Source organism: Mycobacterium scrofulaceum, assembly GCF_001667885.1.
Lineage (GTDB): Bacteria > Actinomycetota > Actinomycetes > Mycobacteriales > Mycobacteriaceae > Mycobacterium > Mycobacterium scrofulaceum_C.
Genome location: NZ_LZJW01000057.1, coordinates 1 through 55,504, shown reverse-complemented (window position 1 = coordinate 55,504; position 55,504 = coordinate 1). Strand labels below are relative to the sequence as shown.

The 55,504-nt window shown below is 67.5% G+C and carries 62 protein-coding genes and 1 other RNA gene (1 of these 63 cut by a window edge); 30 read left to right on the top strand and 33 right to left on the bottom strand.

Translation table 11 applies throughout. The annotated features are described in order from the left end of the window. The 14 genes from A5681_RS07305 to A5681_RS07240 form a co-directional block, all read right to left on the bottom strand. A protein-coding gene (locus A5681_RS07305) for an NADH-quinone oxidoreductase subunit A (protein WP_067271405.1) crosses the window boundary here: on the bottom strand, positions 1-215 show its 5' portion. The gene continues 163 nt to the left of window position 1, outside the view; only the first 215 of its 378 coding nucleotides appear in the window; the start codon lies at positions 213-215; the stop codon falls past the left edge of the window. A gap of 261 nt (positions 216-476) precedes the next feature. Next, on the bottom strand, positions 477-890 hold the full coding sequence (locus tag A5681_RS07300) for a response regulator transcription factor (RefSeq protein ID WP_067271403.1): 414 nt from the start codon (positions 888-890) through the stop codon (positions 477-479). Between the two features lie 30 nt (positions 891-920). Next, positions 921-1,457, bottom strand: coding sequence for a YceI family protein (locus A5681_RS07295; protein ID WP_067271636.1), 537 nt, complete (start codon positions 1,455-1,457; stop codon positions 921-923). A gap of 32 nt (positions 1,458-1,489) precedes the next feature. Continuing rightward, positions 1,490-1,879, bottom strand: coding sequence for a nuclear transport factor 2 family protein (locus A5681_RS07290; RefSeq protein ID WP_067271395.1), 390 nt, complete (start codon positions 1,877-1,879; stop codon positions 1,490-1,492). A 40-nt stretch (positions 1,880-1,919) separates the two neighbouring features. Further along, positions 1,920-2,258: a DUF6285 domain-containing protein gene (locus tag A5681_RS07285; protein WP_067271392.1), complete on the bottom strand. Its 339-nt coding sequence runs from the start codon at positions 2,256-2,258 to the stop codon at positions 1,920-1,922. Then, a complete protein-coding gene (locus tag A5681_RS07280) occupies positions 2,258-3,244 on the bottom strand; it encodes a phosphotransferase family protein (RefSeq protein WP_067271389.1) in 987 nt (328 codons plus the stop codon). The genes A5681_RS07285 and A5681_RS07280 overlap by 1 nt, the downstream gene beginning before the upstream one ends. Continuing rightward, positions 3,241-4,476 (bottom strand): acyl-CoA dehydrogenase family protein, encoded by a 1,236-nt coding sequence (locus A5681_RS07275; protein ID WP_067271386.1) that lies wholly within the window; start codon positions 4,474-4,476, stop codon positions 3,241-3,243. The genes A5681_RS07280 and A5681_RS07275 overlap by 4 nt, the downstream gene beginning before the upstream one ends. A 10-nt stretch (positions 4,477-4,486) precedes the next feature. Next, positions 4,487-5,101: a TetR/AcrR family transcriptional regulator gene (locus A5681_RS07270; protein ID WP_197498528.1), complete on the bottom strand. Its 615-nt coding sequence runs from the start codon at positions 5,099-5,101 to the stop codon at positions 4,487-4,489. After that, positions 5,101-5,985: a hydroxymethylglutaryl-CoA lyase gene (locus A5681_RS07265; protein WP_197498536.1), complete on the bottom strand. Its 885-nt coding sequence runs from the start codon at positions 5,983-5,985 to the stop codon at positions 5,101-5,103. Before A5681_RS07265 ends, A5681_RS07270 begins: the two co-directional genes overlap by 1 nt. Before the next feature lie 83 nt (positions 5,986-6,068). Further along, positions 6,069-7,280 carry a CaiB/BaiF CoA transferase family protein gene (locus A5681_RS07260; protein WP_067271379.1) on the bottom strand — a complete coding sequence of 404 codons (1,212 nt, stop codon included), beginning with the start codon at positions 7,278-7,280 and terminating at the stop codon, positions 6,069-6,071. Then, positions 7,277-8,458 (bottom strand): alpha/beta hydrolase family protein, encoded by a 1,182-nt coding sequence (locus A5681_RS07255; protein WP_067271377.1) that lies wholly within the window; start codon positions 8,456-8,458, stop codon positions 7,277-7,279. Before A5681_RS07255 ends, A5681_RS07260 begins: the two co-directional genes overlap by 4 nt. A 3-nt stretch (positions 8,459-8,461) precedes the next feature. Beyond that, positions 8,462-9,553 carry a homogentisate 1,2-dioxygenase gene (locus A5681_RS07250; protein WP_067271374.1) on the bottom strand — a complete coding sequence of 364 codons (1,092 nt, stop codon included), beginning with the start codon at positions 9,551-9,553 and terminating at the stop codon, positions 8,462-8,464. Between the two features lie 252 nt (positions 9,554-9,805). Beyond that, positions 9,806-10,777 carry an NADPH:quinone oxidoreductase family protein gene (locus tag A5681_RS07245; RefSeq protein ID WP_067271371.1) on the bottom strand — a complete coding sequence of 324 codons (972 nt, stop codon included), beginning with the start codon at positions 10,775-10,777 and terminating at the stop codon, positions 9,806-9,808. Positions 10,778-10,799: 22 nt separating this feature from the next. Further along, positions 10,800-11,798: an acryloyl-CoA reductase gene (locus A5681_RS07240; protein ID WP_067271369.1), complete on the bottom strand. Its 999-nt coding sequence runs from the start codon at positions 11,796-11,798 to the stop codon at positions 10,800-10,802. Positions 11,799-11,820: 22 nt separating this feature from the next. On the opposite strand from A5681_RS07240, the gene A5681_RS07235 reads away from it, so the two are divergent. Beyond that, positions 11,821-12,678 (top strand): oxidoreductase, encoded by an 858-nt coding sequence (locus A5681_RS07235; protein ID WP_067271366.1) that lies wholly within the window; start codon positions 11,821-11,823, stop codon positions 12,676-12,678. 76 nt (positions 12,679-12,754) lie between these two features. On the opposite strand, the gene A5681_RS07230 is transcribed toward A5681_RS07235, so the two are convergent. The 3 genes from A5681_RS07230 to hisN all read right to left on the bottom strand — a co-directional run bounded on the left by A5681_RS07230 (position 12,755) and on the right by hisN (position 16,276). Next, positions 12,755-13,960 carry an acyl-CoA dehydrogenase family protein gene (locus tag A5681_RS07230; protein WP_067271363.1) on the bottom strand — a complete coding sequence of 402 codons (1,206 nt, stop codon included), beginning with the start codon at positions 13,958-13,960 and terminating at the stop codon, positions 12,755-12,757. Positions 13,961-13,992: 32 nt separating this feature from the next. Then, a complete protein-coding gene (locus A5681_RS07225) occupies positions 13,993-15,402 on the bottom strand; it encodes an acyl-CoA dehydrogenase family protein (RefSeq protein ID WP_067271360.1) in 1,410 nt (469 codons plus the stop codon). A gap of 85 nt (positions 15,403-15,487) precedes the next feature. Beyond that, positions 15,488-16,276, bottom strand: coding sequence for a histidinol-phosphatase (gene hisN, locus A5681_RS07220; RefSeq protein WP_067271358.1), 789 nt, complete (start codon positions 16,274-16,276; stop codon positions 15,488-15,490). A 33-nt stretch (positions 16,277-16,309) separates the two neighbouring features. Between hisN and A5681_RS07215 the strand changes: the two genes are divergently transcribed. Next, positions 16,310-16,639 carry a hypothetical protein gene (locus A5681_RS07215; protein WP_067271354.1) on the top strand — a complete coding sequence of 110 codons (330 nt, stop codon included), beginning with the start codon at positions 16,310-16,312 and terminating at the stop codon, positions 16,637-16,639. Between the two features lie 151 nt (positions 16,640-16,790). Here A5681_RS07215 and A5681_RS07210 read toward each other — a convergent pair whose 3' ends face one another. Beyond that, positions 16,791-18,158 carry an FAD-dependent oxidoreductase gene (locus A5681_RS07210; protein WP_067271350.1) on the bottom strand — a complete coding sequence of 456 codons (1,368 nt, stop codon included), beginning with the start codon at positions 18,156-18,158 and terminating at the stop codon, positions 16,791-16,793. Positions 18,159-18,320: 162 nt separating this feature from the next. On the opposite strand from A5681_RS07210, the gene prfB reads away from it, so the two are divergent. From prfB to A5681_RS26370, 12 genes are all read left to right on the top strand, one after another. Continuing rightward, positions 18,321-19,427 carry a peptide chain release factor 2 gene (gene prfB / locus A5681_RS07205; RefSeq protein ID WP_067271347.1) on the top strand — a complete coding sequence of 369 codons (1,107 nt, stop codon included), beginning with the start codon at positions 18,321-18,323 and terminating at the stop codon, positions 19,425-19,427. Then, positions 19,417-20,412 carry a mechanosensitive ion channel family protein gene (locus tag A5681_RS07200; protein WP_067271344.1) on the top strand — a complete coding sequence of 332 codons (996 nt, stop codon included), beginning with the start codon at positions 19,417-19,419 and terminating at the stop codon, positions 20,410-20,412. The genes prfB and A5681_RS07200 overlap by 11 nt, the downstream gene beginning before the upstream one ends. Beyond that, a complete protein-coding gene (locus tag A5681_RS07195; protein ID WP_067271340.1) occupies positions 20,409-20,894 on the top strand; it encodes a hypothetical protein in 486 nt (161 codons plus the stop codon). Before A5681_RS07200 ends, A5681_RS07195 begins: the two co-directional genes overlap by 4 nt. 43 nt (positions 20,895-20,937) lie before the next feature. Then, the gene (gene ftsE / locus A5681_RS07190) at positions 20,938-21,627 is read left to right on the top strand and encodes a cell division ATP-binding protein FtsE (protein ID WP_067271337.1); all 690 of its coding nucleotides are present in this window, start codon (positions 20,938-20,940) and stop codon (positions 21,625-21,627) included. Continuing rightward, complete coding sequence (gene ftsX / locus A5681_RS07185) at positions 21,628-22,521, top strand: permease-like cell division protein FtsX (RefSeq protein ID WP_067271333.1); 894 nt, start codon at positions 21,628-21,630, stop codon at positions 22,519-22,521. 2 nt (positions 22,522-22,523) lie between these two features. After that, a complete protein-coding gene (gene smpB, locus A5681_RS07180) occupies positions 22,524-23,033 on the top strand; it encodes an SsrA-binding protein SmpB (RefSeq protein ID WP_067271331.1) in 510 nt (169 codons plus the stop codon). After that, on the top strand, positions 23,030-23,875 hold the full coding sequence (locus A5681_RS07175; protein WP_331710635.1) for an EamA family transporter: 846 nt from the start codon (positions 23,030-23,032) through the stop codon (positions 23,873-23,875). The genes smpB and A5681_RS07175 overlap by 4 nt, the downstream gene beginning before the upstream one ends. A 54-nt stretch (positions 23,876-23,929) precedes the next feature. Further along, positions 23,930-25,177, top strand: a complete 1,248-nt coding sequence (locus A5681_RS07170) for an ATP-binding protein (protein ID WP_067271324.1) — start codon at positions 23,930-23,932, stop codon at positions 25,175-25,177. A 6-nt stretch (positions 25,178-25,183) separates the two neighbouring features. Beyond that, positions 25,184-26,221, top strand: coding sequence for a tetratricopeptide repeat protein (locus tag A5681_RS07165; protein ID WP_067271321.1), 1,038 nt, complete (start codon positions 25,184-25,186; stop codon positions 26,219-26,221). Between the two features lie 18 nt (positions 26,222-26,239). Further along, entirely contained in the window at positions 26,240-27,085 is an 846-nt protein-coding gene (locus A5681_RS07160; RefSeq protein ID WP_067271318.1) for a maleylpyruvate isomerase family mycothiol-dependent enzyme, read from the top strand. 90 nt (positions 27,086-27,175) lie between these two features. Continuing rightward, positions 27,176-27,543, top strand: a transfer-messenger RNA (tmRNA) gene (gene ssrA / locus A5681_RS07155). 324 nt (positions 27,544-27,867) lie between these two features. Beyond that, complete coding sequence (locus tag A5681_RS26370) at positions 27,868-28,512, top strand: cutinase family protein (RefSeq protein ID WP_419866297.1); 645 nt, start codon at positions 27,868-27,870, stop codon at positions 28,510-28,512. A 171-nt stretch (positions 28,513-28,683) separates the two neighbouring features. On the opposite strand, the gene A5681_RS07150 is transcribed toward A5681_RS26370, so the two are convergent. Both A5681_RS07150 and A5681_RS07145 read right to left on the bottom strand, forming a co-directional pair. Next, positions 28,684-28,887 carry a hypothetical protein gene (locus A5681_RS07150; protein ID WP_067271314.1) on the bottom strand — a complete coding sequence of 68 codons (204 nt, stop codon included), beginning with the start codon at positions 28,885-28,887 and terminating at the stop codon, positions 28,684-28,686. 132 nt (positions 28,888-29,019) lie between these two features. After that, complete coding sequence (locus tag A5681_RS07145; protein ID WP_067271310.1) at positions 29,020-29,487, bottom strand: glucose-6-phosphate dehydrogenase; 468 nt, start codon at positions 29,485-29,487, stop codon at positions 29,020-29,022. 729 nt (positions 29,488-30,216) lie between these two features. On the opposite strand from A5681_RS07145, the gene A5681_RS27055 reads away from it, so the two are divergent. After that, positions 30,217-30,441 (top strand): hypothetical protein, encoded by a 225-nt coding sequence (locus A5681_RS27055; protein WP_067271307.1) that lies wholly within the window; start codon positions 30,217-30,219, stop codon positions 30,439-30,441. Here the strand turns inward: A5681_RS27055 and A5681_RS07135 are convergent. Continuing rightward, complete coding sequence (locus A5681_RS07135) at positions 30,438-31,007, bottom strand: C39 family peptidase (protein ID WP_231996234.1); 570 nt, start codon at positions 31,005-31,007, stop codon at positions 30,438-30,440. The genes A5681_RS27055 and A5681_RS07135 overlap by 4 nt on opposite strands. Positions 31,008-31,337: 330 nt before the next feature. Further along, positions 31,338-32,081 (bottom strand): N-acetylmuramoyl-L-alanine amidase, encoded by a 744-nt coding sequence (locus tag A5681_RS07130; RefSeq protein WP_231996233.1) that lies wholly within the window; start codon positions 32,079-32,081, stop codon positions 31,338-31,340. A 121-nt stretch (positions 32,082-32,202) separates the two neighbouring features. Here A5681_RS07130 and A5681_RS07125 point away from each other — a divergent pair, with 121 nt between their 5' ends. Further along, positions 32,203-32,673, top strand: coding sequence for a CAP domain-containing protein (locus tag A5681_RS07125; protein ID WP_197498527.1), 471 nt, complete (start codon positions 32,203-32,205; stop codon positions 32,671-32,673). Between the two features lie 154 nt (positions 32,674-32,827). Continuing rightward, positions 32,828-34,387 carry a serine hydrolase domain-containing protein gene (locus A5681_RS07120; RefSeq protein ID WP_067271300.1) on the top strand — a complete coding sequence of 520 codons (1,560 nt, stop codon included), beginning with the start codon at positions 32,828-32,830 and terminating at the stop codon, positions 34,385-34,387. Here A5681_RS07120 and A5681_RS07115 read toward each other — a convergent pair. Next, positions 34,384-35,070 carry a M15 family metallopeptidase gene (locus tag A5681_RS07115; RefSeq protein ID WP_067271297.1) on the bottom strand — a complete coding sequence of 229 codons (687 nt, stop codon included), beginning with the start codon at positions 35,068-35,070 and terminating at the stop codon, positions 34,384-34,386. The genes A5681_RS07120 and A5681_RS07115 overlap by 4 nt on opposite strands. 167 nt (positions 35,071-35,237) lie before the next feature. Between A5681_RS07115 and A5681_RS07110 the strand changes: the two genes are divergently transcribed. Then, the gene (locus A5681_RS07110) at positions 35,238-35,558 is read left to right on the top strand and encodes a hypothetical protein (protein WP_067271294.1); all 321 of its coding nucleotides are present in this window, start codon (positions 35,238-35,240) and stop codon (positions 35,556-35,558) included. A 6-nt stretch (positions 35,559-35,564) separates the two neighbouring features. Here A5681_RS07110 and A5681_RS07105 read toward each other — a convergent pair whose 3' ends face one another. Continuing rightward, positions 35,565-36,446, bottom strand: coding sequence for a universal stress protein (locus A5681_RS07105; protein WP_067271291.1), 882 nt, complete (start codon positions 36,444-36,446; stop codon positions 35,565-35,567). 225 nt (positions 36,447-36,671) lie between these two features. On the opposite strand from A5681_RS07105, the gene A5681_RS07100 reads away from it, so the two are divergent. Next, the gene (locus tag A5681_RS07100) at positions 36,672-37,403 is read left to right on the top strand and encodes a class I SAM-dependent methyltransferase (protein ID WP_067271287.1); all 732 of its coding nucleotides are present in this window, start codon (positions 36,672-36,674) and stop codon (positions 37,401-37,403) included. Between the two features lie 11 nt (positions 37,404-37,414). Here A5681_RS07100 and A5681_RS07095 read toward each other — a convergent pair whose 3' ends face one another. Then, positions 37,415-38,614: a glycosyltransferase gene (locus A5681_RS07095; RefSeq protein ID WP_067271284.1), complete on the bottom strand. Its 1,200-nt coding sequence runs from the start codon at positions 38,612-38,614 to the stop codon at positions 37,415-37,417. Positions 38,615-38,875: 261 nt separating this feature from the next. On the opposite strand from A5681_RS07095, the gene A5681_RS07090 reads away from it, so the two are divergent. Then, positions 38,876-39,211 (top strand): hypothetical protein, encoded by a 336-nt coding sequence (locus A5681_RS07090; RefSeq protein ID WP_067271281.1) that lies wholly within the window; start codon positions 38,876-38,878, stop codon positions 39,209-39,211. Between the two features lie 164 nt (positions 39,212-39,375). Here the strand turns inward: A5681_RS07090 and A5681_RS07085 are convergent, their stop codons facing one another. After that, complete coding sequence (locus A5681_RS07085) at positions 39,376-39,591, bottom strand: hypothetical protein (RefSeq protein WP_067271278.1); 216 nt, start codon at positions 39,589-39,591, stop codon at positions 39,376-39,378. Positions 39,592-39,691: 100 nt separating this feature from the next. Continuing rightward, entirely contained in the window at positions 39,692-41,470 is a 1,779-nt protein-coding gene (locus A5681_RS07080) for an NAD-binding protein (protein WP_082968231.1), read from the bottom strand. Positions 41,471-41,763: 293 nt separating this feature from the next. Between A5681_RS07080 and glnA the strand changes: the two genes are divergently transcribed. Further along, positions 41,764-43,200, top strand: a complete 1,437-nt coding sequence (gene glnA, locus A5681_RS07075) for a type I glutamate--ammonia ligase (protein ID WP_067271274.1) — start codon at positions 41,764-41,766, stop codon at positions 43,198-43,200. Between the two features lie 56 nt (positions 43,201-43,256). Then, complete coding sequence (locus A5681_RS07070) at positions 43,257-44,186, top strand: DMT family transporter (RefSeq protein WP_067271270.1); 930 nt, start codon at positions 43,257-43,259, stop codon at positions 44,184-44,186. On the opposite strand, the gene A5681_RS07065 is transcribed toward A5681_RS07070, so the two are convergent. Together A5681_RS07065 and A5681_RS07060 are read right to left on the bottom strand one after the other, a co-directional pair. Continuing rightward, the gene (locus A5681_RS07065) at positions 44,181-45,035 is read right to left on the bottom strand and encodes a phytanoyl-CoA dioxygenase family protein (protein WP_067271266.1); all 855 of its coding nucleotides are present in this window, start codon (positions 45,033-45,035) and stop codon (positions 44,181-44,183) included. The two genes, A5681_RS07070 and A5681_RS07065, sit on opposite strands and share 6 nt — an antisense overlap. A gap of 49 nt (positions 45,036-45,084) precedes the next feature. Then, a complete protein-coding gene (locus A5681_RS07060) occupies positions 45,085-46,542 on the bottom strand; it encodes a phospholipase D-like domain-containing protein (protein ID WP_067271259.1) in 1,458 nt (485 codons plus the stop codon). A 73-nt stretch (positions 46,543-46,615) separates the two neighbouring features. Between A5681_RS07060 and A5681_RS07055 the strand changes: the two genes are divergently transcribed. The 5 genes from A5681_RS07055 to A5681_RS07035 all read left to right on the top strand — a co-directional run bounded on the left by A5681_RS07055 (position 46,616) and on the right by A5681_RS07035 (position 49,237). Beyond that, the gene (locus tag A5681_RS07055) at positions 46,616-47,071 is read left to right on the top strand and encodes a DUF732 domain-containing protein (protein ID WP_082968230.1); all 456 of its coding nucleotides are present in this window, start codon (positions 46,616-46,618) and stop codon (positions 47,069-47,071) included. A 63-nt stretch (positions 47,072-47,134) separates the two neighbouring features. After that, positions 47,135-47,554, top strand: coding sequence for a YkvA family protein (locus tag A5681_RS07050; protein WP_067306567.1), 420 nt, complete (start codon positions 47,135-47,137; stop codon positions 47,552-47,554). A gap of 77 nt (positions 47,555-47,631) precedes the next feature. Then, positions 47,632-47,883 (top strand): hypothetical protein, encoded by a 252-nt coding sequence (locus tag A5681_RS07045; RefSeq protein WP_067271253.1) that lies wholly within the window; start codon positions 47,632-47,634, stop codon positions 47,881-47,883. 57 nt (positions 47,884-47,940) lie between these two features. Continuing rightward, a complete protein-coding gene (locus A5681_RS07040) occupies positions 47,941-48,336 on the top strand; it encodes a DUF4267 domain-containing protein (RefSeq protein ID WP_067271251.1) in 396 nt (131 codons plus the stop codon). Positions 48,337-48,409: 73 nt separating this feature from the next. Beyond that, positions 48,410-49,237, top strand: a complete 828-nt coding sequence (locus A5681_RS07035; protein ID WP_067271248.1) for an LLM class F420-dependent oxidoreductase — start codon at positions 48,410-48,412, stop codon at positions 49,235-49,237. A gap of 2 nt (positions 49,238-49,239) precedes the next feature. On the opposite strand, the gene A5681_RS07030 is transcribed toward A5681_RS07035, so the two are convergent. The 3 genes from A5681_RS07030 to A5681_RS07020 form a co-directional block, all read right to left on the bottom strand. Continuing rightward, positions 49,240-50,700, bottom strand: coding sequence for a protein adenylyltransferase SelO (locus tag A5681_RS07030; RefSeq protein WP_067271245.1), 1,461 nt, complete (start codon positions 50,698-50,700; stop codon positions 49,240-49,242). A gap of 20 nt (positions 50,701-50,720) precedes the next feature. Further along, positions 50,721-51,290, bottom strand: a complete 570-nt coding sequence (locus A5681_RS07025; RefSeq protein WP_067271243.1) for a hemerythrin domain-containing protein — start codon at positions 51,288-51,290, stop codon at positions 50,721-50,723. 208 nt (positions 51,291-51,498) lie between these two features. Then, entirely contained in the window at positions 51,499-51,774 is a 276-nt protein-coding gene (locus A5681_RS07020; RefSeq protein WP_067271240.1) for a WGxxGxxG family protein, read from the bottom strand. Positions 51,775-52,108: 334 nt separating this feature from the next. On the opposite strand from A5681_RS07020, the gene A5681_RS07015 reads away from it, so the two are divergent. The 3 genes from A5681_RS07015 (at position 52,109) to A5681_RS07005 (ending at position 54,853) form a co-directional block, all read left to right on the top strand. Beyond that, complete coding sequence (locus tag A5681_RS07015) at positions 52,109-53,071, top strand: hypothetical protein (RefSeq protein WP_067271236.1); 963 nt, start codon at positions 52,109-52,111, stop codon at positions 53,069-53,071. Between the two features lie 143 nt (positions 53,072-53,214). Next, positions 53,215-54,138 (top strand): HpcH/HpaI aldolase/citrate lyase family protein, encoded by a 924-nt coding sequence (locus A5681_RS07010; RefSeq protein ID WP_067271233.1) that lies wholly within the window; start codon positions 53,215-53,217, stop codon positions 54,136-54,138. A 19-nt stretch (positions 54,139-54,157) separates the two neighbouring features. Next, positions 54,158-54,853, top strand: coding sequence for a DsbA family protein (locus A5681_RS07005; RefSeq protein WP_067271230.1), 696 nt, complete (start codon positions 54,158-54,160; stop codon positions 54,851-54,853). Positions 54,854-54,859: 6 nt separating this feature from the next. Here the strand turns inward: A5681_RS07005 and A5681_RS07000 are convergent. Beyond that, on the bottom strand, positions 54,860-55,504 hold a 645-nt coding region (locus A5681_RS07000; protein ID WP_197498526.1), incomplete at its 5' end, for an HNH endonuclease.

Below are 55,504 nucleotides of genomic sequence, written 5' to 3'. Positions count from 1 at the left end.
ATTGCGGTCAGGTAATACTTCACCGGGAACCGCTGGCCGCTCGCCGCGTGCGGGCCGCTGACCGGGCTGTCGGTCGGCTCGATGCCGCATTCGTACGGGGCCATCTTCGACTTGTTGTAGCGCGACGGGCCGGCCAGGCTCGCGATCACCACCGATCCGACGGCGAAGGCCGCTGCTATTGCTCCGAGCACCAGGATGGGTATGTAGACGTTCAACTCGCTCCAAGATCTCCTCGTACGGGTCGCCGGTGCGGCGGCCGGGCGGGGGGCCGGGCTGCTGTGACGCACCCGGGCCGCGGGTGGTCGCAGTGACCTCCACAACATAGCGTCGCGAAGACGGGTGTGCTTTGTCGGGGTGGGGGTATCCGGGAAAGTTTTGCGTAGCTGCAACCTGGCGGTCGCGCGGCAAGCGCGGACGCCGGGCGGATGAGGGCGCGTCGGGGCGCTATCGGCGCAGGTGAGGCGCCTTCGGCGGGGCTATCGGGTGGGGGTGCGGAGCAGCCCGAGGACCGTGCGGCCGAGCACGATCGGATCGATCGGGTGCGGCACGGCGGCTTCGGCCCGCGACCAGTTAGCCAGCCAGGCGTCGTCCCGGCGTCCGGTGAGCACCAGAATCGGCGGGCACGTCGCCAGTTCGTCTTTGAGTTGTTTGGCGATTCCCATGCCGCCCGTGGGGGTGGCCTCGCCGTCCAGGATGGCCAAGTCGATGCCGCCCTCGTCCATCTGCCGGACCACCATCGGGGCGGTCGCCACCTCGAGGTAGGTCAGCTCGGGCAGGTCCGGATGCAGATGCTTGCCCAGCGCCCGGATCACTTGCTCGCGGGTTTCGGCGTTGTCGCTGTAGACCAGGATCCGCAGGGCGACGCTGGATTCGGGGCTGGAGTCGGACACGGTGCAGATGCTACTGGTGTCGCAGCGGCTTCACTGGGCAGCCCGCACGAACACGACATCGGCCGTCGCCGTGGCCGTCGAGCCGATCATGCCGAGGCGGTTCCAGCCCAGGTCGAACTGGGTGCGATCCACCTTGGTCTCCCCGGCGATGCGGATCGAGCCGTCGTCGAGCTCGGTGACCGTGGCGGACAGGGGCAGCGGCGCGGTGACGCCCTTGATGGTGAAGGAGGCCCGCAGATCGGCGGACTTGCCCTTGGTCGGGTGCACCGCGGTGACGACGACGCTGATCTCACCGAAGCGCTCGACGTCGAAGAAGTCCGCCGAGCGCAGGTGCTTGTCGCGACGGCCGATGCCGGTGTCCAGCGAGGCCGCGCGGATGTCGAGGCGGCCGAAAACCGATCCCGTGCCCGTCAGTTGGCCGTCGCCGCTGAACTCGGTGAAGCGCCCCTTGACCCGCACCAGGCCCCACATGTTGCTGATCTTGAAGCCGACGGTCGAGCGGTTCGGGACGAGGTTCCACACGCCGGCCAGGTCCGGATCGTTGAGAAGTGTTTCCAGTGTCGTCATCGTCACCCCCATCTGTCGTGGCGAATCTAACGTCAGTCCAGCAGCGGCGCGATCTCAGCGGGGTCGAAGTACTCGTCGATCCGGTCCAGCCGGCCGTTGCCGCCCACCCGGATCACGATGCAGACCCGCATCGAGATCGATTGTCCGGCATGGCCGGTGGCGTGCAAGACGTGCTGCTGGACGAAGCCGCCCTCAAAGAACCGCCGGTCCAGGATTTCATAGCGGCGCTCGGTCGTCGCGGTGATGAACCAGTTGATGACGCGCAGCGCGCGGGCCTTGCCGTCGTCGCGGCGCGCGCCGACCCGCCAGACCGCGATGTCGTCGCTCCACATCCGGTCGACGGCGGCGTAGTCACCCTTCTCGATCGCGGTGAACAGGCGGTCGGCCGCGTCGGCGACGATCTCCTCGCTCGCAGCGGGCATGGCTCCTGCTCCTCTCGTGACGGCTCGCGCCGGCGCCGGGCTATTGGCTGTCGTATCCGGGGTGGGCCACCGCGACCCGGCGGCGCACCAAGGTGCGCAGGCATGCGGTGACCTCGCGGGCCCGCCCGTCCAGCTGTCCGGCCCGTATCGCGGCGGCCAGTTCCTCCTCGTCGGCGAATCCCAGGTCGGCCAGCGCGGCCCGGGATTCGGCCTCGCTCTCGTCGAGCAGTTCGCGCTCGACGATCCGCAACGCGTTGGCGGCCACGCGGGCGTGGAAGTTCACCTGCCCGGTGGTGGCGGCCCGCACGTCGGTCTCGAGGAATTCGGCCACCGCGGCCACCAGCTCGGCGGCGAGTGGGCGCCCATATGCGCCGATCATCAGGCGGCTCCTTCGAGCAGGTCGAGCAGGTCCCACTCGGTTTCGCACACGCGGCGGCCGATCGTGGCCAGCTCCACGGAGCGGAACTGGCCGCTGAGGTGCCGCTCCGCCTGGTAGCGGCAGATGACGCCCCAGCGCAGCGTGGCCAACACCAGCCACCAGTGGAACGCCACCCGGTCGACGCTAGTCCCGCTCGCCTGCTCGTAGTCCCGCAGGAAGCTCTCGATGCTGCCGAGGCCGCCGGCGCCGAGGCTGGGCGGGGCGCCGAAGCGCCAGGCCCGGATGCAGAACCACGCCAGGTCGTCGTAGGGGTCGCCGCGGTGCACGAGCTCCCAGTCCAGGACGGCGGCGAGGTGGCCCCCGTCGACGATGAGGTTGCCCATCCGGTAGTCCCCGTGCACCAGCACGTCGGCCGACGGCTCGGGCCGGCGCGCCTCGAGCCAGCGAAACGCCCATTCGAAGGTCGCCGTGGTGTCGCCCATCGCGTCGAGCCGCTCACGCCACTGCGCGAGCGGATCCTCGCGTGCCAGACCGGGGATGTCGGGGTCGGCGCGGTGGATGGCCGCCAGGGCCTGTGCGCATTGCCGCAGCAGCCCCGCGCGGGCTGCCTGACCGCCCGCCTCGTCGAGCTGACGCTGGATGCGCCGGACGATGGTCTCGCCCGCGATCTCGTCGCAGATGAGGAACGGATTGCCCAGGGCGGCAGGGGAATCGTCGGCGATCAGTACGTGGGGGACCGGCGCGCCGGCGGCAGCGGCGGCGGCCTGGGCGCGTGCCTCCAGCTCCATGCCGGCGTGCACGTCGTCCGGCGCGCCGGTGCGCAGGATCAGCGCGTGCCGTCGTTCGCCGGCGACGGCGTTGAACGCCCACGTCGCGCGGCTGGCGCCGCCGGTCAGGACGCGCAGGTGCTCGACGTTGACGTCGGCGCCGAGGATCGGCGCCAACGCCGCGGCGAGCTGGGTGGCCAGTTCCTCGGTCGACGTCACTTGCCGAACTTAAACAGCCGCTGGGCCACCCGGCGAATCTGGATCTCCTCGGCTCCCTCGGTGATCCGGTAACGACGGTGGTGGCGATAGATGTGTTCGAACGGCTCGTGCCGGCTGTAGCCCAGGCCGCCGAAGATCTGCATGGCCCGGTCGGCGGCGTCGCAGACCAGTCGGTTGGCCCGGTAGTTGGCCATCGACACCTTGTCCGAGACCTCCATGTGGTGGTCGCGGTCCAGATGCCAGGCGGCGTACTGAACCAGCAGCCGCACCATCTGGGCTTCGGTCTGCAACTCGGCCAGCGGCCACTGCACGGCCTGGTTCACCGACAGCGGCTTGCCGAACACGGTCCGCGTGCCGGCGTATTCGGCGGCGCGGTCGATGCAGTACTGCGCGGCGCCGAGGCTGCTCGCCGCCTGCCGAATCCTGTTCTCGTGCAGGAATGTCTGCGCGACCTCCAGGCCGCGGTCCACCTCGCCGAGCACCGCGTCGGCGGGCACCCGGACGTCGGTCAGCGCAACCTCGCCGTGATCGGTCGGCATGTTGAACGTCCACCAGTAATAGGGCACGTCGAACCCGGGCGCGTCCGTCGGCACCAGGAACGCGGTGATGCCCCGCGCCTGGCCGGGCTCGCCGGAGGTGCGGGCGAACACCAGGTCGTGGGTCGCGCGGTGGACGCCGGTGTTGAACCGCTTGGAGCCGTTGATGATCCAGCCGTCACCGTCGGCTTGCGCGCGGGTCTCCAGCCAGGTGGCGTCCGACCCGTGCTGCGGCTCGGTCAGCCCGAACGCCATGGAACGCTCCCCGGTGATCAGGGCCTCGGACCAGAGCCGCCGTTGTTCGTCGGTGCCGAAGCGCTCCATCATGATCACCTGCGGGAAGTTCCCGACGATCGACGATTCGTTCTGAAGATCGTTGTGCAGGCCGAGTCCCTTGTGCGCCAGATGCTCCCGGATGACGGCCATGTCGACGTTGGTGCCGTCACGGCCGCCCAGTGCCGACGGTAGCCCGTAGCGCAGCCAGCCCGCCTTGTCGGCGCGCCTGCGCATCTCGGCGAGCAGGTCCTCCCACTCGCGGGTCGGGATGCCGTCGTTGTCCCAGTCGGTGCGGGCGTGTTCGCGGCGCTTGTCGAAATACTGGATGTGTTCCCGCTCGAGCGGTTTGATCTCGGTCTCGATGAACTCGTCCATTTCGGCGAGCAGGCCCGGAAGGTGTTCGGGCAGTGTGAAATCCACAGCTTTCTCCTTACGTGCCGTAGAGAGTTTTCTTCCAGATCGTCGACAGGGTGGTGATGGCGTCCTCGTCGCTGATCTTGATGCCCAGATTGGAGGGGCCGACGAACACGGTGGTGAAGTTCTCGAAGAGCAGTGCGATGGCCGCCGCGGTGTGGTGCGCGTTGAGCTCGGACGCGTAGCCCTGTTCCTGGGCGCGGCGGACCGAGGCGGCGACGATGTCCATGCCGAAGCGGCGGAACTCGTTCTGGACGGTCGCGAAGCGTCGCTGGGTGGCGGCGAGCTGCGCCACGGCGATCATGATGCCGATGTTCTGCTTGAACATGTTCCAGTACCCGGTGACCACCGAGGTGAAGAACGCGTCGTCGTCCGGCGATTCGGGTGGCTCGACGCTCAAACCGGACGGAGTCACGACGTCGTGCAGGAACGACTCGGCCAGGGCGGCGAGCAGGTCCTCCTTGTCGGCGAAATACCGGTAGAACACCGCGGGCGACTTGCCCGCCGCCGATGTGATGTCGGCCAACGTGGTGCCGTGAAAGCCGCGTTCGGCGAACAGTTTTCGGGCGGCCTGCTCGATGGCCTGCCTGGTTTGGCGACCCTTGGCGGTGAGCGTGTCCGGGTCGGGCATCAGGTCCGGATCCGGTCGCCGGCGCACAGCAGCGCGCTCGGCAGGTCGTGGCCCACAACCGATTTGGCGACTCCGGCCGCCGCGATGGCGGCCTGCAGGTCGACGTCGACGCCGATGCCGCTGTCGGCCAGCAGGTACACCAGGTCCTCGGTGGCGATGTTTCCGGTGGCGCCGGGCGCGAACGGGCAGCCACCCAGGCCGCCCACCGAGGCGTCCAGCCTGCTCACCCCGGAGCTGACCGCGGCGTAGGCGCTGGCCAGCCCGGACCCGCGGGTGTTGTGGAAGTGGCCGCCCAGCGGCAGGTCGCCGATCACCGGACGCAGTTGCGCGACCAGCGAACTGACGCGCCCGGGCGTGGTGGTGCCGATCGTGTCCGCGATCGACAGGCGGTCCGCGCCCCGGTCGCGCGCGGCCGCGGCGATCTCGAGCACACGCTCGGGCGGGGTGGGGCCCTCGAACGGCGAGTCCCACGCGGTGGCGATGACGACCTCGACGGTGACGCCGGCGCCGTGCGCGATGGCGACGATCTCATCGATCGCCTCGGTCGCCTGCGCGCTGGTGCGGCCGACGTTGGCCTTGCTGAACGTGTCGTCGGCGGCCACCACGTATTCGATCGAGCGCAGGCCCGCGGCCACGGCGCGCTTGGCGCCGTTTGGGCTGGCCACCAGCGCGGAGAATTCGATGTCGGGGTAGTCGTGCAGGTGGGTGGCGAGCTCCGCGGCGTCGGCCATCGACGGCACCTTCGTCGGTGAGACGAACGCGGTGACCTCGACCTCGCGCACCCCGGTCGCGGCGATCGCGGCGAGCAGTTCCAGCTTGGCCGACAACGGGATCGGCGCTTCGATCTGCAGGCCGTCGCGCAGCGCCACCTCGCGGATGGCCACGTGTCTAGTTGTCGGCACCGCTCCTCCTCATCGCTTCGTCCCCCGCAAGCGGGAGGTGCCCCTACTGGATCGTCGCCGGTGCGTCACAGCACCTCCTCCGCGCGCAACTCCGCGAGTTCCTCGGCGGTCCTGCCCAGCAGCCCGATGTAGACCTCGTCGTTGTGCTGGCCCGGACGCGCGGGCCCGGCGTTGCGCAGGCCACCCGGGGATTCGGAGAGCACCGGCACGATGCCCGGCCCGAGCACGTTGCGCCCGATTCTTTCGTCGAAGTGTTCGACCAGCATGCCGCGGGCGCGGAGCTGCGGATCGTCGACCACCTCCGCGACCGTGTTGATCGGCCCGGCGATCACCCCTGCGGCGCTGAGGGTTTCGATGATGTCCCCGGGCTGGCGTTCCGCGGCCCACGCGCCGATGATCCCGTCGAGCTCGTCCTGATTGCGTCCGCGCGCGCCGTGCGTGGCGAACCGGTCGTCGGTGGCCAGCTCCGGGCGACCCATCGCCTTGCACAGCCGGACGAAGACGGTGTCCTGGTTGGCGGCGATCACCACCCACGAGCCGTCGGCGCTGCGGTAGATGTTCGACGGCGCGATGCCGTCGAGCCGGGTGCCCGACGGTCCGCGCACCACGCCAGCAACGTCGTAGTCGGGGATGGTGGATTCCTGTACGGCCAAACAGGATTCGGTGAGGGCGACGTCGACCACCTGGCCGCGCCCGGTGACGCTGCGGCGGTAGAGCGCGGCCAGCGCGCCCTGAGCGCCGAACATGCCGGCCAGGGTGTCGCCGAGCGAGAGCGCGAGCCGGGGCGGCGGTCCGCCGGGGAAACCGTTGAGGTGGCGCAGGCCGCTCGCCGCCTCGGCCACCGAGGCGTAGCCGGCCTTGTGCGCGTCGGGGCCCGTCTGCCCGTAACCCGATACCCGGACCAGGATGATGCCCGGGTTGCGGGCGCTGAGCACGTCGTAACCCAGGTCCCACTTCTCCAGCGTCCCGGGCCGGAAGTTCTCCACAATGATGTCGGACTTGGCGACCAGGTCCAGGAACAGCTCACGGCCACGGGGCTTGCGCAAGTCGAGGGTGATGGCTCTCTTGTTGCGGGCGTGCACCGTCCAGAACACGTGCTCCCCGTCGACCTCGGCCTGCCCCCAGGTGCGCAACGGGTCCGGGGCTCCGGGCGGCTCGACCTTGACGACGTCGGCACCCATGTCGCCCAGCAACCGGCCGGCGAACGGGCCCGCGATCAGCGTGCCCAGCTCCAGCACCCGGACGCCGTCCAGCGATCCCGTCGCCGGTGCGCTCATTCTTTGCCCGCGAAGTCGTGACGGACCAGCCAGTCGGTGACGACATCGACGGCCGCACGCAGCTTGTCGCGCTGGTCGGGACCCGCGTAATAGTGTGTCGCACCGGGGATTTCGTGCATCTCCTTGTCATGGTGCCCGATCGCGTTGAAGAGCCGTCGGGTGTGGCTGGGTGTGCAGGCGTCGTCGGCCAGATTACCGATGACCAGCGCCGGGACCGCGATGTCGGGCCCGCAGGCCACGCCGTCGCCGCGGGCGTCGTCGTAACTCCATTGTGAGAGCCAGCCGCGCAAGGTGGAGAAGCGGGCCAATCCGACCGGGCTCATGTTCACCACTTGAGGATCCCCCAGGTAGCAGGTTCCCGGGGTGCGTTCGTTGGGATCGACGGTCGGGTCCAGCCAGCGCGGGTCGGCCATGGTGCCGTGCACGACGAAGCAGAACTCGTCCTGCGCGCGGCCGGCCGCCTTCAGCTCGGCGAGCTTGTCTTTGACCCACGCGGTGATGCGCCGGTTCCGCGCCACCTGTGCGTTGCGGTAGCGGGCCAGGAATTCTTGGCTGTATGGCGGTTGATTGGGGTTGTCCGGGTTGTACAGGTCCAGCTCGGGATCGCGCTTGGTCGGGTCGGATTCGTCGAGGATCGACGCGTCGAGCCATTCGGTCAGCGTGCCGTGCCGGCTGATGTGCGCAGCGAGCAGCATGACGCCGTCGGCGGCGGGCAGGTCCAGGGCGGTCAGGTCGGGGCCGTCGCCCGAGGGGCTCGACGTGATGGTCGGGTGCTGGGCCTGCTGCTGGTAGAACATCGACAGCGAGCCGCCACCGCTCCACCCGGCCAGCACCACCTTGGTGTAGCCCAGCCGCTTCTTGGCGTCCTTGATGCACTCGCCGAGATCCTCGACCACCTTCTCCATCAGCAGCGCCGAGTCGGTCCCACGAAACCGGCTGTTGCAGTAGATGACGTGGTGGCCGGCCCGGGCCAGCGCGTTGATCATCGGCAGGTAGGCGCCGCCGCCGATCGGGTGCATGAACACCAGCACGGTGTCCGACGGCTTGTCTTTCGGCTTGAGCAGGTAACTCTCCAGCACGGTGATCTCGGCCAGGCCGCCGTAGACGTCGCGGACACCGGAATCGTTTTGGAAAGCAACGAGATAGGGGATTCGGTCGTATTCGTGGCGGGTCGTCATGGTTCAGTGTTGTCCTAGGTCGTGCGCCAGCACTTCGGCCGACGGGGTCAGGCGCCGGCGGGTGTCGACGGCGATCACTTGCCAATCGACGCGGGAGTACTCGTCGAACTTGCGGCGCGCCCGTTCCCGCGCCTTTTCCGGTGCGCCGTGGTGAACGCCTTGCGGCGCATGGGAAATCAGGCCGGGCGGCATCGGGATGCCGTAGAGGGAGCCGCCGTGGAAGAAGGCGATCTCGTCGTAGTCGACGTTGCGGTGGTACCACGGCGTGCGCTCGGTGCCGGCCACGCCTTCGGCGGGCTTGGGTAGGAAGTTCATCACGTAAACGCCGGTGGCCTGCATGAAGAGGTGCACCGTCGGCGGTAGGTGCACGCTGTCGGAGGTGACCACGTTGTAGTCGGCGATGTTGAAGATGAACGCGAAGTTGTCGCCGCGCCAGCCCTCGACGTCGAGCGGATTGTGTTGGTAGAACAGCGTTGTCGGGCCGCCCTCATGCACGAGCCGGACCTCGTATTCCTCGCGCCCGTCATCGTCGATGGGTGCCGGGTCGGGAATGGTGGCCTGGGACGGGTCGAACGGGAAGTGCCGGCCCAGCGGCCCGGGTGGCGGCACCCGAAACTCGTCGGTCGCCTCGACCATGAGCAGCGTCGTCTGCTGATCCGGCGCCTGGCGCCAGGTGCAGGCCTTCGGCAGGTAGATCCAGTCGCCCTCGGAGTAGCGCAGCGGCCCGAACTCGGTTTCGAGCAGGCCGGCGCCCCGGTGCACGAAGCACAGCAGGTCGCCGTCCACATGGCGGACGTAGAACGGCATCGGTTCGTGGCGCCGGCTCAACAGGATTCGGCAGTCGGGGTTGCTGAACATGAGCAGGGGACCGCCGTTGGCGTCGGTGGCGTCGGCGGGCTTGAGCTGGTCTGCGAGCACGTCGACGGGGCGGAGCGGGCCGACCGACCGGTAGGCGGTGGGGTCGTGGCGGCGGTAGAGGTTCGCGGTGCGGCCGGTGAATCCGCCGCGGCCGAGCTCGTCGTCCTTCAACCCGTCGAGGTCGGCGTGCAGGCGACGCGGCGTCGTGCCTTTTCGCATGTGGACGAAGGATTCCATGGCTTACCCCCGGGGGCTGGCTGGGCTGAAACTGAAAGTGACATTACTTTTTGTTTCTGGACGGCACAAGGGCGGGGGCAGTCCTCGTCGGTCACATGTGCCACACGCGTCCAGGGCCGGGAAGGGCATCCGAGGTGCCCGCCTCACAGCGACAAACCGGCCGCGCGCCCGCCAGGGTCCCGTTGTCGCTCGAAGGCGGGCAAACAGCCGATACCGTCTTCGGCGGGGGCGGGTGGTGCGGGTGTGAAGTCGTCAGTCGCGGACGCGGACCACGACTTTCCCCTTGGCGGTGCGGTTCTCCAGCGATGCGACCGCCGCGGCGGCCTCCTCAAGCGGGTAGACCTCGGGGGTGGGGGCCGCCAACTCGCCCGAGCTGAGCAGCTTCTCGAGCCCGGCCCACTGCTCGGCCAGCGCGTTCGGATGCGTGGCCGTCCAGGCGCCCCAGCCCACCCCGACCACGTCGATGTTGTTGAGCAGCAACCGGTTCACCTTGACCGTGGGGATATCGCCACCGGTGAAGCCGACGACCAGCAGCCGCCCACCCGGCGCCAGCGAGCGCAACGAATCGGTGAACCGGTCGCCGCCGACCGGGTCGAGTACGACGTCGACACCGCGACCGCCGGTGAGCTCCTTGACGGCGTCCTTGAACCCGTCGGCCAACACCACGTCGGTGGCGCCGGCGGCCGTCGCGACGTTCGCCTTGTCCTCCGTGCTGACCACCGCGATGGTGCGTGACGCCCCGAGCAGCGACGCCAGCCGCAGCGTCGACGTCCCGATGCCGCCGGCGGCGCCGTGCACCAGCACCGTCTCGCCCTGGGCCAGCCGGCCCCGCACCGTCAGCGCGAAGTACACCGTCAGGTCGTTGAACAGCAGCCCGGCGCCCGCCTCGAAGCTCACGTTGTCGGGCAGCTTGAACACCCGGTCGGGTTGCAGGATCGCGACTTCGGCCATCCCGCCGGACAGCATCGTCAGCCCGACGACCCGGTCCCCGGCGCGCACGTGCGCGCCGTCCGGCGCCGAGCGCACCACGCCGGCGATCTCGGCGCCCAGCACGAACGGCGGCTCGGGGCGGTACTGGTAGAGGCCCCGGGTGAGCAGCGCGTCGGGGAAGGCGGCGCCGGCGGCGTGCACCTCGACGACGACACCGTCACCCGACGGTTCGTCGATCTCCGCCACCTCGATCGCGTCCGGACCATCAAGCCGAGTCACCCGCGCAGCACGCATGGTCGGTCAGCCTACTGCCGACTCAAAATCCACCGGCGACCCGCACCACGGCCCGCCCGGTGAACTTGCCTTCGCGCACCTGATCCAGGACATCGACGACATCCTTGATGTCGACGTCGCTGGTGAGCAGGTCGAGGTGACGCGGCCGCAACGAATCGCCCAGCAGCGCCCACAGTTTGCGGCGCCGCCCGATCGGCATCTGCACCGAATCCATGCCCAGCAGGGCGACCCCGCGCAGGATGAACGGCATCACCGTGGTGCGCAACGCCGGACCGCCGGTCAGCCCGCTTGCGGCGACCGCCCCACCGTAGTCGACGGCGCTGAGCACGTCGGCCAGCGTTGCGCCGCCCACGCAATCCACCGCGGCCGACCACCGCGCCTTGGCCAACGGCCGCGGCTTGGCCTCGGGGTCCTCGGGCAGCCTGCCGATAACCTCGGCGGCGCCAAGCTCTTTCAGCAGCCCGGCCGCCCCTTGCTTGCCGGTCGAGGCCACCACCCGGTAGCCCGCGGCGGCCAACAGGTCCACGCTGACCGAGCCCACCCCGCCGGAGGCGCCCGTGACGACCACCGAGCCGGCGCCGGGTTCGACGCCCCAGTCGATCAGCGCCTGCACGCTCATCGCGGCGGTGAAGCCGGCGGTACCGATCGCGGCGCCCTCGTGCGGGCTGAGCGCGCCGAGCGCGACGACCTGGTCGGCCGGCAGCCGCGCGTATTCGGCGTAGCCGCCGTGGTGGCCGGTGCCGATCTGGTATCCGTGGGCCAACACCTGCTGGCCGACGGTGAAGTCCGGTGAGTCGGATTCGACGACCTCGCCGGTCAGGTCGATGCCGGGCACCACCGGGTAGCTGCGCACCACGCCACCACCCGGGGTCAGCGCCAGCGCGTCCTTGTAGTTGACGCTCGAATAGAGCACCCGGATCGTCACCTCACCGGGTGGCAGGTCGGCGGGGCTCAAAGTCTCGACCGAGGCGGTTATCCGGTCACCATCTTCGCGGGCGACGAGCGCTTGAAACGTGTCCATGCTTCGACGCTAACCTCACCGTATGGATTCCTTTCCACTCGGTCGCTTTTCGGTCTCCCGGGTGGGCTTCGGCGCCATGCAGTTGCCGGGCCCCAACGTCTTCGGCCCGCCGCGGGACCGCGACGAGGCGCTCGCCGTGCTGCGGCGAGCGGTCGAACTCGGTGTCGACCACATCGACACCGCCCAGTTCTACGGCCCCGACGTCGCCAACGAGCTCATCCGCGAGGCCCTGCATCCCTATCCGGAGAACTTGGCGTTGGTGAGCAAGGTCGGCGGCCGGCGTGACGACCAGGGCGCCTGGTTACCCGTCGACGAGCCGGCCGACCTGCGCCGCGACATCGAGACCAACCTGCGCACGCTCGGCGTCGACCAACTGGCCGCGGTCAACCTGCGCGTGTTCGAAAGCGACGGCCCGGATCAACTGTTCGACGACCAGTTGTCGGTGATGATCGAAGCCCGCGACGAGGGGCTGATCGGCGGGATCGGGCTGAGCAACGTCAACCGCGATCACCTGCTGCACGCTCTGGAGCGGACCGAAATCGCTTGTGTGCAAAACGCATTCAACCTCGTCGACCGCGAATCGGCACCCGTCCTGCAGGAGTGCACGGCCCGCGGGATCGCGTTCGTTCCGTTCTTTCCGCTGGGGGCCGCCTTCGTGCAGCCGAACCCCGTGCTCACGCACCCGCTGATCACCGAAACGGCCGAGCGGCTGGGCCGCACGCCGGCGCAGGTCGCGCTGGCGTGGACGCTGGGCGTGGCGCCCAACGTGTTGCTGATCCCCGGCACCTCGTCGGTGCGGCACCTGGAGGAAAACCTGGACGCCGCCTCGATCGAATTCGACGACGAGGCCCGAGAGCGGCTCGACGCGGTCGGCGCCTAAGTTTCACCGAACGTGCACTCAGGGCGAAGAAATCGCCGAATTTTCGCCATGGTTGCACGTTCGGCGCAAACGGTCGCTATTTGAGCTCGGCCGACGACAGGCCCAGCAAGCGGCGGGCGACCACCAACTGCTGGATCTGCTGGGTGCCCTCGAAGATGTCCAGGATCTTGGAGTCGCGCGCCCATTTCTCCAGCATTGATTGCTCGGAATAGCCTGCTGTTCCGGCCAATTCGACCGTCTTGAGGGTGACGTCGCTGGCCATGCGGCCGGCCTTGGCCTTGCTCATCGACGCCTCTTTGGAGTTGGGGATCTTGTTGTCGGCCTGCCACGCGGCGCGCAGCGCGAGCAGGTAGGCGGCCTCCCAGTCGGCCTCCATCCGCAGGAACTCGGCGGCCGCGGCGCTCTGGACGTGCGACGGCTTGTCGTACGAGATATCCACGCCGGCCTCGGTGAGGATCTTGCGGATCTCTTCCAGGGCGGCCCGTGCGACGCCGATCGCCATGGCGGCCACGATGGGCCGGGTGTTGTCGAAGGTCTCCATCACGCCGGAAAAGCCCTTGCCGACTTCGATTTCCGGGTTGCCCAGCAGGTTCTCCTTTGGGATCCGGACGTTGTCGAACCGGATCGCCGCGGTGTCGGAGCCCTTGATGCCGAGCTTGCGTTCGAGCCGTTCGACCGTCACGCCGGGGTGCTCGCGCGGCACGATGAACGACTTGATGGCCGCGCGCCCCTGCGACTTGTCCAGCGTGGCCCATACCACGATGTGGGTGGCCCGCGAACCGGCGGTGACATAGATCTTTTCGCCGTTGATCACGTACTCGTCGCCGTCCAGCTTCGCCGTGGTCGACACGGCCGCCGAGTCGGACCCGAAGCCCGGCTCGGTGATGGCCATCGCCGCCCACACCTTGCCCAGCCGTTCCAGCTGTTCTTCGGTGGCGACCGCGGAGATGGCCGCGTTGCCCAGGCCCTGATAGGGGACGGACAACATCATCGCCACGTCGCCCCAACAGGCCTCGAGGGTCTGCAGCAGCGCCGCCATGTTGGCACCGTTGTGGTTTTGGTCCCGGTCCTTGTTCTCATCGCCCAGGTTGTCGGCCCCGGCGAATTCGATGGACTCCGAAGCACCGGCGAACAGGTTGTACAGCGTGTCGAGTTCGACCGGGTAGGCGTGTTCGGCCAGGTCGTATTTGCGGGCGATCGGCCGCATCAACTCCGCGGCGCCCTGATGAGTCTTGACAGCCACCGCTTGCAGCTTGCGGGGCAGTTCCAGATTGATTGCCATGATTGGTCTTTCGGCTCGAGTTGGATGACGACTTAGATGACGACGACGCCCTCGGCCACGCCGATGGCCCGCAGGTCGCGGTACCAGCGCTCGACCGGGTGCTCTTTCGTGAAGCCGTGGCCGCCGAGCAGCTGCACGCCGTCGAGGCCGATCTGCATGCCCTTGTCGGCGCCCAATCGCTTGGCCAGCGCCGCCTCGCGGATGAAGGGCAGGCCCTGCTCGGCGCGGGCGGCGCCCCGCCACGTGATCAGCCGCAGCCCGTCCAGTTCGATCGCGATGTTGGCGCACATGAACGCGACGGCCTGACGATGGGCGATCGGCTCCCCGAAGGCCTCGCGCTCCTTCACGTAGGGCACCACGTAGTCGAGGACCGCGTGCGAGGTGCCGACCGCCAGCGCCGCCCAGCCCAGCCGGGACAGCGCGACGGCCTCCGAATAGTCGTCGTCGGTCGCTTCGTCCTCACCGAGCCGCGCGCTCAGCGGCACTGAAACGCCCGAGAGCTCCACGTGGCCCAGCGCCGCCGCGCGGATGCCCATGCTCGGATCCGCCTTGACCGCAAGGCCTTTCGTCGACGATTCGACGATGAACAGGGCGGGCTTGCCGTCCAGCTGCGCGCCGACGATGAACAGCTCGGCGTCGGCCGCCGCCGGCACCAACGACTTCACGCCATCGAGGCGGTAGCCGCTCGGTGTGCGCACCGCGGTCGTCTTCAGCTGGGTGGGGTCGAACAGCGGATGCGGCTCCGCGATCGCGACGCAGGCCTGCGGGACATTCTCGCCGGCGAACTCGTGCAGATAGGTGGCCTGCTGGTCCGCGCTGCCCCAGTGCGTCAGTGCCGCGGCCACGCCCCCCGGGGCCAGGATCGGCAACGCGAGACCCATGTCGCCGTAGGCGAGCGCCTCGGCCGCCAGCACGTTGGTCACGCTGGACCGGTGCGCGGCGATGCCGTCGAAGTCCTCGGGGATGTTGATCGCGGTGATGCCCAACTCGGCGGCCTTGGCGATCAAGTCGGCCGGGTAGGTCGCCGCCTCGTCGGCGTCGGGCGCCGCGGGCCGCAACACCTCTTCGGCGAATTCGGTGAGGGTTTCGACGATCATCTGCTGCTCGTCGTCGGGCGTCAGGTCGAAGTAGTCCTTGCCGCTCGACTTCAGCCGGGTGGGCCCGCCGCGCAGATTCTGTAGCCGCCTGAACTGCCGGGAGGTGGCGGCCGCGGTGGAGAAGACGGTCTTCGTGCCGTACTGCAGCCCCCGGTTGACCGGATCGCGCAGACGGTACTTGTCCAGGAACTCCTGGCCCATGAGCGGGGTGAGTAGCGCGATGGCGATGTCGACGCCCGTGCGCTTGTGGTGTTGCAGCCCTACCGCGCTCTCATGGTCTTTCCGTTTGCGACCGGAGCGGGCGGATTTGGACGCTTTTGTTGAACCGGAACCAGTGTCGGTCATGTCGGCAGCCTGTAGTTAGTCGGGGCAGTGCGAACAAGGCTATCTTACTCCGGAGTAAGATCACAGAGAACACTTGTTAACTAATTCACAGACCGCCGGCGTCGAGGGCGCGAAGCACGAGTTCGTGCAGTGTCGCGTTGGTCGCCACGGCGCTGCCGCGGTGCGGCCCCGCGACGCCGTCGAGGCCGGTCATCTTTCCGCCCGCTTCGCGCACGAGGACGTCGAGGGCGGCGAGGTCCCACACCGACACCTCGGGTTCGGCGGCAATGTCGACCGCCCCCTCGGCCACCAGGCAATAGGACAGGAAGTCGCCGAAGGCACGCACTCGCCATACCGCGTCGGTGAGCCCGATGAAGCGGTCACGCAGGCCGCGCTCGGCCCAGCCGGACAGGCTGGAGAAGGACAGGCTAGCCGAATCAAGTTGCGCCACAGACGAAACCGATAGCGCCCGCGGCGGTGCGCCGTCGACGGCGACGAACGCGCCCAGGCCGTGAGCGGCCCACCACCGGCGCTGCAGCGCCGGCGCGCTCACGACGCCGACCACCGGCACACCGTCTTCGAGCAACGCGATCAAGCTGGCCCACACCGGTACGCCGCGCACGAAGTTCTTGGTGCCGTCGATGGGATCGATGATCCACTGCCGGCCGGTGAAAACGGCGGCGCCGCCGAATTCCTCGCCGAGGATGCTGTCCTGCGGCCGTTCGCGCCCGAGCACCTGGCGCAGCTCGGTCTCCACCGAGCGGTCCGCGTCGGTGACCGGGGTCAGGTCGGGCTTAGTGTCTACGCGCAGGTCCAGCGCGCCGAACCGGGCGGAGGTCAGCGCGTCCGCGCGGTCGGCGAGCGTGAGCGCCAGCGTCAGATCGTCCCGACTCATGACGCAGTCCTACCACGGCCCTACGATGGCGGGGTGTGGGAATTCGGAGTCCTGATCCTGCTGCTGGCCGTCCTGGCGGTCGCTCTTGCTCAGCGGTTCCTCCCGCGCGGCCCGCGTGGGGACCTCTTGAACGGCACGCTGCTGGTGACCGGCGTGAGCCCGCGACCGGATGCCGCGGGCGAGCAATTCGTCACCATCGCCGGGGTGATCAACGGTCCGACGGTCAGCGAGCACGCGGTCTATCAGCGCATGGCCGTCGACGTCGAGCACTGGCCGACCATGGGCCAGCTGTTTCCGGTGGTGTATTCGCCGAAGAACCCGGACAACTGGAAGTTCGCCCCGTCCGAGCCGCCCCCGGTCTAGCGTTCCGTCATCCGGCCGCGGGTGGGCGGGTGGCGCTCATCAGATGCCTGGCTGATAGCGAAAGCCGTTGAACCGCTTCGGCGCCAATGCCTCTGGGAGAGAGGCGTTCCCGGCCCCGGCCGCCTGCGTGCATGCCCGGCTGACGGGGTTGTCAGCCGTGACTGATCCGCAGCAGCTCGGCCAGGTTGGGCAGCTTGACCCGCGGACGCCCGTGCGGCTCCCCGGCCGCGCGCTCATGACGGTCGATGATCTCCCAGTGCGCGGAGGTGACCAGCTTCGGCTGGCGTGAGGCCAGCCAGTCGGCCAGCTGGTCGGCGTGATCGTCGGGGAAGTCCGGTAGGCCGGTTTCTCTCGCGCGACCCAGATCGGCGATCAGGGTGTCGACCGTGTCCTGGGAGTCCTTCTTATTGGTGCCGATGACGCCGGTCGGCCCGCGCTTGATCCATCCGGCGACGTATTCGTTGCGGCTGCCCTCCACCCGGCCGCCGGTGTTGGGGATGGTCGCGGATTTGTCGTCGAACGGCAGCCCGGGCGTGGGCATACCGCGGTAGCCGACCGACCGCACCACCAGCTGGACCGGCAGCTCCTCGCGCTCGCCGGTGTCCTTGGCGGACACCCGGCCGCTGTCGTCGGTGACCAGCTCGTTGCGGCCGAGGACGATGCTCTCCACCTTGCCGTCGCCCTTGATCTCGATCGGCGAAGTCATGAACCGGAACACGATCCGACGATGGCCGGGCCGTGGTTCCCGCGTGGCGTAATCGCGCAACGCCTTGATGTTCAGCTTCGTCGTCTTGTCCGCGGCGGCCTCGTCGTCGGCGGTGATGCCGTCCAGCTGCGCCGGGTCGACGATCACGTCGACCCCCTCCAGATCTGCCAATTCGCGCAACTCCAGCGTGGTGAACGCGGTCTGCAGCGGCCCGCGCCGCCCGATGATCACCACTTCCTCCACGCCACACGGCCGCAGCGAATCCAGGGCGTGATCGGCGATGTCGGTGCGTGCGAGCACGTCGGGATCGGTCACCAGGATGCGGGCGACGTCGAGGGCGACGTTGCCGTTGCCGACGACGACGGCCCGGGCACCCGACAGGTCGGGACCGGGTTCCTGGAAGTGCGGGTGGGCGTTGTACCAGCCCACGAATTCCACCGCGGCCATGCTGCCGGGCAGGTCCTCGCCGGGAATCTTCAACGACCGGTCGGATTGGGCGCCGATGGCGTAGATCACCGCGTCATACCGTTCGGACAGCTCGCCGGGCTGCACGTGCTCGCCGACCACCACATTGCCGAAGAATCTGAACCGGGGATCTTCGGCGGTCTTCTCGAACTGCCTGCTGATCGACTTGATCTTCGGGTGGTCGGGCGCGACGCCGGAGCGCACCAGCCCCCAGGGGGTCGGCAGCATCTCCAGCATGTCGACCGCTACCTCGATGTCTTCGGCCGCGTCGGCCGCTTTGAGCAAGGAGGACGCGGCGAAGAACCCGGACGGTCCGGAGCCGACGATGGCAACGTGGTATGGGCGCATACTCGACCTTCTATTCGTGCCCGGTTAGCGCGCGGGGGCTGTCGGCGCGCAGCGCGGGGTGCACATGATCGTGACTCGATGCTAAACGCATGACCGCTGGTCGTGGCCCGAGCACTCGCCGGGAGCCGGGGCGCTTGGAACGTCCCGGTAACGTTGTCCGCTGTGGAACCCGACCGTCAAGCCGACATCGCCGCCCTCGACTCCACCCTGACCACGGTGGAGCGGGTGCTCGATGTCGACGGTCTGCGCAGCCGCATCGAGAAGCTCGAGCACGAGGCGTCCGATCCCCAACTGTGGGACGACCAGGCCCGCGCCCAGCGGGTGACCAGCGAGTTGTCCCACGCCCAGGGGGAGCTGCGCCGCGTCGAGGAGCTGCGCGGTCGCCTCGACGATCTGCCGGTGCTCTACGAGCTGGCGGCCGAGGAAGGCGCCGCGGACGCGCTCGCCGAGGCGGACGCCGAGCTGAAGGCGCTGCGGGCCGATATAGAAGCCACCGAGGTGCGCACGCTGCTCTCGGGTGAGTACGACGAGCGGGAGGCGCTGGTCACCATCCGGTCGGGTGCCGGCGGGGTGGACGCGGCCGACTGGGCCGAGATGCTGATGCGGATGTACATCCGGTGGGCCGAGCAGCACAAGTACCCGGTCGAAGTGTTCGACACCTCCTACGCTGAGGAGGCGGGCATCAAGAGCGCGACGTTCGCCGTGCACGCCCCGTTCGCCTACGGCACGTTGTCCGTCGAGCAGGGCACCCATCGGTTGGTGCGGATCAGCCCGTTCGACAACCAGAATCGACGCCAGACTTCGTTCGCCGAAGTCGAGGTACTTCCCGTGGTGGACACCACGGATCACATCGACATCCCGGAAGGCGATGTGCGCGTTGACGTTTACCGCTCCAGCGGGCCCGGCGGGCAATCGGTGAACACCACCGACTCGGCGGTTCGTTTAACCCACATCCCAACGGGTATCGTCGTAACTTGCCAGAACGAAAAATCGCAGCTGCAGAATAAGATTTCGGCGATGCGCGTGCTTCAGGCAAAGTTGTTGGAGCGCAAGCGTTCCGAAGAACGCGCGGAGCTGGACGCGTTGAAAGGCGAAGGCGGCAGTTCGTGGGGCAACCAGATGCGCTCCTACGTGCTGCACCCGTATCAGATGGTCAAGGATCTGCGGACCGAGTACGAGGTCGGCAATCCGGCTGCCGTCCTGGACGGGGACATCGACGGATTCCTGGAAGCGGGAATCCGGTGGCGCAACCGAAAAGATGACGACTAACACAACTCCTCTTGCCTCGACCGCCCTGACGAGGGCGCTCGGCTGGCACGAATTTTGGCGCGGCGACATCGGGCAGTGGATCATCACCCGCGGTCTGCGGATCGTGATGGTGCTGATCGTGGCGGTGCTGGCGGCCCGGTTCGTCAACTGGGTGGCGCAGCAGGTCACCCGTCAGCTCAACGTGGGATTCGCCGAAAGTGATGCGCTGGTGCGCTCAGAAGCCACCAAGCACCGCCAGGCCATGGCCTCGGTGATCTCGTGGGTCTCGGTGGTTCTCATCAGCATTTGGGTGATCATGCAGATCGCCGACGTGCTGCAGTTCTCGGTCGGGGGACTGGTCGCGCCGGCCACCGTGGTCGGCGCCGCCCTGGGTTTCGGCGCGCAGCAGCTGGTGAGGGACCTGTTGTCCGGCTTCTTCATTCTGGCGGAGCGCCAGTACGGCTTCGGTGACCTGGTCACCCTCACCGTGGTCTCCTCGACGGAGGCCAGCGGCACCGTCGAGAACGTGACGCTTCGGGTGACCCGGCTGCGCTCACCGGATGGCGAGGTGCTGACCATCCCCAACGGGCAGATCGTCAAGGTGGTGAACCTGTCCAAGGACTGGGCCCGTGCGGTGGTGGACATCCCGGTGTCCACCAGCGCCGACCTGAACCGGGTCTACGAGGTCTTGCACCAGGAATGCGACCACGCGATGGAAAACCCGGTGCTGGGCGAGTTGCTGCTGGACGCGCCCACCGTCATGGGCGTGGAGAGCATCGAGGTCGACACCGTCACCCTGCGTCTGGTGGCGCGGACGCTGCCCGGTAAGCAGTTCGAGGCCGGGCGGCAGCTGCGCGTCCTGGTCATCCGGGCGCTGGCCCGCGCCGGCATCATGACCGCCGCGGACGCGACGGTGGGCCTGGTCGAAGACCCGTCCATCCCGGCGGCCCGGGCGGCCGAGGACCGAATCGACGACGACGTCCAAGGTGCGGTGCAGAAGCGTTGAAATTCACCCTGAGCATCTTCGAAAAGCGCAGCGAAGACTCGGATGCGGATCATCGCTGGCCGAAATACATGTTCGGCGGGCGGGTCCGCACCTCGACCCTGGTGCTGATCGTCGCCTTCTTCGTCGTGTGGTGGGTCTATGACACCTACCGCCCGGAACCGGCGCCCAAGCCGCCCGCCCAGCAGGTGGTGCCGCCCGGTTTCGTCCCCGACCCCAACTACACCTGGGTGCCGCGCAGTCGCGTGCAGCAGCCGCCGGCGACCGTCACCTACACGCCGACCCCGACGAGCACGCCGCCGCCACCGCCACCACCACCGCCCGTGACGACGACCACGACCACCCCGCCGCCGGGGTTGCCGCAGCTGCCGTGCCTGTTGCCGGCGCCCTTCTGCCCGTCCAGCACGAGCACGCCCACATCGCCGCCTCAGCTACCGCAGCCGGGGCCCGGACCGGCGCCTAGTTCGCCGCCACCGGCCAGTTGACTTGGCTTGCCAGCGAAATTCACGGCTACACTGGCGTGCCGTGATGATCACCCTTGACCATGTCAGCAAGAAGTACAAAGCGTCGGCCCGTCCGGCGTTAGAGGACGTCAACGTCAAAATCGACAAGGGTGAGTTCGTCTTCCTGATCGGCCCGTCGGGTTCCGGCAAGTCGACGTTCATGCGGTTGCTGCTCGGCGAGGAGAACCCCACCACCGGTGACATCCGGGTGTCGAAGTTCCACGTCAACAAGCTGCGCGGTCGTCACATTCCGAAGCTGCGCCAGGTGATCGGAACCGTGTTTCAGGACTTCCGCCTGTTGCAGCAGAAGACCGTGTACGAGAACGTCGCCTTCGCGCTGGAAGTGATCGGCCGGCGGGCCGACGCGATCAACCGCGTGGTGCCCGAGGTGCTCGAAACGGTCGGCCTGTCCGGCAAAGCCAACCGGCTGCCCCACGAGTTGTCCGGCGGCGAGCAGCAACGCGTGGCGATCGCGCGCGCGTACGTCAACCGCCCCCTGGTTCTGCTGGCCGACGAGCCGACTGGCAATCTCGACCCAGACACCAGTAAGGACATCATGGATTTGTTGGAGCGGATCAACCGCACGGGAACGACGGTGCTGATGGCGACGCACGACCACCACATCGTCGACTCGATGCGTCAGCGCGTCGTGGAGTTGTCTCTGGGGCGGCTGGTTCGCGACGAGCAGCGCGGCATCTATGGGATGGACCGCTAAGTGCGCTTTGGCTTCCTGTTCAACGAGGTCCTGACCGGGCTCCGTCGCAACGTCACGATGACGGCGGCGATGATCCTCACCACGGCCATCTCGATCGGCCTGTTCGGTGGCGGTCTGCTGGTGGTGCGGTTGGCCGACAACTCGCGGGAGATCTACCTCGACCGCGTGGAGACGCAGGTGTTCCTCACCGACGACATCTCCGCCAACGACCCGACGTGCGGGTCCGGCCCGTGTAAAGTGTTGCGGGACAAGATCGACGCCCGCCAAGACGTCAAATCGGTGCGTTTCGTCAACCGGCAGGACGCCTACAACGACGCGATCAAGAAGTTCCCGGAGTTCAAGGACGTGGCGGGCAAGGAGTCGTTTCCCGCGTCGTTCATCGTCAAACTGAACAACCCGGAGCAGCACGCGGAGTTCGACGCCGCGATGCAGGGCCAGCCCGGCGTGCGCAGCATCCTCAACGAAAAGGATTTGATAGACCGGCTATTCGCCGTGCTGGACGGTCTGCGCAACGCCGCGTTCGCCGTCGCCCTGGTGCAGGCCATCGGGGCGATCCTGCTGATTGCCAACATGGTCCAGGTCGCCGCGCACACGCGGCGCACGGAGATCCAGATCATGCGGTTGGTCGGCGCCAGCCGTTGGTACACCCAGCTGCCGTTCCTGGTGGAGGCGATGTTGGCCGCGGCCATCGGTGTCGCCATCGCGATCGTCGGCTTGGTTCTGGTGCGAGCGTGGTTCCTGGACAACGCGCTGAGTCAGTTCTACCAAGCGCATTTGATCGCCAAGGTCGACTACGCCGACATCCTTTACATCTCGCCGTGGCTGTTCCTGCTCGGCGTGTCGATCGCCGGCCTGACCTCCTACGCGACGCTGCGCCTCTACATCCGGCGGTAGCTGTGGCGAAAGATACCGGCCGGGCCAAGGGGGCGGGCGGCAAGCGCGGCAGCAAACAGATCATTGCCACCAATCGCAAAGCGCGGCACAACTATTCGATCCTCGAAGAGTTCGAGGCCGGGGTGGCTTTACAGGGCACCGAGGTGAAGAGCCTGCGCGAGGGCCATGCGTCCCTGACGGACGCTTTCGCAACCGTCGACGACGGCGAAGTGTGGTTGCGCAACTTGTACATTCCCGAGTATCAGCACGGTAGCTGGACCAACCATGAGCCACGTCGCAACCGAAAGTTGTTGTTACATAGGCAACAAATCGACCGCCTGGTTGGAAAGATACGAGATGGTAACCTCGCCCTCGTGCCGATGTCTCTGTATTTCTCCGAAGGAAAGGTCAAGGTGGAGCTCGCTTTAGCGCGCGGCAAGCGAGCTCACGACAAACGTCAGGACATGGCCCGCCGCGATGCCCAGCGCGAAGTGGTCCGTGAATTGGGTCGCCGAGCCAAGGGCATGAACTGATCGGGGCCGCTTACGCCCAGCTGTCTGCCGTTACCTACGGCGTCAGCGATTTCGTGGGCGGTGTAGCCGCTCGACGGGTTGCCGCGCTGCGCGTGATGCTGGTGGTCTATCCGGTCGAGACATTCTTGCTGGGCGCATTGGCCCTCGCCGTGGGCGGGCCGATCTCGCGCGGCGCCGTCTTCTGGGGTTGTCTCTACGGCGTCGGAATGGCGGTCGGCATGTGGGCGTTCTTCGCCGCCCTGGGCGCCGGGCCGATCTCGGTCGTCTCACCGTTGGCGGCGGTGCTCAACGCGGCCGTGCCCGTCGCGGTCGGAGTGGCGCTGGGGGAGCGGCCGGGGCCGGGTGCTTCGGTGGGCGTCGTGCTGGCTCTCATCGCGGTCATGCTGGTGAGCCGGGAAGCCGGCGCCCAAGGCGTCACGCCCTATCGATTCACCCCGAAGGTGGCGTGGCTCACGCTGCTCGCCGGCTCGGCGATGGGACTGAACCTGGTGTTTCTGCACCAGGCGCCGCACGCGTGCAAACTGTGGCCGCTGGTCTTCGCCCGCCTCGCGGCCACCGTCGTGATCTTTGTGATGGCCGCGGCCAGCGACAACCTGCGGGCGCCGCGCGGGAAGCCGTTGAAGCTCGCGTTGGCGGTGGCCGTGCTGGACATCTGCGCCAACGTGACCATGCTGCTGGCCCTGCATACCTGGTTGCTCTCGTTGGCCAGCATCCTGATCTCCCTCTATCCGGCGGCCACGGTCGTGCTGGCGATGGTGGTGCTGCGCGAGCGGCTGACGCGTTGGCAGGGGTTCGGCATGGTGATGGCCATGGGTTCGGTGGCCATGATCGCCGCCAGCTGACGGTTGCGGCCCTTTAGTATTGGGCTGCCAGCAGTCATACGCGGGGAGACGACGGTGGGGGCATCCGATACCGAGGACCCGGTCATCCGGGAGTTGTCGGGCGCCGTGGAACGCAGCCCCGATGTCATCGAGTTGCGGCTGCATCTGGCCGGTTTGCTGGCCGACAGCGGGCGGTATGCCGAGGCGCTGGCTCACTGCAGTACGGCACTGACCCAGCAACCGGGCAATGCCCAGGCGCTGAGCCTGTTGCAGCGGTGCAGCGCGGCGCTGGGCGCGCCGCCGTCGGAAGGTTCGGCGCCGGGAGTCGAGCCGTCCGCCGGCAAAGAGGGATTCGACTGGTCGAGCGCCGAACGCGAAGTCGCCGACATCATCGAGCCCGCGTTCGTCGACCGGCCCCCGGACACCGTCAACGAAGACGACTTCGACGTCGTGCAGCGCGTCCGCGTCGGGCTGGACGACGTCGCCGGCATGGAGGACGTCAAACGCCAGCTGGAACTCTCGCTGCTCGGCCCGATCCGCAATCCCGAGCTGATGAAGGCGTACAAGGTGACCGCGCGCGGCGGGCTGCTGCTGTACGGCCCGCCAGGCTGCGGCAAGACGTTCATCGCCAAAGCCGTGTCGGGTGAGCTGGGCGCGAACTTCTACCAGGTGGGAATCGCCGACGTGCTGCACCACTGGTTCGGCGACAGCGAACGCAGCATCCGCTCCGTGTTCGACACCGCCCGGCGCAACGCGCCCTGCGTGCTCTTCTTCGACGAGGTGGACGCGCTGGGCCACCGGCGCTCGAACTTGAGCGGTAGCTCGGGGATGCGGCCGGTGGTGAACACGCTGCTGGAGGAGATGGATTCCGCCGGGTCGGTCAACGACGGGGTGTACGTGCTGGGCGCCACCAACGCACCCTGGGATGTCGACCCGGCGTTGAGGCGGCCGGGCCGATTCGACCGGATGATTTTCGTCGGCCTGCCCGACGTCGGAGCCCGGGCGGGCATCGTGCGATCGCACCTGCAGGACCGGCCCGTGTCCGGTATCGACCTCAACACGATCGCCAACCGCACCGAAAGCTTCTCCGGCGCCGACCTGGCCTACGTGTGCGAGATCGCCACGCAGCTGGCGATGTCGGATTCGATGCGCAGCGGCCAGGTGCGGCCGGTGCTGATGGCCGACATCGACAACGCCCTCGCCCAGATCCGGCCCAGCACTGGGCCCTGGTTTGAAACCGCACGCAATGTGGTCGAATTCGCCAACAGTGACGGCACGTACGACGAGTTGGCGAAGTACATGCGCCGCAGGAAGTTTCGGTAGTCGCCAGTGACCTCGGAGCCCGGCCTCGGCAGCATCGACCAGGTCGTCGCCCTCGCCGATGCATACTTCGACGCCGGCAAATACGAAAGCGCGCGGGAGGTCGTGGGCCGGTCGCTGGGAAACCACCCCGATGACCCTGTCTTGCTGGCCAATTATGCGCGCGCCGAACTCGCGCTGGGCAACCACTGGCAGGCGGCTCGTAGCGCCTACGCGTCCCTGGCCGGCGCGCCCGAAGACGAATTCGCCATGCGGTTGTATGCGTCGTCGCTATATAACCTCGCACGCGAGCGCGACGCCCTGTGGATGGCCTGGCGGACGGTCACGACTCACCCCAATAGGCCTGAGCCCCTTCGGCTGTACGCACGCTTGCTGCACAAATCGAGGCAATCGCGTTCGGCGCTAACCGTGATAGACATGGCGTTGCGACTGGATCCGCAAAGCGTCGATGCCCTCATTCTGCGCGGTTCGATCCTGCGGGACCTCAAGCGCGGGGCCGAATCCCACGCATCGTTTCGGGCGGCGTTGGAGCTGGATCCCGACAATGCCGACGCACTCAACGAACTGGCCATCCACCGGTTGCAGCGTCTCAAAATCGGTCGCGCCCTGAAGGGCTTCCTCGGCGCCGCACGGAGCAACCCGGCGTACGGGCACGTCATGCGCAGAAACATCGGCGTGGTGCTGCAACGGCTGTTCATCGCCGTGACTATCGGCGCCGGGATTCTGGGTGTGCTTCTGGCTTGCGCCGCCGGGGTGAACGACGCGCGCCACTCGGCCGCGGTGCTACGAGTGCTCGTCGGAATACTGACCGTCGGATTGATTGCCGTGTTGCACTGGTTGTTGCGTACGTTGCCCCGGCACGTAATCTTCTCCGTTTTGCGCGAGCAACCCTTCACCACGCTCCGCATCGCTCACGCATCGCTGGCGGTCGTTGCCGGCGGCTGGGTCGCCGTTTACCCCGGGCCACCGGTCATGGTGGTTGTCGGCGGACTGCTGGCCGTCAGCGCCCTGGTCATTATCCGGATCGGGCTCTTGATCGGGAAATGATCGGCCTACTATCCGACCATGGCCGATCGCCCTGTCACCAAGCTCGACAAGTCCGAAGTGCTCGCGGGTCTGTTCGCGGTGTGGGACGACATCACCGCGCTGTTGGACGGGTTGCCGGAGGCGGAGTGGGAGGCGGCCAGCCCGCTGCCCGGCTGGGACGTCAAGGCGTTGGTGGCGCACATGATCGGTACCGAGTCGTTCCTGGCCGGCGTCCCCGCGCCGCAACCCGACATCGACGTCTCGGCGCTCGACCACGTCCGCAACGACATCGGCGCGATGAACGAGTGCTGGGTGCGCTACCTGAGCGCGGAATCGGGCGGGGACGTGCTCAAACGATTCAAGGACGTCACCGACGACCGGCGCGCGGCGCTCACGGGCATGTCCGACGAGGACTGGGACGCCGTGACCGTGACGCCGGTGGGCCCGGAGACCTACGGGCGGTTCATGCGCGTCCGGGTGTTCGACTGCTGGATGCACGAGCAGGACATCCGGGAGGCGCTGCGGTGGCCGTCGTCCGCCGATCAGCTTGCCGGCCCCGCGTCCGAACTTTCGCTCGACGAGATCGCCGCGACGATGGGCTACGTGGTGGGCAAGCGGGCCAAGGCGCCCGAGGGCTCGCGGGTGCTGTTCGAGCTGACCGGCCCGCTGTCCCGCGACATCCGCGTCAGCGTCAATGGCCGGGCCCAGCTGGTCGACGACTTCGGTGGCCAGGAGCCGACCGTGACGATCCGGCTGGACGGCCTGCAGTTCACCCGGCTGGCCGGCGGCCGGCCCATGTGCCGCGCCCGGTCGCAATCCGTCGACCTCGGCGGTGACAAGGACGTGGCCGCCCAGGTCGTCGAGCACCTGAACTTCGTGATCTGATCGCAGCACGGACGGGGAAGATTACTTCGTTGTCGCGCGTTGATACCCGAGTACCATGAATTGTCCTGCCGAAAATCGGCGGGGATGCGAGGGGCTGAACGGTTTCGACTTCGCGCATCGAATCAAGGGAAGCGTGCCGGTGCAGGCAAGAGACCACCGTAAGCGTCGTTGCAACCAATTAAGCGCCGATTCACATCAGCGCGACTACGCTCTCGCTGCCTAAGCGACAGCTAGTCCGTCAGACCGGGAAAGCCCTCGACCCGGAGCCTGGCGTCAGCTAGAGGGATCAACCGATGAGTTCGGTCGCGGGACTCATCGGGACACCAACAGCGACTGGGATCGTCATCCTGGCTGGTTCGCGTGACCAGGAGATCCGAGTAGAGGCATAGCGAACTGCGCACGGAGAAGTCTTGAGGGAATGCCGTAGGACCCGGGTTCGATTCCCGGCAGCTCCACCGGTAACTGGCTGGTCAGAGCCGCCAAGGTCTGGCCAGTCTTCTTTTCATCAACATCGATCGCCTGAGCTCACCTTGGGGCGCATTCGGCGCGGCGACACGTGGGGTGGGGCACCTACGTGCACGACGCTGACGCCGGCTGCGGAAAAAGTGTCCCCTGGGACCCGCCCCGTTGCTCCCAACTGTGAGAGCTGCCGACCAGGCGGCGACCACACCAAGGGCAACCACCATGAGCTTTCATCGTCGGACCGGCGCGCCCGGGCCATTAAGGCGGCCCAAAGGGTCGTTCCCAAACCCCCTTCGAAGCGACAACATGCTATGCACGCCGTGACCGCACATCCGATTTCTGGTCTGCTCCGTGCGGCTGTCGTTGCATCTTGGGCGCTACTGGCCGATGCCTCGTCCCTGCCATCCGCTACCGCGGCTCCCTGCTCCGACGTCGACGTGGTGTTCGCCCGGGGCACATCCGAGCCTCCTGGCGTCGGGGGGGTCGGACAGTCTTTTGTTGATTCCCTGCGTTCGCAGGTAGGACGGAGGGCTGTCAGCGTATATCCGGTCAACTACCCTGCCACCAACGATTTCCGTAGTTCCATCGCTGCCGGTGCCAACGACGCGAGCGCTCATGCCGAGTCCATGGCGGCGAACTGTCCCAACACCAGGATGGTCCTCGGTGGGTACTCCCAGGGTGCGGCCGTGGTCGACGTAATCACCACGCAGATGCCACCAGGGGTCGCCGATCATGTCGCCGCCGTCGCTGTCTTCGGAAATCCGTCAGCATCAGGCACATTCGCGCGGGCAATGGCAGCCGGCGCGCTTCCCACCATTGGCCCGCTTTACGTCGCGAAAACAATCGACATGTGCATGCCCGGGGATCCGATTTGCACGCGCGGTGTGAACATGGCGCCACATGGTCAGTACATTCAGTCGGGAATGACAAATCAGGCAGCGACATTCGCCGCGGGCCGCTTGTAGAGCCGAAGCGGTCGTCTCCGCCGCTGCGCTCCGATGAACCATCGGCACGTCGCGGTCAGCGCGATTTCGGTGGTGGGTTCGATTCCCGGCAGCTCCACGACAAAACATTCCGATGTCTCGGATAGTTGAGCGCGACGGACATCGTCGCCGACCAGGAGTGCTAGGCGGCGGCTACTTGTCCAATCTGCGCACGATTTCGCGGGCCGTGTCGTCGGGACAGTTAAAGCCGGCCTCGCTGAGCTGCTCTTGAACCGCCTGCACCTTCTCGTCCTCGCTGACCTCGGCGGGGATGTGCAGGCCGTCCGGGAAATTGTCCTCCAAATACCGCTCTATCTGTTCCTCGATCTCGTCGATCCAGCCGTCATCGTCGGTCATGTAGCCACCTATCGTCGTGGGCAACGGCAAAGCCGTCGGTTGAGCTAACAGCCAGGCCGATCAGGGCATGCGTTGAGCGTGAGCGCACGGTGAGCAGATCCAAAGTCACAGCGAACCAAGGAGATTGCACGGTCACGCGGTCAGATCCACCCGCAGCGCCAAGTGCTCATCGAGTATCCGGCGCAGGGCGGCGTCCATCGGATGTGCGGACGTGAGGTCGCGGCCCAACCGGCTGTCCACCGCGACAACCGCGCCCTGATGCGGTTCGGCGATATCGACCTGATCGACGAATGGATCGAACAATGCGGGCGGGGTGGCCAGGTAATACAGCGCTCGGCGCGACTGGTTCAACCCCGCGGCATACATCAGCCCGTGCTGGGTGATCACGAACAGTTCCGAGGTGATCACGGCGTTCGGCGTTTCGGCTTTAGCCCATGCCGTCGCGGCGCACCGGGTCTGTGTCAATCTGTCGGGAACGTCGTCAGACAGAGCGAACAACCTGTCGACGAGTGCTCCACCCGTCCGCGGATATGCGTCGATGGCGAGTCTGAAGAACCGTTGGAAGATCTCACCGAAGAAGTCGTGCAGTTGCTCGGTCATCGCAGCTCCCAGGTTTTGGACCGACACCTCAATTGTGCGCCCGTACCGTCCGCTGAGCGCCGGGAATTTTGCGGCCGCGGCGCCGCTTCGATCACCTACCCGAGTCGGCCACGCACCTGGCCAGAAAGTCTCGCTTCTGGTCCGGTGTCGTCATCTCGAGCTCCTCGCACCTCTGGCAGATCGGTGGGCACACGGACTACTTTGCCGGACACAACCGGCGCGAACCTCCGCACGGCAGAACGAGGTTGTGGCGTTCGAATCGACATCGGAGACCTAATGTCGCCCGGCCGCCCGGCGCCCCCGGCAGCTCCACAACAAAATGTGCTGCTCGACGCGGCAAAGTGGGTACGGGCCCGACTGGGTCGAAACACATGTCGGAGTGTGGCTAGGGTGTCACGTTGTGCCCGCCTGAGCGTGGATATCAGGTGAGCACTCAAGGGGGCGTTTGTTGTGCTCACCGCCGGTGAACTCGAGTGATGAACTTTCGCAGCCAGAGTGAGGAGCTCTCATGACCTATCGCCGTCTCGCGTGGGCGCTCGGCGCGGTGCTGGCGGCGGCCATCATTCCCGTTCAGGCCCACGGCGAGCCGCCGACGAAGTGCCTGACCAACACCCCCAAGGGCAAGCAGGTCTACGTGCCCTGCGATCTGCTCAACGCCGGCGCCAACTTCCCACCGGGGCAGCGCTGTCCTCCGCCCATCGAGCAGTACCCGAAGGATGTGGCCGACTGGTGCGGCGACGGCCCGGGCCTTGCGAGTACCACGCCCACGACTCCCACGACGCCGACGAGCCCGACGAGTCCCACAAGCCCGACGAGCCCGACGAAGCCGACGAGCTCGACCACCCCGCCGAGCTCGACCACCCCGCCGAGCACTACGAGCCCCGTGACCCCGACGAGTTCCGCGACCCCGACGAAAACGGCGGGACCGGGCAACACCCAGTGACGAGGCGCTAGGCCGCCGGCGCGGTCACGACGATCGATTCCTGACCGATCTTCCAGGCCGTCATGAACGTGGCGATGCTGACCTTGGTGTTGGCGTGATCGGCGTAGGGGTCGTTGAGGTGCACGACGTCCTTGTTGGTGTCGATCCCGGTGACCACCAGCAAATGATCGGCCGAGGTGCGCTGGTCATTGGAGTTCAGGATGGTTCCGGAGTTGACCCACGCGATGATCTTGCGGTTGGCGCTCAGGTACTGCTCCAGCGAAGACAGGCCGACCTCTTCGGGGTGCTTGTCGTAGGTCATGTGTGACTTGATGCCGTAGTGGTCGAGCAGCACCACCGTGTCGGCCATGTCGATGCCACCGTTCGGGCCGTCGTGAGCCGGGTCGCCGGCGGGGGCATAAATCGGACCGTTGCGGATCGACGAGGGTGTGTTCTGCGCCAGCTTGATGATCTGCTGCTCGGTCGGGGAGTGGCCGGTGACCTCTCCGACCACGTCGGCCACGGAAGCCAGCCCGCAGTTGTCCTCGTAGGACTGTTGCTGCCAGAACTCGGCGGCGGCGTCCGGGTCGCCGTACACGCCACTGGCAATCGTCCCCGCCCGCGTAGTTGTCGGCCCGCGGTCGTCCGCCCTGCTGGCGCCGACGGTAGCTGAAGTCGCCGCCGCACGCGTCGACGATGACGCCCCGCTGCACCCCGATAGGGTCAATACGCTGGCCATACCGATGCAGGCGGCCGCCACGGCGGTGGGGAGTGCGCCCGCCTTCCGAACGTCGAACATGTTGCCTCGCCAAGACCAATCGGACCATCGACTGGTCAGCAACGTAGCACTCTCAGCAAACCAGCGCAGCGCAACTAGGCGCATATCCAATAAGTTGGCAGGCGTTGCCGCGACGGCCTGCCCGCGCCGTCAGCCGCCGGCCTCGATCGCCGCCACTCTCGCCGCCGCGTCGGGCCCGCAGAACCGCTGCAGGTCCACGCCACCCGCGGCCAGCAGATCGTCGATGCGGCGTCGGAGATCCCCCGACGACAGGTGCGCATACAGGTTGGCGCCCGGACACGAGGTCGACGCGAGGTCCCGATGCCCCGCCAACGTGGTGGTCGCGACATGAAAATTCTGGGCGGCCCATGCGAACGCGCGAGCCGCTCCGAGAAGCTGCGCCTCGGGCACTGACTCTTGATCGAAATCGCCTTCGCACAGAACCAGGAAATGGCCGGTGGTGTCGTAGTCCGTCGCGGTGTCGCCCGCCAGTTCGGTGCTGCGCAGTTCGTAGATGTTGCCGTTGCGGTCGACCCCGACGTGGTAGGCGATGTCGATCCAACCGTGTTGATCCTGGTGGTAGCGCTGGTCTTGGCGGAGGTGGGCGGGGGCGTTGCGGTTGTCGCCGAGGAGCACGGCCTCGTGGTGCAGGGTCATCCGGGTGATCGTGTGACGCCTGCCCCCGGGGCGGGCCGGCCGGGCGCCCCACGCGTCCCGGCACAGCAACAGGGCCGAACTCGAGGCGGTCAGGCGAGCGTCTGCCGTGGACGTGGCGCCCGTTGGTGTGGTCATCGAGCGCGTGCCGACCACTGCGGCCGCGCCGACGCTGCCGGCCAGTCCCAGCATCCGGCGGCGGTTGACAACGGCCGGCCGGCTCGACGCGGGCTCACACACGCCTCATCACGATACGGGGACCGGGGCTGCGGAACGTCGCGATCGCGGCGACCGGCCATGGTCACGAGACGGTAACGTTTGGCTGCCGCAGCCCGAAAGATCCGGTGTGGCAAGAGACAACGTGACGAGGAAAGTCAAGGTTGTCGCAGTGTTCTCGCTCGGCGCCTTATTCGCAACGGCTCCCGGGACCGTTGACATCGCCGCCCGCGCGGACGCGTCGGGGTCGGCGCTGTACAGCGGAGTCAACCGGCTTCGCCAATCCTGCGGGCCGATCGGCCAGGACCCACGTTTGACCGATGCGGCGCAGCGGCACGCCAACGACATGCTGCGAAACGGGGTGAACGGGCACATCGGTTCGGACGGCTCTTCGCCGCAGACACGCATCACCGACGCGGGCTACCGCACCCCCTACAGCGGGGAGGTGGTCTTCTGGGGTACCGGATCCGCCGCCAATCCCAACCAAGCGCTCGACCTGTGGATGCAAAGCCCGCCACACCGGGGGATCATCTTGAACTGCGCTTACACCGCGGCCGGCTTCGCCACCGCCTCGGACGGCAACAAGATGACCGTCGTCGGCGACTTCGCCGCCTGAAACCGGCCGGCGTGGCTGCGAGGCCATGAGAGTTGTTGACTAGCAGGTGTATTCGGGGGACGGACCGCGTCAGAAGCTCCCGGAAACCCCGATGGCCCGACGGAACCGCACTACGCTTTGCCGGTAGGGGAGAACCGAGTCGGGAGGCGTGACGATGGGACGGGCCGGCAAGGTTGGCAACGCCTCGCTCGGCGGCTCGCCCTCCGGGCGGCGAAAGGCCATCGCCGTCGGGGCCGTGGTGCTGGTCTTCGTGGCGGCGTGCGGGCGTGGTCAGGTCTCGCAGCCGGCGGCAAACGACACCTGGCAGCTGACGCAGGCGCCCGTCGCAAAGCCGCCCGGATCCCCGGCCGCAAAGCCACCCGGACCGGAGTTCGCACCGGTCTCCAAACTGATCAACGACGCTATCGCGGCCAACAGGCTCCCCGGCGCGGTGGTCCTGATCGGCCACGGCGGCACCGTCGCCTTCGATCAGGCTTTCGGCTCGCGCAAACTCCCGGGTGAACCGGGTTTGGAGGGATCGCCCGCGCCGGCCGAGCCGATGACCGAGGACACGATCTTCGACCTGGCGTCGTTGACCAAGAGCCTCGCGACGGCGACGGCCGTCATGCAGCTCTACGAACAGGGCAGGGTCCAGTTCGACGATCCCGTGCAGCGGTACCTGCCGGAGTTCAACCCGGCCAACGATCCTCGGCGTGCGAATGTGACGGTTCGAACGTTGCTGACGCACACGTCGGGTGAGACGGGCGACGTCGAGCTCAAGGATCCATGGGGACTGGACACACCCGACAAAACCGAAGGCATCCGTCGTGCGCTCACGACCCCGCTGGAGTCCAATCCCGGCGGGTCTTTCCGCTACTCCGACATCAACTTCATCGTGCTCGGCGCCCTCGTCGAGAAAGTCACCGGCGAGGCGGAAGACGTCTACGTCCAAGAACACGTCTTCGCGCCGCTTGGCCTGCGGGACACTCGCTATCTCCCGCTGGCCAAGGCATGTGGTCCGCACACGTTAAGGGGAGCCGCCGTGGAATGGGCCGCCGCTCCGACGGGAAGCGCGGCGGAGTCATGTCCCGCAGGCACGTGGGGCACGGACATCTTGCCGCGCATCGCACCGACGGCGCGGGATGAAGAAAGCAGGGCCGATCCCGCCAAGAACCCCGACCTTGACCGCCTGCTGCGCGGCACCGTCCAAGACACGACGGCGCGGCGCATGGGTGGCGTCGCCGGTCACGCCGGCGTCTTTTCCACCGCGCACGACGTCGGCGTCTACGCGCAGGCATTGCTCGACCGGCTCGCGGGCCGCCCGAGCGACTTCCCGCTGCAACAATCGACTTTGGAGTTGATGACGACCCCGCAGCAGCCGGGGCACACCGATCAACAGATCAAAGCGGCGAACGACGCCGCGCGAGCGTCCGCCGCGAAGAGGTCCAAATCCGCGCATCCGCTATTCGCGGCCCGGTTCCCGGCGATCCCGGGACAGAACCTGCTCGGTCTCGGCTGGGATATCGATACGCCCCTGTCCATGCCACGTGGATTGGTCTTTCCCGTCGGAAGTTTCGGGCACACGGGGTTCACCGGAACCTCGGTGTGGCTCGACCCAGCCTCGGACAGCTACGTCGTTCTGCTCACCAACTCGATTCATACCCGAGGCAGCCCACCGATCTCGGACCTCCGGGGAGAGGTGGCGACCGCCGCGGCCCAGGCGCTGGGCCTTTAGGGCCGCTCGAAGTGTTGGTAGTCAAGGGGAGCGGCCCATTCGCCACCCCACCGCCAGCCACGATCGGTGAAGGCGTGCACCGCCGGATCGCCGGGGTGTAGCACTCCCGGGTCGGTGCGGCTGCGGTCCAAGAAGGCGGCCGCGTTCTGCGGTTCGAAATACCCGCTGGCGTACAGGCACGGGTTGACCAGCGTGTTGATATCGATCGCCCGGCCGTACGCGTGTGGGGACCATTCATTGGTGCCCGGGATGAGGCGGCAATTGAACGCCGACGTGTTGTTGTCCTCCATCGACAACTCGTCGTTGGCGTCCGGGTAATGGTCGACGGTGCGGATCTTCTCGATCGGATAGCCCAGCCGGAAAAGCTGCTCGAAGATCGCGATGACCTCCGCCACCAAGTCCTGATGCACGATCAGCGGGCCGCGATGCGTCTGCCCGTCGAAACCGACGTAGCTGACGTCGACCCTTCGCAGTTGCTCCGGCTCGACCGGGCACCCCGGCCGCCAGGTGGTGCCGAGTTCGGCGGCGGTGACCGGCTCCACGGTGGCGCCGGCGGGGGTCGGCGGCGGGCTGGCCGGCGCCGCGGCCGCCGGCGATGACGGTGCCGTGGACGGTGACGGCGCGGCCGCGTGCGGTGGCGGCGCGGCCGCACATTGCACCAGCACCAGGCACGCCGCGAGCATCCCGCCCACCGCGGCACCCCGCCGCTGGAAGCGCGTCAACTGGGATGCAGTGTCCACCGCTTGCTTCTTCCAACCCTCAAGGCCCGCCGTCACGCTACGCCGAGTTTGCGCCACGGTGCGTGCACGATTTCTGTGTTCGGTTGAACGACGCGAGGTTATATTCGAGCATGCGCTTCATCAACGTCGCTGCGGCAGTCGCCATGGCCATCGCCGTATTGCTCGTCGCACCGGTCGTATTGGTGGCGCCGTCTGCTCACGCTGACAATGGCATCGAAGGCTATGCGCGCTGTGTCGGAGGCGGTGCGCAGCCCCCGCCGCCCGGCGTCCGTCCGGAGAACTGGTTCCCCAGCGTGCATGTGATCGAGACGGATGTGGATGGGGCTGTGCCACCGGCCCAAATCGTCGAGAGATTGGTGGATATGGGGGTCAAGCGCCCCGATGCCGTTCGGCAGGTGCAGTGTTTTCTGGCCTACGAACCGCGGGGCTAGCGGCCCTCAGCGCACCACGATGACGGGGACCTTGGCCCTGTTGACCACCGCCGACCCGACCGAGCCGAGCAACTTGCCGGCGACCCCGCCGCGGCCGTGGCTGCCGACCACAATCAGTTGCGCCAGTTCGGACACCTCGATCAGCCAGTGCGCCGGGTCACCGATCTCGATCCGGCGACGAATCGCCACGTTGGGATAGCGTTCGTGCCAACCCGCCAGCCGTTCGGCCAGCGCCTCCTCCTCCTCGGACAGCCGGGCGTCCCACTTGGAATCTTGGAACTTGTTGTTGGAGTTGAACACTCGGGGATCGGCCCAGGCATGGAACGCAATCAAGCCGACACCCCGGCGCGACGCTTCGTCGAATGCGATCGCGGTGGCGGCTTCCGACGCCGATGATCCGTCGATGCCCACGAGAATGGGTGCCCGTGCGGCATTGCCGAGCGGAGCCTCACGGATCACGGCGACTGGGCAGTGCGCGTTGTAGACCAATCCCGAACTCACCGAGCCAAGGAAGCTGCGAACCAGCACGCCGCCATGCCCCCGATAACCCACCACCACCATCGCCGCCTCTTTGGACAGGGCGACGAGCGCGGCGACGGCGGTCGAATGCACGACCTCGCCGTCGACCCTCAGGGGACCGTGTTCACCGATGCTTTCCTCGGCCACCCGGAGCGCCGACGCGACGACCTCGCGGGCCCGGTGCCGCTGCCGGTGCCCGATCGCCGCGCCGGCGTCGAGCCAGCCCGGCACCGGATCGTCGACGACATGAACCACGGCCAGCGGCACGCCACGCAGTGCCGCGGTCAGAGCCGCCCACCGGACGGCACCCAGCGCCGCCGCCGAGCCATCGACGCCTACCAAGACCGCATTACGTGGGGGTCGCCACATTTCAGCTCGTTTCTGATCGGCCGCGTGCCCACAGGCAGGATCGTCCAACCCGGCCGCAACCTGTCAGGGCCGAAGCGATGCAAGGACTAAGGACCAAGGGCACCGATTGAAGCGACCAACGCACTCTGACCGTCGCCGCGGCTCGTGCGGCCCCGTCGCGTCGGCGTAAGCGGCCGGAGTCCATCCCCCCAAGCCGCTCGGGCTCACCTGAGGAAAGATGGGCGCATGACCGATGCCGCCTGGAACCTCTACGCCGAGGAAGTCGACAACGTCGACGGCTGGTTCTTCGAGGCCGATGTCAAGCTCTTCAGCAAGCTGCTCGCTTCCCAGACGGCGGAGGACATCCGGGGCGACATCCTCGAGATCGGCGCCTACCAAGGTAAATCCGCCATCCTGATGGGCTACGGTCTGCGCGACGATGAAGAACTGGTGATTTGCGACTTGTTCGACGCCGTGATGGATCACGCGGACATGTCGGCGCTCCCACGCCAGCACTATTCGGGCCTGGAGCAGCAGCAGTTCCTCGCCAATTGGGACCGATTCCACGCTCGCCGGCCGACGCTCGAGGTCTGCGAATCGTCAGAGCTCGACCTCGGTGAACGGGCACTGCGCTTCGCGCACATCGACGGCTGCCACAGCTATCGGTGCGTCGCGAACGACATTGCCCTCGCCGCGAGCCACATGGCCAAACGGGGCGTGATCGCGATAGACGACTACCGAGGTGTCGAAACTCCCGGCGTCGCCGCGGCGGTCTGGCAGGCGGTCGGCAACGGCTGTTTGTTCCCCTTCGCGGCGACCTACATGAAGATCTACGCGTGCACGTCGGACGCGGATCGGAGTTTCTGGTCGGAGCGGGTCCGCGATTGCGCCGACATCTGCGCCTTCCCCGATTTCGAGTTGCCGTCGTACCGCAACGTCTCGGAGAGCCAGATGCACCCCTCGATCAACGAGCCCTGACAGGCGGCGGATCAGTCCTCGTCCGGCGGCGTCCGTTGCTCGGCCGACGGTCCACGGGTGGCCGCATCTTCTAACGCTTGGGCGGCGATGGCCGCGCTTTGCGCGGGCGGGGTCATCTGCGCAGCGACCTCACGCGTCCGAGCGGCGTAGTGCGGCGCGAGGATCGAGCGCAGATCGGCGACGAGGGATTGCAGGGTGGTGTCGGCGAAGCGCCGGCCAATCCCGACTCCGAGTTCATTGACCGCATTCGCCCACATCGGCTGATCGACCGATACGGCGAGGGCCAGCGTGGGGACCCCGGCCCGAATGCCGGCGAACGTTGTCCCGGGCCCCCCGTGGTGCACGACCGCGCGGCACGCGGGAAACACCGCCGCGTGGTTCACCGCGCTCACAACCTTGACGTCGACGGAATCCCGTTGCGCGGTCAAATCACTCACGCCGCTGCAAATCAACGCCCGCTCGCCGAGTTGTGCGCAAGCCGCGGTGATCATCGCGATGACGTCAGTGGGAGATTCGACTCGCGCGCTGCTGCCGAAGCCGAAGTAGATCGGTGGCGTTCCCGCGTCAATCCATGACGAGACATCGTCGTCCACTTCAGTCGGCAACTCGAGGGTTAGCCCGCCGACGAAGGGCCGTTGGGCGCCGGATTCGGCCCATTCGGCCTTCAAACCCGGAAAGAAGAGTTCGTCATAGGCCTGAATCTCGAGCGGTCGCCGCCCCGGTGGCGTCGCTTCCGGGAGGCCTAGCGCCCGGCGTTGGGCGTCTTCAGCCTCCTTGGTGATGGACGAACCCGCATGGTCCGGCGGGATCGGGTAGATGTGCAGCGCGGCGTGTGGAATGTCGTAGCGCTCAGCAACATTCGCGGCGAGCCCCTGCTCGCTTGCGTCCGTCAACAGAAGGTCGGCGCCGTCGGCGAGGGACACGAGCGCCGTACCCAACCGAGGCCAGAGTTGTTTGATGTCCGTGAGAATTTCCCATGCCATCAGGACCGGGGGCGGCGTCGTCCCGTATTTACGGACGATCTCCTCATTCTGCTTTGCTTGGTCGCGGCCGTGGGGGACCGCGGTAAGCCCCGCCGACTCGATGAACCCGATGTAGTTGGGCGGAACCGCCATGAGGACGCGATGGCCCCTGCGCTGGAGTTCCCGACCGATGGCGGCGCAAGGCTCGATGTCGCCCCGTGTTCCCAAGCTCGCGAACACGAATTTCATCGCCAGAACCTCACTCGAGGTGGTCGGTGCACGCCGGGGCGGGCCGTCAAGATTCGGGATGATCCGCTCGAACTAGATTGCCCACGCGACCCCGTCGACCGGGCGCCGGCCCAGCCGAGGCTAGCCGACCGAAGGTGCATGTTGACTCCTCTGAGGCTCTTCCCGCCGCCAACAGCCTCCCAGGTCCTAACATTGACGGACGAGGGTCATCGCTTGTCGACCCACCGGGTCATCAAGGCGCCGAGTCGAGGAGAAGTATCCGTGCATCAGTCGCTTTCATCCCTATCGGCCACACGCAGGGCGCTCGTCGCCCTCCTCGTTGTCGTCGCTTCGGCTCTGCTGCCGGGCGCGCTTGCGACCGCCCGCGCCGACGCGATCGGGTTCCCGCCGGACTGGCCCTATTACGAGATGCAGACCGAACAGACGATGTGCAGGGCCATGGCGGACGGTTGGTCGCGCGCCCAGATAGTCGGCGCGATGCAACAGGCGAACAACCAGGGCGTGACCGGGCTGAACCCGGATCAGGCGGCCCGACGGGCCAACATGTGGGTGGATCTGGGCCGAATCAAGTACTGCCCGGGCGCTAACGCCCCGTAATCCCGACGGTCAGGCGCCGCTGTTGGTCCATCGGTGCGGAACGGTGCTCGCATGTCGGGACAGAACGTCCCGACGGCCGCGCCCACGATCGTCGTGGGCCGGCGGCGCCAGCGCGCTCAGCGACACGCAACCAGTGCTGGCCTCGGGGCGCGGCGGATCTGCCGCTAGCAGAGGGCGGCGGAAAACCACCCACCGGCCACCAGCGCGATCACGAGTGCGGCGGTGGTGTGCCCGGTCGACGCCGCGACGACGACACCGGTGATCGCGGCGATGAGGGCCGTGACCACGACGAGGGCCAGCAGTATCCGATGCGAATGCACCGCTCCGCTGGTGCGGGGTGCGACCACTACGTACTTGCCAGAGCCGTGGGGTGCGGCCATTGAAGCTCCCATCGCGTTGTGACCTCGGATACAAAGAAAGCACAAATGTGCTGTGCATCACAACCAGCCGCGAGGAGGTGGCTCGACTTTTAGCCGTTCGTTAACCGTCCGGGTCGGGCGCCCACCTCGGAGGGCGCACGTCCGGCCGGCGCGTCGACCGCGCCGCGGCCAATGCCACCGTGCGCTCGCCGTTGATGGTGGTCAGCGGCGGGGGCTGGCCCTTGCGCAACGTCGCGATCAGTTCCCGGTAAGGGCCGATGAGGTAGACGGTGTCGCCGGCCTTCAGGCGGGCGTCGCGGCGCGGGCGCAGTCTGACCGGGCCTTCCGGCCGAGTGATCGCGATGACCCGCGTCTGGGTGGACAGATCGACCATCCGCAGCCCGTCGAGCTCGCTGCCCGCCGCCACCAGCATTCCGCCGACCATGAAGGAGCGCTGGCCAACCCAGAACGTGCCGAGCACCTGCAACCCCATCGCCGCGCCGATGAACCACGGCGCGGCCAGGTCGACGATCGAGCGCACGTTTTCGAAACCGAACCGCCGATGCACCGCGGTGCCCAGCGCGCGGCCTTGAACGCGCATGACGATGGGCACCCTCGTGTCGGACCCCAGCATTTCGAGCAGCACGATCCCGGTCTCGATGTTTTTCATGTCGTCCTGCGTCACCAGCGCCACCCCGCGGGCCCGGTCGACGCGCGCGGATTCCAGCGTCTGGCGCATCGTCGGATCCCCGAAGATCACCGGCACATCGAGTTCGGCGACGGTCGGCAGGAAGCGGTTGCTCTCGTCGGGCTCGATGACCAGGACGTCGTATCCGGCGGCCGCGAGGTCGCTGACGACCCGGACCCCGATCGAACCCAGACCGACGACGACGACGTGGTCGTGCATGTGGCGTGCGCGGCGCAGTCCGGCCGTTTGGACGAAGCGACGCGAAAGCAGGAGGTCGGCGAGAAACGCGACGAGGATGGCGGTGACGCTCGCGCCGCCGAACATCAACAAGACCGCGAACAGCCGCAGGGATGTGGATTGCTGGGCGAAGCTGAAGTCGCCGTAGCCCACCGTCGTGATCGTTTCGGAGGCGAAGTACAAGGCGTCGATCCACGACATCCGCGGGTTGTGATAGGCGAAGCGCACCACGGCCGTCGAGCCGAGGGTGAGAAACAGCGCGAACGCCAGCGAGGGGAAGAGCATCGGGTTCACCTCGTCGCGGATGGCGCGCACCGCGTCGATGACCCGCCGCACCGGGGAATGGCGCGCGCGCGTCGCGGTCGGGGGAGGCACGGTGATGCCACGGGCTTCCAACTCGTCCTTCACGCCGATCATCGACGTCCAGTCACCGGCGTACACCCGCAGATCTCGGCCGGGGCACGGCACCACCTCGCCGGGGGCGGGCGAATTCTTGCCGTGGACCACCGCGACCGGTGCCAGGTCGGCGTAGATCTCCCGCAGCGTCGCGCTGTAGGGCGCCTCCGATCCCCAGACGACGAATTCGATACCGGCCGTGTCGAACTGGTGCGCGTTACGCGACAGGACGGCCTCGACAATCGACGGCGCCGCGAGGTCGGCGACGTCCAAGATCGCGCCGGGGCCGTTGACGGTGACCACGGCTTCACGCAGTACGTCGTTGGCCAGACGAGCCACCACCCGGACGTTCGGGCTGAACTCCCTTGCCAGCAAGGCGATTTCGAGATTCACCGCGTCATTGGGTCCCGCGCAGACGACGGCGCGCGCCCGATGCACCCCGGCCCCGAGCAGGTCGGCGGCGGTGTTGATCTTGATGATTCGCGCGCCGGCGCCCCTCAACTCCTCGGCGATCGTCTTCGACAGCGGGTCGTCACCGCTGACGATTATCTCGCGGTGAAATTGAAAGAGCTCGCCCATCGCGCGGGGCTTCGTTCGGTTCTTAAGCGCGTCGATCGCCGCGGCGGGTCGCGGGAGGACCGCCGGTTGCGTTGCGTGGCATGACTACTCCTACTTCTGCTGCGGCTGCGTGGTCCATATGACTATCGGCCAACGCGCAGGGAAGTGCCACCGGAACCGGCCGGCGGGTGCGATCGAAGGCCGGTGGTTCTGTGACGCAACAGGTTCGACTCGCCGTGGTGACGCGGGCGAAATAGTCGGGGCGTAGAAAGCGCTCGCACGCCACTGCCAACGATCAAGCTAAGGAGCGTTGCGTGTCCGAGAAGACGCCCGACGATATTTTCAAGCTCGCGCGGGACGAGAACATCGAGTACGTCGACGTGCGCTTCTGTGACTTGCCGGGCACCATGCAGCACTTCACAATTCCGATCTACGCCTTCGATGAAAGCGTGTTCGAGGAAGGCCTGGCCTTCGACGGGTCCTCGATACGCGGGTTTCAGTCGATCCACGAGTCCGACATGGTGCTGCTGCCCGACCCGGAGACCGCGACCATCGACCCCTTCCGTGCCCGCAAGACGCTCAACGTGAACTTCTTCGTGCACGACCCGTTCACCCTCGAGGTGTACTCGCGCGACCCGCGCAACATCGCCCGCAAGGCGGAGAACTATCTGATCAGTTCCGGTATCGCGGACACGGCCTACTTCGGTCCGGAGGCCGAGTTCTACATCTTCGACTCGGTCAGCTTCGACTCGAGCATCAACGAATCGTTCTACAAGGTCGACGCGTCGTCCGGGTGGTGGAACACCGGGGAGGACGCCGAGGCCGACGGGAGCCCCAATCTCGGCTACAAGGTCCGCCCCAAGGGCGGGTATTTCCCGGTGGCCCCCACCGATCACTACGTCGACCTGCGCGACGAGATCCTCACCAACCTGACCAACGCCGGTTACTCCCTGGAGAAGGGCCACCATGAAGTCGGCAGCGGCGGCCAAGCCGAGATCAACTACAAGTTCAATACGTTGCTGCACGCGGCCGACGACCACCAGATGTACAAGTACATCGTCAAGCAGACCGCGTGGCAGGCCGGCAAGACCGTCACCTTCATGCCCAAGCCGTTGTTCGGTGACAACGGCTCCGGTATGCACTGCCACCAGTCGCTGTGGAAGGACGGCGTGCCGCTGATGTACGACGCGACGGGCTACGCCGGCCTGTCCGACACCGCGCGGCACTACATCGGCGGCTTGCTGTACCACGCCCCGTCATTGCTGGCCTTCACGAACCCGACCGTGAACTCCTACAAGCGTCTGGTTCCCGGCTTCGAGGCGCCGATCAACCTGGTCTACAGCCAACGCAATCGGTCGGCATGCGTGCGCATTCCGATCACCGGCAACAATCCGAAGACCAAGCGGCTGGAATTCCGTTGCCCCGACTCGTCGGGCAACCCGTACCTCTCCTTCGCCGCCCAGTTGATGGCGGGGCTGGACGGCATCAAGCACAAGATCGAGCCACCTCCGCCGGTCGATAAGGATCTCTACGAACTGCCTCCGGAGGAGGCCGCGGAGATCCCGCAGGCGCCCACGCAGCTGTCCGCGGTGATCGACCGGCTGGAGGAGGACAGCGAATACCTGACCGAAGGCGGGGTCTTCACGCCCGACGTCATCGCGACGTGGATCAACTACAAGCGCACCTACGAGATCGCGCCGTTCAACCTGCGGCCGACCCCATACGAATTCGCCCTCTACTACGACGTATGACCTAGTTCGCTTTGGGCGCAGTTAGCCGGGCCGACGCCCCGGGTACCCGTCCGGGCATGGGGTGGGTGGAATCGCACGCGGTCGCAATCTTTTCGGCGTTGTTGTCCGCATTCTGGGCCGCCGTGGGCATCGTCGTCCGGCAGCGCGCCGCGCAGGATGTTCCCGCTGATCAGGGCATGTCGGGGACGATGGTGACGACCATGGCCCGGCGGCCGTTGTGGTGGGCGGGCCTGGTCGCCGCCGTGGCCGGTTACGTGTTCCAGGCTGTCGCGCTGGCCCACGGGTCCCTGCTGCTGGTCCAGCCGCTGCTGGTTTCCTCGCTGCTGTTCGCGTTGCCGTTGAGCGCGCGACTGTGCGACCAGCGCATCAGCGCGGTCCAGTGGGGTTGGGCGACGCTGTTGACCGCGGCGCTGGCGGCGTTCGTGCTTGTCGGCCAGCCCCGCGAGGGCGATAGCCGTCCGCCGGTACCGGCGTGGACGGTGACGCTACTGGTGACGGTGCCGTTGCTGGTCGTCTGCGTGGTGGCCGCGGGTCGCGCCATCGGCCGCGCGCGAGCGATGCTGCTCGGGGTCGCGGTGGCGATCCTGCTGGGCATGATCGCGGTGTTGACGAAGATCTGCACGCACCGTTTCGCCGTCGGCGGTTGGCATGGGCTGTTGACCGTCCCCGCCCCGTACATCCTGGTCGGTCTGGCCGTGGCAGTGACCGTGGTGCAGAACTCGGCGTTCCACGCGGGTGCGCTGCAGGCGTCGGTGCCGATCATGTTGGTGGGGGAGCCCGTTGTCGCGGTCCTGCTCGGCGTCGCCGTCCTGGGCGAACACCTGGCGGTGGGCGGCTCGACGGCGGTGGCGTTGTTGGTGGCGGTCTCGGCGATGGGTGCGTCCGCCGTCGCGCTCAGCCGCAGCCAGGCCATCGAGGTCGAGAGCCAGCCGGGCCGGCAGCCGTCGCTGGCGGGCGCCGGCGGCAAACGGAGCTGGGACTTATGAGTCGGTGTCCAACAACCGCAGCGGGTGCAGACCGTCGACCGCGCCGACGAACGGCGGGTGGATGCTGTAGCCGAGCATGCGGCGAATGTCGTCGGAGACCGCGCGGGCGGTCTCGCGCGATATCGACAACGTGAACGCCTCCATCGGCCGCAGCCAGGGTTGGCAGTACTGGGCGGTGACGGCGAGACGGTCGCGGTCGGTGCTGTTGGCGCCCCCACCGTGCCAGAGCGTGCCCACGAAGAAGACGCACGAGCCGGCGGGCATCACGACGGGCAGGGCCTGATCGTCGGGGCCGGGGCGGCGCTTGCCCCAGCGGTGGCTGCCGGGGTAGAGGACGGTGGCGCCGTTGTCGGCGGTGAAATCGTCGATGGCCCAGATCGTCGCCGCCGCCAGGGGTTCGCGGGGACGCGGGATCGGGTAGAAGCCGTCATCGTGGTGAGCCAGCTGCGCGGCCTCTCCCGGCTGGATGTTGATGGCCTGTAAGGCCGAAAGCAGGTAGTTGGGCATCAGCAGCCGATCGAGCACCGCCAGCACCCGCGGATGGTCGACGATCCCGTCGCACACGCGGGTCCTGCTGAGCAGGCTGTAGATGCGCTGGGTGTGCCGGCCCTCGAAGGAATTGCGACCCGTGTGCCCGAGCCAGGGCCGCGCGACCTCACGAATCTGCTGGCATTGCTCGGGGGTGAGCAGGTCGTGCCAGATGACGTACCCGTCTCGGTCGATAGCCGCCATGTCGGCGTCGACGAGCGCGGCGTCGACCGAACTTCCGCCGGTCGGTGTGCGCTTGTACCGCTGCGCCAGATCGCCCCTGAGGTCTTCCAGCGTCGTGACGGAGTCGTCGCTATTCATTGGCACTCGCCCTTCGTCCCGGTCCAGATTAAGCCGGGTACGCCTCAACTCAACCCCTCAACCCGGTGATGAACCGCTGCACGCTTCGGGTCAGCGATCGCGGCACATGGTCGGGATCCATCAGCTCGTTCTCCGCCAGCGGGCCCGCCTCGTCGGCCACGGTGCCCTCGGTGAACGGCCGCAACGTCTTGCCCTCTCCGCGAAGGGCCTCGATGGCCCCGAGGAGCGAACGGCGCTCGCGCGTCGCGTCGTCGAACTCATCGACCGGCACGCCCAGGTGTTCGGCCACCAATTGCGTTCGCAGCGTGGTGATTTGGGCACGCACCCGGTCGTCCTCGGGTCTCCCCGGTGCGGCCTCGATGGCCAGGTCGCACTCGCTGTCGAATCCCATCGAGCGGTTGTTCAGATTCGACGAGCCGATGCGCAGGAACCGGTCGTCCACCGTCACCACCTTGGAGTGGACGTAGATCGGCGCCCCGCCGTCCGTCACCGGCCAGTAGATGCCCAGCCTCCGATGCTCGTCGGCGGCCCACAGCACCTGGATGAGCCGGTGACGCGCGGAATCCATCGTCCCCCGCTCGAGGGGGTTGTTGCCGCGGCGGGCGATGACGATGACGATTTCCGGCCCGTGCTCTTCCTTCAGCCGGGCGGCCAGCGCGTCGACGACGCGGCGGGACGCCAGATACTGGTTCTCCAGGTAGATCGAATCCCGTGCCGCCGCTATGGCCGCAAGGTTGAGCGCCTCGACCTGCCGGGTTTCGGCGCGACCGCCGAGTTCCGGCATGGTCAAAGCGATTCCCACGTCAACGCCGCGCAGCGCGGGCCTGAGTTTGCTGGGCCACGCCGTGTGCTTGGCGGTGACCGGATGCAACGACTGCTTGGTCGCCGTCTGCCACCGCTGTCCGGCTTGCTCGCTGAGCGCCCGGGCGGCCGCACCGTCGACCGCCGCGGCGACGTCGTGCCGCGGCCCATAGCTGCGACCCAAGGTGCGACGGGCACGATTGTCGTGGTCGTGCGCGCGGGTGTCCCACCGGTCGAGGGTGAGGTCGATCCCGCCGCAGAACGCCACGGAATCGTCGACGGCCACGATCTTCTGGTGATGGACGGAGCCGGTGGGATGGGCCCCGTCGATCGCGAAGTGGATTCGCCTGCTGCTGATCTGGTTCACCAGCGCCACCGGAGTCAGCCCGTACCAGATGCCGTCGAACGCCGGCAGCAGACGCAGATTGGACTTCAACAGGTAGATCTCGAGCGCGGGCCGCTTCCAGAGCATCCAATACAGAAAGGCGCCCAGCTGATTGGGGCCGGGGAGAGTCTTGACCCCCCGCTCGAACGTCATCCTGGCGTCGAAATCCCAACCGATCAGCAGGATCCGGTGCCGGGCCCGCAACATCGCCGTCTTGACATGCCTGAAGTAATCAGCCGCATCGATGATGTAGCCGCACCGATCGGCACGCTCCAGACGCCAGCACGTTCGCCCGGGGATCAACAATCGATCGTCGCCCACGCAGCCACCCTCAACGAGGTTGACGGTTCGGGGCGGGCATAAGCCTTGTGTACCACAGTCTCGCAGTGCGGAAATGTTTGCTTGGCGGGGTGGACCGGGCCGCCAGGACAACGCCGAACATCTGTACCAGGATGGGGTGGTGCGGATGCTTCTCCTGCTGGCCGGCTTCGCCGCCGTGATCGGCGCAGCCTCACCCGCGCAGGCCGATCCGCCCGGTGATCCCGATGCGGGCTTCTTGGCGGCGCTCGATCAGGCCCGTGTTCCCTACAAGGACGCCGCTGTGGCCATTCGGGTTGGCAAGAAGGCGTGCCAGCTGATGGACCAGGGCCACTCGAAAGCCGCCGTCATCCAGAGTGTCTCCTCAGAGAACGCCGGTTTCACGGTGTCGGACGCGACCAGCTTCACGACCAGCGCGGTGAACGCCTACTGCCCCCAGCACATCGGGGAGCCGAACACCGAGCCGCCGCCACGCCCGCCCGACACCGGGATGTTCCCCTGGATTCCGTTCCCGCCGCCCGGCGCGGCATAGGGCAAGGCCCGGCGTTCGCCACGTGGCTGGCACGAGGCGGCCCGGCCCACCAAGATGGATGAGATGTGGCCGGACTGGTGGATGATCGCGCTGGGCCTCGTCAGCGCGTTTGTGGTGATCTGGCTGCTCCTCGCCGTCACCTTCTGGCTGCTGAGACCCAAAGCCAAGTTGCAAGACCTGGTGCGCCTACTGCCCGACGTGCTTCGGCTGCTCAAGCGCCTGGCCGCCGATCCCGAACTGCCGCGGCGAATCCGAGTGGTGTTGGTCGCGCTGATCGCCTTCGTCGTATCGCCCATCGACCTGATACCGGATGCCATCCCCGTGATCGGATTCGCCGACGACGTGGTCATCGTCGGCCTGGTGCTGCGCTGGATCAGCCGCATTGCGGGACCCGGCGCGCTGGCCAGGCACTGGCCCGGAACACCCGACGGTCTCGCCACCCTGTGTTGGCTGTGCGGGTTGCCCGATCCCGCGCTGGAGTGACCCCGTTCGCCCTTTGCGGTAAGTGACGGGCATGTGAGAACCTCATCGCCGGGTGAACCTGCGAGGAGCGTGCGGTCATGGATCTACTTCGGCGCACCTTGCGACACCAAGTCAGAATCGGCGCGCTGATCGAACTCGCCCTGTGGTTGGCGATCCCATACCTGTGTATCGGGTTCGCGTGGGCCGTTTTTCACGCCGACGAGACTGGGCGGATTCAGGCGCGGGTAGAGGCCGTGTTCCCCACGGGAGCCGACGCCATCGCCTTCGGGTTGACCACGGCGTTGTGGCCCGCCTCCATCCAGATCGCCCACGCGTGTCCCGCCCCGTGACCGCCCGTTGCGGTGAACACGTGCGCGAAGGCGCGGTTTGCTCTTAGGCTGCCGGGCATGTCAATCGACCGAGCGGCACTTCTGGCGGGCAGTATCCGACTCACCTCCGGCGTCTGGTTTCTCGTCGACCCCTTGAGCGCTAACCGATTCTGGGGCGATCCGGAGGAACCGACGCCGTCCGCGCGACTGTTGTTGCGCTCCATGGGATATCGCGACGCGTTGATCGGTGGCCTGCTCGCCGCGGCGGCGCTGCGCGGCAAGAACACCCGCGGCTGGTTCCTGGCGTCGGGTGGTGCGGACGCGGCGGACCTGCTCGGCGGCATGAGCGTCCACCACGAGCTGAGGCCGTCGCAACGGATCATCGGGCTGGGTGGCGCCGTCGTCGGCATCGGTGTGGGCCTTTGGGGCGCGACGCGCCGCACCACGCGGGCGAGCGAAGCACCCGCACCCTGACGCCGGAGCGAACGGGTCACCGGTCGCGGCCAAGCGGTCGCCGGGACAAGATAGATGCGGTTGACTGGGCGCCATGGGCTTAGGCGTGCTGACATTCGTAACCGATGAGGGGATCGGCCCGGGGGAGCTGGGCCAGGCGTTGGAGCAGCGGGGATTCGAGTCGCTGTTCCTCGCCGAACACACCCACATTCCGGCGGGCGACGTCACCCCCTACCCGGCCGGCGGTCCCATCCCGCCGAAGTACTACCGCACCCTGGATCCGTTTGTGGCGTTGACTGCCGCGGCTGCCGCCACCGAGCGGCTGGTGCTGGGCACCGGCATCGCGCTCGTTCCCCAGCGCGATCCGATTCATGTGGCCAAAGAAGTGGCGTCGCTGGACCTGGTTTCGGAGGGTCGATTCCGGTTCGGCGTGGGCGTCGGCTGGCTGCGCGAGGAGATCGCCAACCACGGTGTCGACCCGTCCGTTCGGGGGCGCGTTGTCGACGAGCGACTGGACGCGATGATCGAGATCTGGACGCACGAAAAGGCGGAGTATCACGGCGAATTCGTGAACTTCGGGCCCATCTACAGTTGGCCCAAGCCGGTGCAGAAGCCCTATCCGCCGCTGTACTTCGGCGGCGGCCCGGCGGGCTTCAAACGCATCGCCCGGCTGCATGCCGGCTGGCTGTCGATGACACCGTCGGCGGACGTCTTGGCGCCGCAATTGGAGCACCTGCGCGACCTGGCCGGTCCGGATGTGCCGGTGATCAGCTTCCACGGCGGCGCGCCGATGGCCGAAGAACTCGAGGGCTACCGCGCTCTCGGGTTGCAGCACCTGCTGGTGGAACTGCCCACCGAGCCGCGCGACGAGACCCTTCGGCGCCTCGACGCGCTGCGCGCCGAATCCGACAAATTGGCGTAAAGCTAAGTCCCGCAGAACGTTTGGTACTTGCCGAAGTCCTCCGGGGCCGGGCTGGCGTAACGTTCCAGGCCCGGCCGGTCGTCATAAGGGGAGGTCACCGCGGCCAGCAGTTGCTCGAACGGGCCCAGATCGCCCGCAGTCGCGGCCGTCAGAGCTTCCTCCACCAGGTGGTTGCGTGGAATGTAGACCGGGTTGACCCGGTCCATGACGTCGGCGTCGGGTCCCAGCGCTTGCCAGCGCAACAGCCACGCGTCGAAGCCGGCGAGGTCGACGAACAAGCCTCGTGCGGGTTCGGCGTCGCCTCGCGCCGCTCGACCGAGCTGGCGAAAAAACGAGGTGTAGTCGACGTGGCTGTCCTTGAGGAGGGCGAGCAACTCGTCGACCAACGCGGCCGTGGCGGTGGTTTCGGTGTCGGGCAGACCCAGTTTGGCGCGCATCCCGGACGACCAGACGGCGTCGTACTCGCGCTGGAAGACCCCGAACGACGTCTCCGCGAACGCCACCGCCTGCTCGACATCGTCGGAGAGCAGTGGCAGCAGCGTCTCGGCGAACCGGGCGAGGTTCCAGCCGGCGACAACGGGCTGGTTGGCGTACGCGTAGCGGCCCCAGAAGTCGATGGAGCTGAACACCGTGTCGGGATCGTAGGCCTCCATGAAGGCGCACGGCCCGTAGTCGATCGTCTCGCCGGAGATCGTCATGTTGTCGGTGTTCATCACCCCGTGGACAAACCCGATCAGCATCCACCGCGCGATGAGCGACGCCTGGACGGCGACTACCGCCTCGAACAGCGCGAGGTAGGGCCGTTCGGCGTTCACGGCGCCGGGATGGTGGCGCGCGATTGCGTGGTCGGCCAGGCGCCGCAGCAGGCCGATGTCGCCCGTGGAGGCGGCGAACTGGAAGCTGCCGACGCGCAGGTGGCTGCTCGCCACCCTGGTCAGCACGGCCCCGGGTAGCTCCGCCTCGCGCAGCACCGGGCGGCCGGTGCCGACGACGGCCAACGACCGCGTCGTCGGCACCCCGAGCGCATGCATTGCCTCGCTGACGACGTACTCCCGCAGCATGGGCCCCACGGCCGCCAGGCCGTCGCCGCCGCGCGCGAACGGGGTCGGCCCGGAGCCCTTCAGGTGGATGTCGCGCAGCCGCCCGTCGCGGTCGACGAGCTCGCCGAGCAGCAGGGCGCGGCCGTCACCCAGCCGGGGGACGAAGCCGCCGAATTGATGCCCGGCGTAGGCCTGGGCCACCGGGACGGCGCCGTCGGGGAGCAGGTCGCCGACCAAGAAGCGCAACCCGTCGGGACTTTGCAGCCACGTGGCGTCGAGGTCCAGTTCCGCCGCGAGCCGCTCGTTGAAGGCCAGCATCCGCGGGTCGGCCGGCGGCTCCGCTCGCCAACGCACGGCCATCTCCGGCAATGCACGGAAGAACCGGTCCTGCAGGGCAACGGTCTTATCCGGGGCGACGCTCACCTCAACGAGCCTACGGCGAATTACGAGCCGAGGGCCTGGCCGATCAGGTCGCGGGCGCGGTCGAGCATCGACGCGAACGGTCCGAGAGCGAAGTTCATCTTCGCCGACTCCACACCGGGGTGCGGGTGCGTCGGTGCGATGGCCTGAGCCGCGCGCACTGCCGCGCCCATCCGTTTCAGGTCGGCCTCGTCGACTTCGCGCTGCAGCACGGGGAATTCTTCGCTCTCCTCGTGTTGCGCGTGCTCGAGCACGGCCTCGCGGAGTTTTTTGACCTCGTCGATGAACTGCTGCGAGGTGACGTCGAGGTCCTCGATGCTCGACAGCAACTCCTTGGCCTCGTGCTCCTCTTTGAGTCGGGCGTCGACGATCGCGTCACCGGCATCGGCCTCCCGGCGCACGCGCGGGTGAACCACCATTTCCTCGGCTGTCTCGTGCACGGCCAGCAGTTGACGCAGCGTTGCGAACGGCTTCTCCCGCGCCTGGGGATCTGATGCGTGCAGCACCTCGTCGAACAGATCCTCGATGAGGTTGTGCTGCGCCTTCAGGAAGGCGACGACTTCCTCGGGCGATTGGACAATCATGTCGGCCATCGCCGATACCTCCAGTGTTCGGTGGATTTGGGATGCGCACGGTGGGCTGTGTGCGCCTCCGCCAGGCATACCCGCTGCACAATCGCCTAAACGACGCCGCGCGGCAAGTGGTGAGGGCCTGCAGCACAAGGCGTTTCGCCAAACGCGGCCCGATAGCCAGATCCCCGTCGGGCGCCTGGCGTCCGACGGGGACCTGGGGGGTGAAGCGTTAGACGGTGCGGTCGCGGGTGGCCGGCCCGACGCCGGTGTTGGCGACGTTGTCCCTGCGGCGCTTGAGTCCGGCGAGTCCGCCGAGGCCGAGGAGGCCAACCAGGCCCCACAGCCCGCTCTTGTCGCTGTGCTGGTTCTGGTTATTGTCGTTGTCCGCCAACGTGGTTGTGGTGGACGACGGCGCGGGCGCAGTCGACGTGGTGGCATTTGCGACGCCGGCGCCGCCGAACAGCAGTGCCCCGGTGGCCGAAACGATTGCAATGGTCCTACGCATGTCTACTCCTTATTGGTTCTTCTCGGTCGAAGGCCGGCGGCCTGACCGAGACGCGTTCGCAAGGGCCAGGGTGCTCTAGTCCTCGCGGGAAGCTACGCGCGACCAAAGCCGCAGCGTGCGAGGTGATAGCTACCCCCCGAGCAAGGGGTGAAACCCTTCTGCGGACCAGCTTTCGTTTGCTGGCCAACCCGACGCCTGCGCGCGGCCGCCGCCGCAAAAGCGATCTGCGTCACAGGGTGGATGCCGATGTTATCTGTCGAGGGGCGAATGGGTAGCCGCTAAAAAGGCGCTTTCGTGCCGATCCAAACAATCAACGCAGGAGGCGAATTCTTCGATGACTTCATCGGACAAGACGACCGTGATTGCGCAGTTGCGCGCGCTTCACCAGCTGACCAACACCGAGATCCAGGTCGCGGAAACCCGCATCGCGCAGGCGCGTACGGAGGCCGTTCAGCGTGAGCTCACGCAGAACGCGTCCAACGCCCGCGATCGGTCCGAGGCGATCGAGAAGGCGATCCGCGAGCTCGGCGGGGTCCCCGACATTGTCGGCCCGTTCCTGGGCCGCGCCGCCGCCGCGGTCAAGGCCCTGACTGAGCAGGCCCAACCGTTCGACGAGGCGCTCCTGGGCGACCTCGCGCTGGAAGATCAGTTGCTGGACCGGTCCCGCTACCTGAAGGCCCTGGCCGTCGCGGCGAAACTTCCCGAGGTCGAGAGCCTGGCGACGCGGCTGATCACGGCGCACTCGGCGACCGTGGACTGGCTGACGACCGTGCTGGCCGAAGACGCCCTCGGCGGCCCGGCCGCGCTGCGCCGCACGCCGCTGCAGGCCGCGGCCGGAACCGCGGTGAAGCTGGTCAACCTGCCGGTCGAATGGTCGGTTCGGGGCGTCGACCGGGCCGCGGACGCGCTGCGCTCGGCCCGGCCGACGTTCAACGAGCTGGTGAGCCGGGGTGCGCACGCCGGTGACGTGGCGACCCGCGCGCTCGCCGCGTCGCGCAATGCCGCGCTCGAGGCGGCCGAGAGGGTCACCCGGAACGAAGGGGCCCGACAGACGGCCGACGCCCTGCACGCGGCACGCGCCGCTGTGGGAGTCCTCGACGCCGACGAGCTGCCCATCGCCAACTACGACGAACTCAACGTCAGCGAGGCCGTCGCCGAGGTGAAGGAGCTCGCGAATCCGAGCGACGTGCGGGCGATCATCGCCTACGAAGAGGCGAACAAGAACCGCCAGCGGGTCGTGTCGGCCGCCCAGACGCGTCTCGCCGCGATCGCGCAAGAGGTCGTCGGCATCAACTAGCCGAGCAATTCAAAAGCCAGGCCGCCCGGCGACGCCCCGGGCGGCCCGGCCTTTTCTGTGCCCGGGGGACACGCCCAACCGCCCGTTTGGGGACATCGCTACGGTTAAGGCACCAATCCGACATCGATAACCACGAGAGACGAATGTACGACCAGGTCAACAGCAGCGCGACGGAGCCCGACGACGTCATCGGCTACCGCATCGATCCCGTTCTGGCCCGGAGTTGGCTCTTGGTCAACGGCGCGCACGCCGACCGGTTCCAATCCGCGGCGCACTCCCGGGCCGACATCGTGGTGCTCGACATCGAGGACGCCGTCGCCCCCAAAGACAAGCACGCCGCCCGCGACAACGTGGTGAGCTGGCTCGGCGCCGGCAACACCGACTGGGTCCGCGTCAACGGTTTCGGCACCCCGTGGTGGGCGGACGACCTCGCCGCGCTGGCCGGAACACCGGTGGGCGGGGTGATGCTGGCGATGGTCGAGTCGGTGGACCACGTCACCGAGACCGCGCAGCGGTTGCCCAATGTGCCGATCGTCGCGCTGGTCGAAACGGCCCGCGGCCTGGAGCGCATCACCGAGATCGCGGCCGCGAAGGGCACCTTCCGGCTCGCCTTCGGCATCGGCGACTTCCGCCGCGATACCGGCTTCGGGGAAGACCCCGGCACGCTGGCCTACGCCCGGTCGCGTTTCACCATCGCCGCCAAGGCGGCCAGCCTGCCCAGCGCCATCGACGGACCCACGATCGGCTCGAACGCCCTGAAGTTGATCGAGGCGACCGCCGTCTCGGTGGAATTCGGGATGACCGGCAAAATCTGCCTCACCCCCGACCAATGCGCCGTGGTGAACGAGGGCCTGTCGCCATCGCAGGACGAAATCTCTTGGGCGAAGGAGTTTTTCGCCGAGTTCGAACGCGACGGGGGAGAGATCCGCAACGGGTCGGACCTGCCGAGGATTGCGAGGGCCACGAAAATCCTCGAACTGGCGCGCGCCTACGACATAGAATCTTCTGACTTCGACGACGAAGAACGGGATCATTCACCCGCGCCGTCGGACACCTATCACTACTGAGCGGCAAAGCGGGTCCGGCATGAGCGTTGTGGTGGATTTTCATTTCGACCCGATGTGCCCGTTCGCCTATCAGACCTCGCTATGGATCCGGGACGTTCGCGAGCAACTCGGCATCACCATCGACTGGCGATTTTTCAGCCTCGAGGAGATCAACCGGTCCGAGGGCCAGAAGCACCCGTGGGAGCGGGACTGGTCCTATGGGTGGTCGCTGATGCGGATCGGCGCGCTGCTGCGCCGAACCGACATGGCGCTGCTCGACCGGTGGTACGCCGCGATCGGACATGAACTGCACACGCTGGGCGGCAAACCGCACGACCCCACGGTCGCCCGCCGCCTGCTGGGCGACATCGGCGTGGAGCCGTCGCTTCTCGATGCGGCGCTCGACGACCCGACCACCCACGACGAGATACGCCACGACCATCAACGGGTCATCGACGCCGCCGGCTACGGGGTGCCGACGCTGTTTCTGCTGGGGCAGTGCCTGTTTGGGCCGGTATTGGTGGACCCGCCGACCGGGCCCGAGGCCCTGACGCTGTGGAACGTGGTCACCGGCATGGCGGAGTTGCCGCACGTGTACGAGCTGCAGCGCCCCAAGTCGCCCGCCGATGCCGAGCTGATCGGCCGAAGCCTGCGTCCGTACCTGGATGGGCGGGATTGGGTCAGCATCAACCGCGGTGAGGTCCTCGATGTGGAGCGCCTCACCGGCCAGGCCTGACCCGGCTCAGGCTGCATGGCGCGCGATGGAGACCCCGATTCGGAATTCCACCTCGCTGACCGTGATGACGGGTGCGCGCGGCGGGGCCGTCGATCGGTAGCTCTTGCCGGTGGGCGTCGTGAATTGCGCTGTGTGGGTGTGATTTTCGTCGACGCTCGCGCTTACTCGCCAGCCAGCGCCTTCCTTGACGTAGTTGCACCCTTCGCACAGGCCCAGCCCGTTGTCAACGGTGGTCGGGCCGCCGTCCGCCCACGGTCGCGCGTGGTCGCTGTGCCGGACGGGCGCGTCGCAGTAGGGCGTGCGGCACCGTTGGTCGCGCATGGCGATGAACGCGGCCAGCCCGCGCGGGAAGATCCGCGCCCGCGACTCCATGGCCACCAGCGCGCCGGAACGCGGGTGCGCGTAGAGCCTGCGCAGGGTCGCGCGCGACCGCGGGTCAGTGACGGCGCTGCTGACCATCGCGCGCGCCACCCCCGCGGGGATGGGGCCGTATCCCGACATGTCGGCCGGCGCGTTGTCACCGCCCAGCAGCGTGTCGTCGGAGAGCACCAGGTTGACGGCCACGGGGGTGGGGACCGCCGCGCTGCGGCCGGTGACCCGCTCCACCAACGTGTCGGCCATCAGCTGTCCGCGTGAGCGCCCGTCGCCGCG

Excerpts from the sequence above, each read along its gene's own strand:
- A5681_RS07230 (WP_067271363.1), bottom strand. The coding sequence starts at position 13,960 with ATGGCAATCAATCTGGAACTGCCCCGCAAGCTGCAAGCGGTGGCTGTC.
- A5681_RS07255 (WP_067271377.1), bottom strand. The coding sequence starts at position 8,458 with ATGACGACCCGCCACGAATACGACCGAATCCCCTATCTCGTTGCTTTC.
- A5681_RS07105 (WP_067271291.1), bottom strand. The coding sequence starts at position 36,446 with ATGTGGCGACCCCCACGTAATGCGGTCTTGGTAGGCGTCGATGGCTCG.
- A5681_RS07295 (WP_067271636.1), bottom strand. The coding sequence starts at position 1,457 with ATGACGACACTGGAAACACTTCTCAACGATCCGGACCTGGCCGGCGTG.
- A5681_RS07035 (WP_067271248.1), top strand. The coding sequence starts at position 48,410 with ATGGGCTTAGGCGTGCTGACATTCGTAACCGATGAGGGGATCGGCCCG.
- A5681_RS07025 (WP_067271243.1), bottom strand. The coding sequence starts at position 51,290 with ATGGCCGACATGATTGTCCAATCGCCCGAGGAAGTCGTCGCCTTCCTG.
- A5681_RS07055 (WP_082968230.1), top strand. The coding sequence starts at position 46,616 with ATGTTTGCTTGGCGGGGTGGACCGGGCCGCCAGGACAACGCCGAACAT.
- A5681_RS07240 (WP_067271369.1), bottom strand. The coding sequence starts at position 11,798 with ATGGACACGTTTCAAGCGCTCGTCGCCCGCGAAGATGGTGACCGGATA.
- A5681_RS07115 (WP_067271297.1), bottom strand. The coding sequence starts at position 35,070 with ATGCTCGCGGCGTGCCTGGTGCTGGTGCAATGTGCGGCCGCGCCGCCA.
- A5681_RS07120 (WP_067271300.1), top strand. The coding sequence starts at position 32,828 with ATGGGACGGGCCGGCAAGGTTGGCAACGCCTCGCTCGGCGGCTCGCCC.
- A5681_RS07015 (WP_067271236.1), top strand. The coding sequence starts at position 52,109 with ATGACTTCATCGGACAAGACGACCGTGATTGCGCAGTTGCGCGCGCTT.
- A5681_RS07100 (WP_067271287.1), top strand. The coding sequence starts at position 36,672 with ATGACCGATGCCGCCTGGAACCTCTACGCCGAGGAAGTCGACAACGTC.
- A5681_RS07250 (WP_067271374.1), bottom strand. The coding sequence starts at position 9,553 with ATGGAATCCTTCGTCCACATGCGAAAAGGCACGACGCCGCGTCGCCTG.
- A5681_RS07245 (WP_067271371.1), bottom strand. The coding sequence starts at position 10,777 with ATGCGTGCTGCGCGGGTGACTCGGCTTGATGGTCCGGACGCGATCGAG.
- A5681_RS07145 (WP_067271310.1), bottom strand. The coding sequence starts at position 29,487 with ATGACCGAGCAACTGCACGACTTCTTCGGTGAGATCTTCCAACGGTTC.
- A5681_RS07065 (WP_067271266.1), bottom strand. The coding sequence starts at position 45,035 with ATGAATAGCGACGACTCCGTCACGACGCTGGAAGACCTCAGGGGCGAT.
- A5681_RS07070 (WP_067271270.1), top strand. The coding sequence starts at position 43,257 with ATGGGGTGGGTGGAATCGCACGCGGTCGCAATCTTTTCGGCGTTGTTG.
- A5681_RS07095 (WP_067271284.1), bottom strand. The coding sequence starts at position 38,614 with ATGAAATTCGTGTTCGCGAGCTTGGGAACACGGGGCGACATCGAGCCT.
- A5681_RS07200 (WP_067271344.1), top strand. The coding sequence starts at position 19,417 with ATGACGACTAACACAACTCCTCTTGCCTCGACCGCCCTGACGAGGGCG.
- A5681_RS07010 (WP_067271233.1), top strand. The coding sequence starts at position 53,215 with ATGTACGACCAGGTCAACAGCAGCGCGACGGAGCCCGACGACGTCATC.
- A5681_RS07285 (WP_067271392.1), bottom strand. The coding sequence starts at position 2,258 with ATGATCGGCGCATATGGGCGCCCACTCGCCGCCGAGCTGGTGGCCGCG.
- ftsE (WP_067271337.1), top strand. The coding sequence starts at position 20,938 with ATGATCACCCTTGACCATGTCAGCAAGAAGTACAAAGCGTCGGCCCGT.
- A5681_RS07160 (WP_067271318.1), top strand. The coding sequence starts at position 26,240 with ATGGCCGATCGCCCTGTCACCAAGCTCGACAAGTCCGAAGTGCTCGCG.
- A5681_RS07020 (WP_067271240.1), bottom strand. The coding sequence starts at position 51,774 with ATGCGTAGGACCATTGCAATCGTTTCGGCCACCGGGGCACTGCTGTTC.
- A5681_RS07045 (WP_067271253.1), top strand. The coding sequence starts at position 47,632 with ATGGATCTACTTCGGCGCACCTTGCGACACCAAGTCAGAATCGGCGCG.
- A5681_RS07050 (WP_067306567.1), top strand. The coding sequence starts at position 47,135 with ATGTGGCCGGACTGGTGGATGATCGCGCTGGGCCTCGTCAGCGCGTTT.
- A5681_RS07080 (WP_082968231.1), bottom strand. The coding sequence starts at position 41,470 with ATGGGCGAGCTCTTTCAATTTCACCGCGAGATAATCGTCAGCGGTGAC.
- A5681_RS07290 (WP_067271395.1), bottom strand. The coding sequence starts at position 1,879 with ATGCCCGCTGCGAGCGAGGAGATCGTCGCCGACGCGGCCGACCGCCTG.
- A5681_RS07110 (WP_067271294.1), top strand. The coding sequence starts at position 35,238 with ATGCGCTTCATCAACGTCGCTGCGGCAGTCGCCATGGCCATCGCCGTA.
- A5681_RS07260 (WP_067271379.1), bottom strand. The coding sequence starts at position 7,280 with ATGAGCGCACCGGCGACGGGATCGCTGGACGGCGTCCGGGTGCTGGAG.
- A5681_RS07005 (WP_067271230.1), top strand. The coding sequence starts at position 54,158 with ATGAGCGTTGTGGTGGATTTTCATTTCGACCCGATGTGCCCGTTCGCC.
- A5681_RS07040 (WP_067271251.1), top strand. The coding sequence starts at position 47,941 with ATGTCAATCGACCGAGCGGCACTTCTGGCGGGCAGTATCCGACTCACC.
- hisN (WP_067271358.1), bottom strand. The coding sequence starts at position 16,276 with ATGAGTCGGGACGATCTGACGCTGGCGCTCACGCTCGCCGACCGCGCG.
- A5681_RS07085 (WP_067271278.1), bottom strand. The coding sequence starts at position 39,591 with ATGGCCGCACCCCACGGCTCTGGCAAGTACGTAGTGGTCGCACCCCGC.
- A5681_RS07235 (WP_067271366.1), top strand. The coding sequence starts at position 11,821 with ATGGATTCCTTTCCACTCGGTCGCTTTTCGGTCTCCCGGGTGGGCTTC.
- A5681_RS07225 (WP_067271360.1), bottom strand. The coding sequence starts at position 15,402 with ATGACCGACACTGGTTCCGGTTCAACAAAAGCGTCCAAATCCGCCCGC.
- A5681_RS07270 (WP_197498528.1), bottom strand. The coding sequence starts at position 5,101 with ATGCCCGACCCGGACACGCTCACCGCCAAGGGTCGCCAAACCAGGCAG.
- A5681_RS07210 (WP_067271350.1), bottom strand. The coding sequence starts at position 18,158 with ATGCGCCCATACCACGTTGCCATCGTCGGCTCCGGACCGTCCGGGTTC.
- A5681_RS07150 (WP_067271314.1), bottom strand. The coding sequence starts at position 28,887 with ATGACCGACGATGACGGCTGGATCGACGAGATCGAGGAACAGATAGAG.